Below are 57,289 nucleotides of genomic sequence, written 5' to 3' on the forward strand. Positions count from 1 at the left end.
CGGCACCTTCTACCGCTCCCCGGCACCCGGCGCCAAGCCTTTCGTGGAAGTCGGCGCCAGCGTGCGCAAGGGTGACACCATCTGCATCGTCGAAGCGATGAAGATGATGAACCAGATCGAAGCCGATCGTGACGGCGTGATCGAGGCCTTCATGGTCGAGGACGGCGAGCCCGTCGAGTTCGACCAGCCCCTGGTTGTCATCTCCTGAGAAGACTTGCGTCTTCCCTGATCATTCACTTTCGGCGGACACCACCATGTTGGACAAGGTTCTTATCGCCAACCGCGGCGAGATCGCTCTTCGCATCCTGCGGGCCTGCAAGGAGCTCGGGATCAAGACGGTTGCGGTCCACTCCAAGGCCGACCGCGAACTGATGCACGTGCGGCTCGCCGATGAGGCGGTGTGCATCGGCCCCGCTTCCTCGGCCCAGTCCTACCTCAATATCCCCTCGCTGATCAGCGCGGCCGAGGTGACCGACGCCAGCGCCATCCACCCCGGCTACGGCTTCCTCTCCGAGAATGCCGACTTTGCCGAGCAGGTCGAGCGTTCCGGCTTCACCTTCATCGGCCCGCGCGCCGAGACCATTCGCCTGATGGGCGACAAGGTCAGCGCCATCGAAGCGATGAAGAAGGCCGGCGTGCCCACGGTGCCAGGCTCCGACGGGCCGCTGGGCGACGATGAAGGCGAGCTGCTGGCCACCGCCCGGCGCATCGGCTACCCGGTGATCATCAAGGCCGCCGCCGGCGGCGGCGGACGTGGCATGCGCGTGGTGCACACCGAAGCCCACCTGATCTCCGCGGTCACGGTAACCCGCACCGAGGCCCACTCGGCCTTCGGCGACGGCACCGTGTACATGGAGAAGTTCCTCGAGAAGCCGCGTCACGTCGAGGTTCAGGTGCTGGCCGACGGCCAGGGCAATGCCATCCACCTGTATGACCGCGACTGCTCGCTGCAGCGCCGCCACCAGAAGGTGCTGGAAGAAGCACCCGCGCCGGGCCTGGATCCGGACGCCCGCGCCAAGGTGCTGGAAGCCTGTCGCGAAGCCTGCGTGGAAATCGGCTATCGCGGCGCCGGCACCTTCGAGTTCCTCTACGAGGACGGTGAGTTCTTCTTCATCGAGATGAACACCCGGGTCCAGGTGGAGCACCCGGTCACCGAGATGGTCACCGGCGTGGATATCGTGCGCGAGCAGCTGCGCATCGCCTCCGGCCTGCCGCTGTCGATCCGCCAGGAAGATGTCGAGCTCAACGGCCACGCCTTCGAGTGCCGCATCAACGCCGAGGATCCTCGCACCTTCATGCCTTCTCCGGGCAAGGTCACGCTGTACCATCCTCCGGGTGGTCTCGGCGTGCGCATGGACTCCCACCTGTACACCGGCTACACGGTGCCGCCCCACTACGACTCGCTGATCGGCAAGCTGATCACCTGGGGCGCCGACCGCGAGACCTCGCTGACGCGCATGCGCAACGCCCTGGACGAGCTGCTGGTGGAAGGCATCAAGACCAACACCGACCTGCACAAGGACCTGGTGCGCGACGGCTACTTCCAGCAGGGTGGCGTCAATATTCACTACCTCGAGAAGAAGCTCGCGCAGTAGCACGGCGGCCTTGTACCAAGAGCGTGACAACGGGGCGGCCCAGGCCGCCCCGTTGACGTTGCACCAGACCGAAGAGGAATACCGCCATGCCCTGGCTTCAACTCAAGGCCGAGGTCCCACCACAGCAGGCGGAACTGCTGGAGGAACTGCTGCTGGCCGAAGGCGCCACCGCGATCACCCTGCAGGACGCCCACGACGACCCGGTGTTCGAGCCGGACCGGGGCACCACCCCACTGTGGGACCAGACCATTCTCACCGGTCTCTACGATGACCTCGACGGTCTGGCGGACATGCTCGAGCGGCTGTCTGCCGCCTGGGCCGAATCCCTGCCCGGCGAGCCCTGCCCGGTCATCGAGCACGAGCTGATCGATGACCGCGACTGGGAGCGCGAGTGGATGGACAGCTTCGACCCCCTGCGCATGGGTCAGCGACTGTGGATCGTGCCGAGCTGGCACCAGCCGCCCGAGGATGACGCGGTCAATCTGCATCTGGACCCGGGCCTGGCCTTCGGTACCGGCACCCACCCCACCACCGCACTGTGTCTCGAGTGGCTCGATGGACTGGCGCTCGACGGCGAACTCGACGGCATCGAACTGCTCGACGTCGGCTGTGGCTCCGGCATCCTTGCCATCGCCGCACTCAAGCTGGGTGCCGCCCGAGCCATCGGCACCGACATCGACCCGCAGGCGCTCAGCGCCAGTCGTGACAACGCCGAGCGCAACGCCATCGACGAGTCGCGCCTGACGTTGCGCTACCCGGAGCAGATGGGCGAGGAGCGCTTCGCCCTGGTGGTGGCCAATATCCTGGCCGGCCCGCTGGTGGAACTGGCCCCGACCATCGCCGGCCATGTCGCCGACGGTGGTCGCCTGGCGCTGTCTGGCATCCTCGAGGCCCAGGCCGACGAGGTGATCGACGCCTACCGCCACGAGGGACTTTTCATGGACGAGCCGGAAGTCCGTGAAGGCTGGGTGCGGCTTAGCGGCCGGCGCCCCACCAAGGACTGAACATCGCGCCACGAGAGGCTGTCACCGGGCAGCCTTTCGCATTAAAACGTCTCGAACACGCCTTCACCAACGGTGCTTCGAGGCGTATGATATGCAGCCCCGGAACGACGGCAGCTCCCATGTCAGACCACGATCCCAGATCCCCCATGGTGCAACAGCAAGATTCAGGCATCACCACCTGCATTGGCCCGCATCAGCTGGCCGGCCCGGTGATCCTTGCGCCCATGGCCGGGGTCACCGACCGCCCCTTCCGCGCGCTCTGTCGTCGCCTGGGCGCGGGACTGGTGGTGGGCGAGATGGTCACCTCCGATCCCAACCTGTGGCACACCCGCAAGTCGCGCCTGCGCATGGACCACCGGGGCGAACCCGGTCCCAGGGCGGTGCAGATCGCCGGCGGCGACGCCGAGATGCTGGCCACCGCCGCCCGCCTCAACGCCGAACAGGGCGCCGAGATCATCGACATCAACATGGGCTGTCCGGCCAAGAAGGTCTGCAACAAGGCCGCGGGCTCTGCCCTGCTGCGGGACGAGGCGCTGGTGGCGGAGATCCTCGATGCGGTGGTGGCCGCCGTCGACGTGCCGGTGACCCTGAAGATCCGCACCGGCTGGTGCGCCGAATCCAACAACGCGGTGCGCATCGCCCGGCTGGCAGAAGATGCCGGCATCCAGGCGCTGGCCGTCCACGGCCGTCATCGCCAGCAACGCTATCAGGGCGAAGCCGAGTACGAGACCATCGCCGAGGTGGCATCAAGGGTCAGCATCCCCGTCTTTGCCAACGGCGATATCACGTCTCCCGAAAAGGCTCGGCGTGTACTCGACTATACTGGTGCGGATGCGGTGATGGTGGGTCGAGGCGCCCAGGGCAACCCCTGGATCTTCCGCGAGATCAGCCACTATCTGCGCCATGGCGAAATCCTGCCGGCGCCTTCCGACGCGGAACGACGCGACGTCCTCGGCTCTCACCTCGATGCCCTGCACGCCTTCTACGGTGACCATATGGGCGTGCGCATCGCGCGCAAGCATCTGGGTTGGTACCTGTCCAGCGATCGACGCCTCGACGATGATGGCCGTCGCCAGCTCAAGGCCACCTTCAACGGCCTGACCTCGACCCAGGCCCAGCGCGACTTTATCGACGAACTCTTTCGTCACGACCCCGCCAGCGCCCCCGAGCGCGTGGCCAGGGCCGTGGCACACCATGGAACCCGTGCCGCATGACCAGCCAGCAACCCATCGACCAGTCGGTGTCCGCCTCCAAACTCGACACCTCTCAGCGTGGCCTCGACGGCCTGGCACCCTCCGCACCGCAGGCCAGTGACGAACGTCCCCTGCGCGAGGCCGTGTTCGCCGCCATGGAACGCTACTTCGACCATCTCGACGGCGGCACCGTCACCGACCTCCACGCCATGGTGATGGCCGAGGTCGAGGCGCCTCTGCTGTCGTCGGTGCTCGTCTACACCAACGGCAACCAGACCCGTGCCGCAGAGATGCTCGGACTCAACCGTGGCACCCTGCGCAAGAAGCTCAAGCACTACGAACTGATCTGACCCGACCCCAAGGGAGCCCACGGCTCCCTTTTCTGCGCCAAGGCGCCCTTCGCTTCCCTTCGCAACAGAGACATCCCCATGGCCCAGCCTTCCTCTCTCGCCGTTCGTCGCGCCCTGATCAGCGTGTCGGACAAGACCGGTATCGTCGACTTCGCCCGCGCCCTCGCCGACATGGGCGTCGAATTGCTGTCCACCGGCGGCACCTACCGCCTGCTGGCCGACAACGCCATCGCCGTTACCGAGGTGTCCGAGCACACCGGGTTTCCCGAGATCATGGATGGCCGTGTCAAGACCCTGCACCCCAGGATCCACGGCGGCATCCTCGGGCGTCGCGGCCAGGACGACGAGGTCATGGCCGAGCATGACATCGCGCCCATCGACATGGTGGTGGTCAACCTCTACCCCTTTGCCGCCACCGTGGCGCGTCCTGACTGCAGCCTGGAAGACGCCATCGAGAACATCGACATCGGCGGCCCCACCATGGTGCGCGCCTGCGCCAAGAATCATGCCTACACCAGCATCGTGGTCAACGCCGACGACTACGACCGGGTGATCGCAGAGATGCGTGACAACAGCGGCGCGCTGGCCCAGGCCACCCGCTTCGACCTGGCGGTCAAGGCCTTTGAACACACCGCCGGCTACGACGGTGCCATCGCCGACTATCTTGGCCGTCGGGTCGAGGGCGCAGAGGACGGCTTCCCGCGCACCTACAACCTGCAGCTGACCAAGAAGCAGTCCATGCGTTACGGCGAGAACCCCCACCAGCAGGCGGCGTTCTACGTGGAAGAAGGCGCCAGCGAACCCAGCGTCTCCACCGCCGTCACCCTGCAGGGCAAGCCGCTGTCGTTCAACAACGTGGCCGACACCGACGCCGCGCTCGAGTGCGTCAAGAGCTTCGACGACACCGCCTGTGTCATCGTCAAGCACGCCAATCCCTGCGGCGTGGCCGTGGGCGAGAGCGCTCTTGCGGCCTACGACAAGGCCTTCGCCACCGATCCCACCAGCGCATTTGGCGGCATCATCGCCTTCAACGTGCCGCTGGACGCCGACACCGCCCGCGCCATCATCGATCGTCAGTTCGTCGAGGTGATCATCGCCCCCGGGGTCAGCGACGAGGCCCAGGCCATCGTCGCCGAGAAGAAGAACGTCCGCCTGCTCGACGTCAGCGCCAACTGGCCCGGCCAGATGGCACCGGCCCACGACCTCAAGCGCGTCACCGGCGGTCTGCTGGTCCAGGACCGCGATCTGGGCACGGTCACCCGCGACGACCTGACAGTGGTCTCCGAGCGCGTGCCCTCGGAGCAGGAGATGCGTGACCTGGCCTTCGCCTGGAAGGTCGCCAAGTTCGTCAAGTCCAACGCCATCGTCTACGTCAAGGAAGGCCAGACCATCGGCGTCGGCGCCGGCCAGATGAGCCGTGTCTACTCGGCCCGCATCGCCGGCATCAAGGCCGCCGACGAAGGCCTCTCGGTGCCCGGCTCGGTGATGGCCAGCGACGCCTTCTTCCCCTTCCGTGACGGCATCGACGCCGCCGCCAGCGCCGGCATCACCGCGGTGATCCAGCCCGGCGGCTCCATGCGTGACCAGGAGGTCATCGACGCCGCCAACGAGGCCGGCATCGCCATGGTGTTTACCGGTATGCGCCACTTCCGCCACTGACGCGGTCGCGTGGCGGCACGGCGGGGCCCCAGGCCCCGCCGGTTCTGGCCCACCCAGGAGCCGCCCGCCAATCTACGCGCCAATCTACGACAAGGGCCCCGACGCATGCGTCGGGGCCCTTGTGTGTGTGCTATCGCTGAGCGCGCTGCCGCCACCTGCAGGATGGCGGCAGTCTGAGGCTTACTCGCCGAGGTCGATGCACAGGTACTTGGTCTCGAGGAACTCGGCCAGGCCCTGGTGCCCGCCTTCGCGACCGAGGCCGGAGGCCTTGACCCCACCGAAGGGCGCCGCGGCGTTGGAGATCAGGCCGGTATTGATGCCGACCATGCCGTACTCGAGGGCGTCGGCCACTCGCCACACCCGGCCCAGGTCCTTCGAGTAGAAGTAGGCCGCCAGACCGAACTCGGTGTCGTTGGCCAGTTCGATGGCGTCCTCCTCGTCATCGAAGGGGAATACCGCCGCCAGCGGACCGAAGGTCTCTTCCCGGGCCACCTTCATCTCGCTGGTGGCACCGCTGACCAAGGTCGGCGTGAAGTAGTTGCCACCCAGCGGATGGGGGTGGCCACCGATCCACAGCTCGGCACCCTTGTCCACCGCGTCCTGGACATGCTCGTTGACCTTGCCCACCGCCTTGTCGTCGATCAGCGGTCCGATGTTGACGCCCTCGGTGGTGCCGTCGCCGACCGTCAGTTCGCTGTTCATGGCCACCGCCAGCTTCTCGCTGAAGGCGTTGATGACGCTGGACTGCACCAGGAAGCGATTGGTACACACGCAGGTCTGGCCGGCATTGCGGAACTTGGCCGCCATGGCGCCGTCCACCGCCGCGTCCAGATCGGCGTCCTCGAACACGATGAAAGGTGCGTTGCCGCCAAGCTCCAGCGAGATCTTCTGGATATGCTGGGCCGCCTGGGACATCAGGGTACGCCCCACCTCGGTGGAGCCGGTGAAGGTGATCTTGCGCACCACCGGTGATTCGGTCAGGGCCGCGGCGATCTCGCTGGCCGACCCCGGCACCACGTTGAACACCCCACGCGGCACCCCGGCGCGCTCGGCAAGCAGCGCAAGCGCGGTGGCCGACAGCGGGGTCTGACTGGCCGGCTTGACCACGATGGTGCAGCCTGCCGCCAGGGCCGCGCCAGCCTTGCGGGTGATCATGGCGGCGGGGAAGTTCCAGGGCGTGATGGCGCCGCAGACACCCACCGGCTGCTTGGTCACCACGATACGCTGGTTGGCCTTGGCCGCCGGAATGGTCTCACCGTAGACCCGGCGTCCTTCCTCGGCGAACCAGCGCAAAAAGCTGGCAGCGTAGACGATCTCGCCGGCGGCTTCCTTGAGCGGCTTGCCCTGTTCGAGGGTCATGATGGTGGCCAGCTCGTCCTGATGTTCGAGCATCAGCTCGTACCACTTCATCAGGATGTCTGCCCGCTCCTGGGCCGTCAGCGCGCGCCAGGCCGGCAGGGCGGCGTCGGCCGCGTCGATCGCCGCCTCGGTCTCGGCGCGACCCAGACGGGGCACCTGGGCGATGGTCTCGCCACTGGCCGGATTGACGATGTCGATCTGCTCCCCGCTGTCGGCCGCCACCCAGCTTCCGTCGATATAGGCAAAGGGGCGAAACAGCGGCATGTCGTTAAGGGCTTTCATGAAGGCTCCTGGCTCGGGCTTGACGGAAAACTGCAATGACTGGCGACGACGCTTCAGCGACTGCGCGACGACCATATAGCTTTCATGCTAAGCGTTCCGCTGGCCGATCGCCAACTCGAAGCCGTCGCCTCAACTCACCGAATCCTGATCCCGCGGTGCCCTCGAGGCCGACAGCGTGATCGACACCGAGTCGGCAAAGCGCAGCGCATGGGGCTTGTCGATCTCCACCTGGGTGGTCAGCACCTGCTCGTGACTCATGATCAGGTCCAGCACTTCGCGGGTCATCCGCTCCAGCAGCTGAAAGCGATTCTCCTCCACCAGCGCGATCACCTGCTTGGTGATGGTGCGGTAGTTGAGCGCCTGTTCGATATGATTGAACGCCACCGCCTTGTCGGCGCGGTAGCGGATCACCGCATTGATCACCACGTCCTGGCGATTGAGGATCTCCTCCTCCTTGATGCCGATGAAGGTCCTCAACCGCAGGTTCTTGATGCGGATGGTGGCAAGGTCGTGATCCAGATGCTGGTCACCCAGTACATGCAGGGACATGGCCCCTCCCGTGCGTCATGCTTGAAAGCGGTAAACGAAAAGCATCGGCTTCAGCGCTTCGTGCGGCGGCCGTAGAACCGGCCCCTCAACGGCTGTTGACCAACGTCAGGAACTCCTGACGGGTGCTCGGCTTCTCGCGGAAGGCCCCCAGCATCACCGAGGACGTCATGCTGGAATTCTGCTTTTCGACCCCTCGCATCATCATGCACAGGTGTCGCGCCTCCACCACCACGGCCACGCCCCGGGCATCGGTGACCTGCAGCACGGCATCGGCGATCTGACGGGTCAGATTCTCCTGGATCTGCATGCGTCGGGCGTACATGTCGACGATCCGGGCAAACTTGGACAGTCCCAGCACCTTGCCGTTGGGCAGGTAGGCGATATGGCACTTGCCGATGAAGGGCAGCAGGTGATGCTCGCACATGGAGTACAGCTCGATGTCCTTGACCAGCACCATCTCGTCGGTCTCGGACGAAAACACCGCACCATTGACGATCTCTTCCAGCGACTGGGTGTAGCCGCGGTTGAGAAACTGCATGGCCTTGGCGGCGCGCTTGGGCGTATCCACCAACCCTTCTCGCTCCGGGTCTTCGCCCAGTTCCTCAATGATGTGTCGATAGTGATTGGCGAGTTCGTCAGTCATGATCCAGCCCTTCAGGGGAGTCGTCGGCTCGGGCGAACACCAGGCGGCCCGCCTGGCTCCACAAAACCTGTACAAAGAATTTTGGAAGTATAGCTTTTGCATTGCGTGAGCGATAGTCTACCGCAGCGTGTCGCCTTCCGCAGTTCGCCTGGCGTTTTTGCCCACCGTCCCCCCCATCATTGGCGAGAAATCGGCGCGACACCCGATCTTGCGACAGCCCCTTGCGACAGCCCGCTGCAAAAGCCCGTTGCCAAGGCCGATTGAGGAGATTGCCGCCGCCGTCGCGACGAGGTACGTGACAGAGTGTCGCGCAACGAGAGCGATAGCTGTCCACCCGACAGCCCTGTGCTATCGTCATCAGGTTGTCCATGTGCCAGGCGACACTGTCGGTGGCATGCCTCCATGCAGCTACCCGTCCTGTTGCCCGCATTTCGCCAGCCATATCGCGAGAATCGCCAATGCCTGCCCTTCGCCGCCTGCTTGCCCGGCCCAGCACGCCCCTCGTCGCCATTCTGACCTTCAGCGCCCTGACCAGCATGACGCCCGCTATGGCGGACAGCCTGGAGCTACCCGCCCAGGCACGCATCGATGTCAGCATTATCGAAGGCATCGACCTCGACTCCGCCGGACAGCGGCTCGATGATGTCATGCTCAAGCCCGCCGCCGATGCCGAGGGACGCACCGACCTGCCCCACTACTGCGTGCTGGTCGGCGACGCCAAGCGCGATGGCCAACGCCTGCGTATCACCACCGAGGCCCTCACCTGCGTCGAGACCGATGGCGGCGAAAGCCACATCTACTCCGGCGAACTCATCGCCGGCGCCTATGACGAGGATGGCCAGTTCGGCATCGCCGCCTGCGATGACGGCGGCTGCCGCCTGGACGCCGACCGCGTGTTTCAGCTAGAACTGACCGAACCGCTGGCCATCGAGCAGATGCCCAACCCGTCTGCGCAGCTTAACGCCGAACGTCGTGGCGAAGACGCCGACAACGAAACCAAGCAGGCCACCCCGTCGAGCCAGACCACTCCGTCCGAGTAGCGGCACCTATGGCGGACAGCACACGGCGTCCGCCAGACCCCATCTGTCAGCCACCCGCCAGCCAGCGCTCGGAATCCGCCAGGGCCAGGCGTTGATGCTCCAGCTGGCGGATGTGCTCGTCCCAGTAGCCGGCGTCGGCGACCCAGGGAAACGCCCGGGGAAAGGCCGGATCGTTCCAGCGCGCCACCACCCAGGCGCTATGGCGCATCAACCTCAAGGCGCGCAGCGGTTCGATCAGGGCGAGCTGCTGGCGATCGAAATCGATCACCTGCTCGTAGCCCTCGATCACCTCCGATAGCTGCATCGCCCTTTCCTCCGGCCCCTGGGCGGTGAACAGCATCCACAGGTCCTGTACCGCCGGCGCCATCATCGCGTCGTCGAAATCGACCAGCGCAAAGCGATCCTCCCGCCCCAGCATATTGCCGATGTGGCAGTCGCCGTGAACCCTCTGCATGGGTGCACTGACACCCGCGGGTGGTGCCAGCGCCTCGATCAACTGCTGCGAGATGCGCTCGTAGGCCTTGCACTGACGCTCGCTCAACCAGGGACTCTCGAGCACCGTGCGACGAGCCTGCTCGGCCATGGCGCGGGGCTCCTGCCGACAGCGATGGGCGAACTCGCCGCGCCGGCCCACCTCGTGCACGCGTCCTATCAGCTCACCCAGGGCGAACAGATGGTCGGGGTTCTCGAGCTCAGGCGCCTGGCCGGGCAGGTGGGGAAACAGCGCCACGCGGTAGCCCCCCGCCCGGTGCAGACTCTCGCCAGCGTCGTTGCGCCAGGGGGCCGCCACCGCCACCCCGGCATCGTCGAGCTCACGCAGGAAGCCGTGCTCCTCGCCGATGGCCTCATCGCTCAACCGATCAGGGCGGTAGAACTTGGCCACCCAACGCTTGCGGTCATCGTCCTGCACCAGATAGACGCGGTTCTCGTAGCTGTTGAGCGCAAAGGGCTCGCCGGGCAGCCACAAGCCCAGTGATTCGATCGCCTCCACCACGCGCTGCGGAGAAAGTTCACTGAAGGGCGTGGGGGTCGTGGTCATGGGGGCTCCGGATAAAAGCACAAATATCAAACGAGGCGAGAGGCGCCGAGCTTAACAGAGCCAGGGTGGCGGCGTCCTCGCCAGCGCCCAGGCGTCTACCCGGCGTGCCCCCGCCCGGCGACAGGCCTGCGCCAGCCGCTCAAGGGTGGCCCCGGTGGTCATGACGTCATCGACCAGCGCCACGTGCCGAGGCAGCCCTGACGCGATACCAAACATGCCCGACGCGATGCGACGACGGGCCCGCGAACCGAGCTCATGCTGGGGGCGATCATCGCGACGCCGCCAGGCCCGCCTCACCGGCACGCCGAGCCGACGCCCCAGCTCGCAGGCCAGCCACTGGCCCTGATCGAAGCCAAAGCGCCTGGCCCTGGCGGGATGACGCGGCACCCCGACCAGAGCGTCAGGCACGCCATTCTCGCCCACGAGCGACGACTCGAGAAACAGTGCGACCAGCAACTGGGCGCTAGGCAGATGGGCCTCGGCCTTGAAGCGCTGGACGAGACGCCTGATCTCATCGCGGTAGATCAGCGGCGTCCGCACCTCATGGAAGCTGAAGGGCTCCACCAGACAGCGACCGCACAGGCGTTCACCCGCCGGACGCCGCCAGCGGTGCCCGGGCAAGGGTTCGCCACAGCCCTCGCAGGGACAACGATTGAGATCAAGCCCTCGGCGGCAGGGATCACACAGCAGGATTGTCACAGGACCCGGCGCAGCAAGCACCGCGTGACTCGACCCTAACCCTGGTCCTGGCCCTGGCCCTGGCCCTGGCGCCAGGGTCGCCAGGCAGAACAGGCAGCGATCCGCCATCAGTTTCGCCACGCCATGGTCAACCTTGCCGATCACGCAGGTTGACAGCTTCGCCACACCACTTATCCTTGTCGTCAACCAATCCGATTTTAAAAAGTTGACCATAGCGAGACACCCATGTCTGCCGACTCGACGTCCACAGTTTCCACCCTAGCCGCCGATGCCGCCCCCCGTCACGACTGGACGCTCGATGAGATCGAAGCGCTGTTCGCCCTGCCCTTCAATGATCTGCTGTTCAAGGCCCAGTGCGTCCACCGCCAGCACTTCGATGCCAACGCCGTTCAAGTCTCGACCCTGTTGTCGATCAAGACCGGCGCCTGCCCCGAGGACTGCAAGTACTGTCCTCAGTCTGGCCACTACAACACCGGCCTGGACAAGGAGAAGCTGCTCGAGATCGAAAAGGTGGTGGAGCAGGCGAAGTCCGCACTCGATGCCGGTGCCAGCCGTTTCTGCATGGGCGCCGCCTGGCGCAGCCCGCGCCAGCGGGATCTCGAGGTGGTCATCGAAATGGTGAAAAGGGTCAAGGCGCTGGGGCTCGAGACCTGCATGACCCTCGGCATGGTCGACGAAGCACAGGCCCACCAGCTGGCCGACGCCGGCCTCGACTACTACAACCACAATCTGGATACCTCGCCTGAGTACTACGGCGAGATCATTACCACGCGCAGCTACGCCGATCGCCTCGACACCCTGGGCAATGTGCGCCAGGCCGGCATGAAGATCTGCTCCGGCGGCATCCTCGGCATGGGCGAGACCGCCCGCGATCGCGCAGGACTGCTCAGGCAGCTGGCCAACCTGTCACCGCACCCGGAGTCGGTACCGATCAACATGCTGGTCAAGGTCCCCGGCACGCCCCTGGAGGACGTCGAGGACCTCGACCCCATCGAGTACCTGCGCGCCATCGCGGTGGCCCGCATCATGATGCCGAAGAGCCACGTGCGACTGTCCGCCGGGCGGGAGCAAATGGACGAGTCGACCCAGGCACTGGCCTTCATGGCCGGCGCCAACTCGATCTTCTACGGCGACACCCTGCTGACCACCGGCAACCCACAGGTCGAGCGCGACCGCGCGCTGTTCGACAAGCTTGGCCTGCATCCGGAACGTCGCGACACCTGTGCCAGTGACGACGAACGCGAACAGGTCCTGGCCCGGCAGATCGAGCGCCAGGCCAGGGAAGCCAGCAGCGCCCAGTTCTATGACGCTGCGGTCTAGCCCCATGTGCGCCCGCTGCCAGCCCTGCGCTAGTGCGGTGCGTCCCCGCCGGGAGCCCACCCCATGAGCGCAGACTGGCATTCCCACCTGCGCCAGAGTGCCCAGGCACGCCACGAGGCGCATCGCTGGCGCCAGCGCCGTGTCCATCGGCAGGACGCGCAGCGACTCGACATGGCCGGCAATGACTATCTCGGTCTGGCCGCTGACCCGCGTCTGGCCGAGGCCGCCGCCGATGGTGCGCGGCGCTTCGGCACCGGGGCCCGTGCCTCACATCTGGTCACCGGACACAGCACGGTGCACGAGGCACTCGAAGAAGCCCTGGCACGCCTCACCGGACGCCCCCGGGCGCTGCTGTTCTCCACCGGCTACATGGCCAACCTGGGGGTGATACAGGCGCTCTGCGACAGCGGCGTGCATCTTCTGCAGGACCGGCTGAATCACGCCTCCCTGATCGACGGTGCCCGGCTGTCCGGCGCCCGCTCACGGCGCTATCACCACAACGACCTTGATGACCTGGCGCGCCTGCTGGATCGGGTGCCGGACGCCAGCCGCCGCCTGGTCATCAGCGACGGTGTCTTCAGCATGGACGGGGACTGCGCCGACGTCGACGGCCTGGCCGAGCTCAGCCGGCGCCACGGCGCCTGGCTGATGATCGACGATGCTCACGGCATCGGCGTGCTGGGCGAAAACGGCGACGGTAGCGTCGGGCGACGGCTGGGCTGCGAGCGGGTCCCCGTGCTGGTCGGCACCCTGGGCAAGGCGCTCGGCACCGCCGGTGCCTTCGTCGCCGGCGATGACGCCCTGATCGAGCATCTGATCCAGTTCGCCCGCCCTTACATCTACACCACCGCCCTACCCCCGCCGGTGGCGGCGGCGACACTACAGTCTCTCGAGATACTGGCCGGCGAACCCGAGCGTCGCCGCCATCTCGATGGGCTGATCGCGCGATTCCGCCGCGAGGCCACCAGCCTGAAGCTGCCGCTGATGGCGTCGGCCACCCCCATCCAGCCGATCCTGCTCGGTGATGAGCAGCGCACCCTGGACTGGGCCAGTACCCTCGAGGACGCCGGCATTCGGGTGGGCGCCATTCGCCCGCCGACGGTCCCCGCCGGCGCCTCAAGGCTGCGTGTCACCCTGAGCGCCGCCCATGACGACCACGACATCGACCGTCTGCTCGAGGCGCTCTTGACCTGCCAGAAGCAGGAGTCGGCCACCTGCGCAGGGGCATCCCGATGATCCGGCTGGTTCTGCTGTCCGGTTGGGCCATCGACGCCAGAATCTGGTCACCGCTGGCGAGCCATTGGGGAACCTCGGTGACGGTGGAGGCAATCGACTGGCCTGGGATAGGCGGCAGGCCCACGCTTGCAGACGCAGGTGTCTCGGACGCAGACGCCTCAGACGCAGACACGGGGCTTTTCCAGCAGCAGGCACACCCGTCCTCTGGCATTCAGACGCTGGCGAAGGCCATGGGGCCGTCCCTGTCGTCCCGCGACGGCGAGCCGGTCATCTGGGTGGGCTGGTCGCTCGGTGCGTTGCAGGCCGCCGCGCTGACCCGACACCTGCCCGCCCCCGATGGCCTGGTGCTGCTCGGCATGGGCCCGACCTTCTGTCACCCGAACGGGGTGACAATGTCCGCGCTGGCTGATTTTCGCGCCGCCTTCCGCCGCAACCCGACCAGGGCCAGAGAGCATTTCCTGCGCTGGCAGCTGTCCGGCGAGCCCTCGCCCCGTGACGCCCTGCGCCGGCTGCGCACCCTGCTGACGCCTGACATCGGCGCCGATCACGCCACACTGGAGCAGGGCCTCGCCACCCTGGCAAGCGCCGATATCGGTGACCTGCTTGGCGGCGTGCCAGGCCATGTCTCAAGCCAAGCGACGGATAATGCAACTCCCGTCCCCGTCACGTCCCTGTGCGGTGCAACGGACCCCCTGCTGGCCCCTGCCGTACGCGCGGCCATGGACGAGCGTATCGAAGGCGCCGGGCACTGCCCGATGCTGAGCCAGCCGGCCCGTCTGGCCGAGGCGATTCAGCGCCACGCCTTGCGCATGCTAGATAAAGGAAAGGCACCCACCAGCCGCCGCGGGCCTCACTATGGTGACCGCGAAGTCCAGGGGTTTGACGAGGTGACGCCATGAACGCTCCGCTAGTGCAGCGCCAGCTCGAGCCCGCGCGCTCCAGCGACACGGCCACGGACGCGCCGGACCAGAGGGGCGTCTCCGCAGCGCCCGATGGCACACCCGGTGACTGGCAGCGGCGGGTCGCCCGGGCGTTCTCGCGGGCGGCCCCGCGCTACCGAGAACTGGCGCGCGCCCAGATGGCCATGGCCGAGACGCTGTGGCCCCACCTGCCAGATCACGCCGAGCGGATCCTCGATCTGGGTTGCGGGCCCGGCGACCTGACCCGAAGAGTGGCCGAGCGCTACCCTGACGCCAGCGTGCTGGGGCTGGATCTGTCCGCGGCGATGCTGGAACAGGCTCGCCAGACACTGGTTCAACAGACACCGACCCAACAGACTCCGGCCCAACAGACACCGACCCAACAGACACCGGACCGAATAGCCCAGGACGACCGAGGCACCGAGCCACGTCGACAAGAGGCATCACCTCATCCGCGCGCCACGGCGTGCGCCTGGGTCTGCGCCGACGCCCAGGCGCTGCCGCTGGCCGATGCCAGTCTCGACCTGGCGATATCCAATCTGGCCATCCAGTGGTGTCCCGACCTGGAGCAGGTGCTGGCGGAACTCCATCGCGTCCTGGCGCCTGGGGGACGGGCGGTACTCAACACCCTGCTGCCCGGCACCCTGGCAGAGATCGGCCAGGTCTGGCGTCAACCGGGCAAGGCCAGTGGAGTGCTGGACTTCGCAAGCCTCGACGACCACCGGCGCGCGGTGCTTTCCCGCCCCTGGGCCGCCACCGCCTTCGAGCAGCGTGCCGAGCGCTTCTACTACCCGGACCTGGACGCCGTGATGGCCTCGGTCAAGGGCGTCGGCGCCCAGGTCGCCCGTCCCGGCGCCCGGCTGAGCCGTCAGGATATAAGACAGGCGCGGGCCCGCTATGAATACCTGCGCAGACCCGAAGGACTACCGGTGACCTACCAGCGGCTGACGTTGATTCTCGATCGCTGACGCCTGACCACCGCGCCCCTGAGTGAGGTGCCCCATCGTCGTTTCACCGCCACCAAACTTGCAGCACAGGATCCCGCACTCGCCATGCCAAGCTACTTTGTGACCGGCACCGACACCGACGCCGGCAAGACCCTGGCAAGCTCCGGCCTGCTGGCCCTGGCACGCCGCCAGGGCCAGACCACCCTCGGCCTCAAACCGATCGCCTCGGGGTGTGAGTCCACCGCCGAGGGACTGCGTAATATCGACGCCCTGACCCTGCAGGCCCAGAGCGTGCCGTCTGTACCCTATGACGACATCAATCCGTTCGCCTTCGCGCCCCCCATCGCGCCACACCTGGCGGCTCGCTATGCCGGCGTGGACCTGTCCCTCGACAGGCTCTGCCACACGCTGGGGGGAAGCCTTGAGCTCCCCCGTGATCTGATCCTGGTCGAGGGCGCAGGCGGCTACCGGGTCCCGCTCAACGACCAGGAGGACCTGGCGGGGCTCGCCACACGCCTTCAGCTTCCGGTGATCCTGGTGGTGGGACTGAAACTCGGCTGCCTGAACCACGCCCTGCTGACCGCCGAAGCCCTCAAGGCAGATGGCGTCACTTGCGCCGGCTGGATCGGCAACCTTGTCGATCCCGGCTTCGCCGAAGATGAAACCCTCTACCGGGACAACCTCGATCACCTGAAAGCCAGGCTGCCGGGGCCCTGCCTCGGCATCATTCCTCGCCTCGATGGCAGCGACCATCGGGCACTGGCCGATCAAGCCGCCGATCATCTTTCGCTGCCATAGCTCGACCTCACAAGCCTCAGCCCCGCCCCCGAGCCGCTCGAAGCGTCCGGGCGGATAGCGGGGCCCTGGCTCGATCGAAGCGAGCGCACCTCACGGAAGTGTTTGACTTGCCAGGCCGGCAACGTAAAATATGCCCCGCCTACCCCGCGTGCGGATGTGGTGGAATTGGTAGACACGCTAGATTTAGGTTCTAGTGCCTTAGCGCGTGGGAGTTCGAGTCTCCCCATCCGCACCATCTTTTCGGACCCGTCGAGCGAGCACACTTCATTCGACCTCAGGTCCAGCATTCTTCTTGACCTTCCTCCTGTCGGCTCGGCCCCTGGCCCTTGCTTCGACACGCCCTAGCCTCGACGCGCCCTAGCTTCGACACGCCTAGCTCCCCGTTGACGCCGCCTAAGCATCCGTTGGCTTTGTCAGGGCTCGATCCTGCTATCGTTACATGCATGTTCCATGATTGAAATCGACCTCGCACGTTGCGCAGGTCCGCGAAAAAAGGTCATTGCATGCTGAACTACTTTGCCCTCGGCATCCTGTGCTTCGTGGTGTTGACCCTGTTCTACGGTGTCATCGTCATCCACGACATCCCCTACGGTATCGCCAAGAAGCGCGACCATCCGCACCAGGACGCGATCCACGTCGCCGGCTGGGTCAGCCTGTTCACCCTGCATGTGCTGTGGCCCTTCCTGTGGATCTGGGCCACCCTCTACCGGCCGGATCGCGGCTGGGGCTTCAAGCAGATCGAGGAAGAACAGGCGCGAGAGCGCAGCGAGATCGACGAGTTACGCCTCGAACTCGACCACCTGCGCCAGCGACTCGACGCCCAGGAGGCCTCAGCGCCGTCGCTCCAGGCCGAGCAACCGGCTCGCGCCCAATCTACGTCCGGCAATACCCAGGGAGGTCAGGACTGATGGATCTGCTTATCGTGCTGACCTATGCGGCGCTGTGTATCGCCGTGTTCAAGATCTTCCGCATCCCGCTCAACAAGTGGACGGTCCCCACTGCGGTACTCGGCGGCATCATCGTGGTCGCGACCCTGGTGCTGCTGATGAACTACAACCATCCCTTTACCCGCCAGGTTCGCCAGGCCTACGCGGTGACGCCGCTGGTATCCGAGGTCCGGGCCCGGGTCAGCTCCGTCGAGGTCGACCCCAACACCCTGGTCGAGGCCGGTACCCCGCTGTTCATCCTGGACGCCACCCAGTTCGAGTCCCGTGTAGAGCGGCTGACGGCGGAGCTCGAAGACGCCCTGCGCAATTCCGACAGTCGCAGTGCCGGCGTTGCCGAGGCCGAGGCCAACCTGGTGGCGGCCCAGGCCGATAGAGATCAGGCCAGTCGGACCCTGGCACGTTATCAGGCCGCCTCCTCGGCCTTCAGCCGGCAGCAGATCGACGAAGCCTCCCAGAATGCCCAGACCGCGGCTGCACGTGTCGCCCAGGCCGAGGCCGCCCTCGAGCGGGCCCGCGCCGAACAGCGCCCCGACGGCGACGACGAGGACCCGTTGGTCGTCGCCAAGCGCGCCCAACTGGCCGAGGCACAATATGATCTGCAAAACACGGTCATCCGCGCTCCCACGGACGGCTTTCTGACACAGCTCGCGGTGCGCCCGGGAATGATGGCGGTACCGCTGCCGCTAAAGCCACTGGGGGTCTTCGTGCATGACGAACCCGGCCGCTTTACCGGCGCCTTCCGCCAGCAGGCGCTCAACCGCATCCAGCCAGGCGACGAGGCCGAACTGACCTTCACCGCCCTGCCGGGCCAGGTGTTCGCCGCCGAAGTCATCGAGGTGCTGCCGGCCATCGCCGAGTCCCAGGTCGCCGCCGGTGATCGACTGCTGGGCGCCGACGCCTTCGCCAGGACCGACGCCCCTGCGCTGGTGACCCTGAAGCTCGCCCCGGGCCAGGATATGCCGGACATGCCGCTGGGCATCGGCGCCCAGGCAGCGGTCTACACCGAGCACTTCCACCACGTCGCCATCATGCGCAAGGTGCTGTTGCGCATGCTCGGCTGGCAGCACTATGTCTACATCGACCACTGAGTCGACAGGCGTTTCGCCGACGCTGACCCGCTGCTAGGCTGGCCCCAGTCAGGTTCGCCCAGCGTGGCGAACCAGGGAGCGACAGACAGCACCCAGCCTTTCCTGGTGTACCCGACGAAAGGCACACCAGGTGGCTGGGGGCGGGGGGCAAGGATGCACAGCAAGAAGGAATCAACGCGCACCAATACCTGGGTGGCACTGGTGATCGTCATCGCCAGCGCCGCTCTGAGCTATTGGCTGCTGGACAGTCGCGACGACGTCAACGGAGGTGCAGCGGTATCGCTGTTCTCGTTGGGTCTCGTCAGCGCGCTGGTGATCGGCTATTCCCGTTCGGTCAGTCAGATCAACGCCCTCGGCGCCCAGGTCAAGTTCAACCGCCTGAGCCAGGAGGCCGACGCCACGCGCAAATCGCTGGAGCGCGACCGCCTTCATCTCTACCGCATGCTGATACCGCTGACGCTGAAGCACCCCGAAGGCGAACACGCCATCCACGGCGTCGATCCCCGTGTACCGGCACTGCTGGAACTTGACGACAAGGTCGCTACCGAAGGCCTTCAGGCCGACCTGTCACAGGAACTCGCCCGCGCCCTCCATCGTCTGCTGCATAGCCAGTACCACCGCATCGTGGAACTGCTGCCTCAGAACGCCTCCCTGCCAGCGTCACAACGGACATCATCGGGCCACGACTTTACTCCCGCCCAGCTTGGCGAGCTGCTGGATCGGGCCGAAGCCTGTCTCGAGCGCCAAGGCGAGGCGTCGACGTCCAATGACGACAGACAGCGGCTTCACAACAATGTTCGCGTCAGCCGCCGCCTGCTGGCCAGTTACCATCGGCTCGATGACGTCACCCCAAAAGCCCCGTCTGACGCCGTTGTCTGAGGTCCGCAGACAGCCTCTCGCTTCTCGTCTCTCACCTCTCGCCTCTCGCCTCTCGCCACCTGGTCCCCGCCCGAGCGAATGACCGATCAGGCTGTGCCGGTTCGCTCCATCCTGTTCCCCGACGTCGGCCCCCAAACTCGGCGTCCCTGGCCCTCGTCTACGCTGAGATGGCGGTACATCACCGCAGTGTCACATCCATCTTCGCGATCGGCGGGAGGCCCCATGGCAGAGTCACTTACACAACAACAGGACGTTGACAGCGACAGCGGCGGACGCTCGCCTCGGCTGATCTGGTCGTTGCGGGCCTTCGGGCTGGCCGGTGCGGCCATGGTCTGGGTGGCCCTTGGGGGTGCCGAGTCGATGTCGCCAGATGCCCGCTGGGTGGCCGCCATCGGCACCCTGATGGCGATCTGGTGGATGACCGAGGCGATCCCGCTGTCGGTCACCTCGCTGCTGCCCATCGTGTTGATTCCCATGCTGACCGAACGCTCGGTGTCCGAGGCCACCGCTCCCTACGCCAGCTCCATCGTGTTTCTATTTCTCGGTGGCTTCCTGATCGCCATCGCCATGGAAAAGTGGCAACTGCACCGGCGTATCGCCCTGACCACCCTGCATCGCGTCGGGGTCGAACCTCGTCGTATCGTGCTCGGCATGATGCTGGCCACCGGTTTTCTGTCCATGTGGGTGTCCAACACCGCCACCACCCTGATGATGCTGCCGATTGCGCTGTCGGTGCTGACCCTGGTGGTGGAACGCTCGAGCTCACAGGACAGTGACGCGGTCGGAGAAGACCTGCACAAGGGCGGCCGCGTCTCGGACATCATCAAGGATGACAACATCCGCAGCTTCGGTGTCTGCCTGGTACTGGCCATCGCCTGGTCGGCGTCCATGGGCGGGCTCGGCACCCTGCTGGGCTCTCCCCCCAACGCCATCGTCGCCGGCTACGCCGCCGACGAACTGGGCCGGGACATCGGGTTCCTGCAGTGGATGATGGTCGGTCTGCCACTGGCGCTGACCTTTATCCTGATCGGCTGGGTACTCATGACCCGGGTGCTCTATCGCTTCAAGCTCGATGAGATTCCCGGCGGCAAGGCGATGATCGAAGACCAGCTCGATCACCTGGGACCGCTCGGCCAGGGCGAGCGCATGGTGATGTTCGTGTTCGCCGGTGCGGCCTTTCTGTGGGTGGTGCCGGGGCTGATCGCCAGCCTGCCGCTGATTGGCGACTGGTTTTCGTTCCTTGACGCCTTGAATGACACCGCCATCGCCATCGGCGCCGGTATCGTGCTGTTTTTCCTGCCGGGCAACGCCAAGGGCGACATGGTGCTGGACTGGCAGGACGCCGAGGATGGCCTGCCCTGGGGCGTACTGCTGCTGTTCGGCGGCGGTCTGTCGCTGGCCAGCGCGGTGGCAGCGTCAGGGCTCGACGGCTGGTTCGGCGAACAGGTCAGCGCGCTGGGAGCGCTGCCGATGGTGGCGCTGGTGGTGGCGGTGACCACCATCGTGCTGTTTCTTACCGAGATCACCTCCAACACTGCCACCGCCGCGACCTTCATCCCGGTGCTGGGCGGGGTCGCCGTCGGCATTGGCGCCGACGCCATGACGCTGCTGATACCTGCCGCCTTCGCCGCGACCTGCGCCTTCATGCTGCCGGTCGGCACGCCGCCCAACGCCATCGTGTTCGGCTCCGGCGCCGTCACCATCTCGCAGATGGCCCGTGGCGGGATCGTGCTCAACGTGATCGGCGTCGCCCTGATCACCCTGTTCTGCTACGTACTCGGAGGGCTGGCCCTGGGTCTGCAATTCTAGGCCGGTCCGAAAGGGCTCGGATTGAAGGGCAGGAGGAACCGGGAGCCTCACCTGCCGGTGGGGCTCTCTCCCTGTTGTCGGCGCTGTCGAAGACGAGCCTCGGCCTGCTCAAGCACCTCCCAGGCCAGGCGACGAAGGCCGACCTCCCCCTCGGTCATGGCCTCGAGCAGGGCTCGCTTTTCCTTCAGATAGAGGCGTGCAAATCCCGGGTCATGCTCGACGATAGAGCCGGTGTTGTGGATCAGGTCGGCGTACTTGATGGTCTGGGCGCGGGCGCCGGCTTGTGCCAGACGCTCCAGCGCCAAGCGCTTGCGCACGGCGCGGTTGCCCACCTCAGGCCCTTCGAGATCGCTTAGCGCCAACACCAGCGCGGTCACCTCTTCCCCGAAGTTGTCGCCCAGTGTCTGGGCCGTCACCTGGGTGTCCTCCAGCACATCGTGCAACCAGGCGGCGGCAACCATGGCGGGGTCGCCGGGGCAGTGGCGGCTGACCAGCGCGGCCACAGCGGCGGGATGCTCGATGTAGGGGGTGTCCAGGTACTTGCGCCGCTGACCGATGGCGCCGTGAGCCGCCGTGGCGAAGAGCCGCGCCGCCTCCACGGTGTCGATGCCCGAGATCTCGCTTGCGTCGCTGGAGGGTGTGTCCACGCTGTCGCTCCCGTGTCGTGTCTTTATCGTGCGCCCCGGTCGGGCCCATTGCCGGTCCAGCACCTTTTGCTGATTGAGGCCTCGGCCGCCGCGGCTTAGGCTGACAGACCCGACCTCAAGACGCCATCAGGCGCTCCCCTGGCCGACCAGGAACCGCCATCAAAGGAACTGCCATGAAACGCGAAACCCTCGCCCTGCACCACGGCTACGCCCCTGACGACCAGCACTCTGTCGCGGTCCCGATCCACCAGACCACATCGTTTTCCTTCGATGATGCCCAGCATGCCGCCGACCTGTTCGATCTCAAGGTCGAGGGCAACATCTATTCGCGCATCATGAACCCCACCTGCGCGGTGCTGGAAAATCGCGTGGCCGCCCTGGAAGGTGGTATCGCGGGCCTGGCGGTGGCCTCCGGCATGGCCGCCATTACCTATACCATCCAGACGCTTGCCGAAAGCGGCGACAATATCGTCTCGATCAGCGAACTCTACGGCGGTACCTACAACCTCTTTGCCCACACCCTGCCGCGCCAGGGCATCGAGGTCCGCTTCGCCGACAAGGACGACCTCGCCGGCATCGCCGATCGCATCGATGAGCGTACCAAGGCGGTGTTCTGCGAAAGTATCGGCAACCCTTCGGGCAGTGTGGTGGACATCGCCGCACTCGCCCAGGTGGCCCACGACAACGGTGTCCCGCTGATCGTCGACAACACCGTGGCCACGCCCTTCCTGTGGCGCCCGATCGAACACGGCGCCGATATCGTGGTGCACTCCGCGACCAAGTATATCGGTGGCCACGGCACCACCGTGGGTGGCGTGATCGTCGATTCCGGTCGCTTCCCCTGGGCCAGCCATGCCGAACGCTTTGCGCTGCTCAACGAGCCCGACCCCTCCTATCACGGCATCAGCTATACCCGAGACGTCGGCGACGCGGCCTTTATCGCCCGCGCCCGGGTCGTGCCACTGCGCAACATGGGGGCGGCCCTCAGCGCCCAGGCCGCCTGGAATCTGCTGCAGGGTCTCGAGACACTGGCGCTGCGTATCGAGCGCATCTGTGCCAACACCCAGACCATCGCCGAGTACCTCGAGGGCCACGAGGCGGTGTCCTGGGTCAAGTACGCTGGCCTTTCACATCACAAGGACCACGAGCTGGCCAAGCGCTACATGAACGGCCAGGCCTCCGGCATCTTGAGCTTCGGCATCAAGGGCGGACGAGACGCCGGGGTGCGCTTCTACGACGCGCTCGGGCTGATCCTTCGACTGGTCAATATCGGTGACGCCAAGACCTGCTCGGCGATTCCGGCGGTGACCACCCATCGCCAGCTCAATGACGAGGAACTGGCCGCCGCCGGGGTCACCGCGGACATGGTGCGCCTGTCTGTCGGCATCGAGCATGTCGACGACCTGATGGCGGACCTGGACCAGGCGCTCAAGGCGTCTCAGGGCTAGCCCGAGCCCGGCACCGGCAATTCCACCGGGGTGGGAGAAGGTGGCAGCCAATCGCCCTTGATCAGGGCTTCGGCCGGGCGGTAGAAGCGCAGCAGGTGTTGGTGACAGCGTCCATCCACAGGGATGGACGTTCCTCTTTTTCTATCCAGCCCGAGCTTTATATCTAGCCAGAGCCCGGCACTGGTAGTCCCACCGGGGTCGGCGACGGCGGCAGCCAATCGCCCTTGATCAGGGCTTCGGCCGGGCGGTAGAAGCGTAAGGTATACGTCCATCCCGGGGCGATCGCCAGATGGTTGGGTGCCTGGGGGTCGCCGCCAAAGTGGAGGGTTACCGAACCATCCTCGTTGGCGTCGGCCTCGACACTGGTCAGGGAGTGCGCCCCTTCGGCGCCCTCGATCAGACGCCCTCTGGCATCGTAGACGGTCACCGACCAGAACCCGGTAACCGGCACGTCCACCGGCAGAATCAGCACCTGAGGCGTCTCGCCATCATTGTGAAGCGGGCTGACGGTGACGTAGTAGGCGTCCTCGATGGGCTGGCCCAGCCAACCCGCGGCCGTCCCCCACAGATGCCGCACCGGGTCGACGCTGTCTTCGGCGCCAAACATGCCGTGGCTGCCGGAGATAAAGGGCGACAGACCAAGCACCGCCTCTCTTACCTCGCCCAGCCGCTCCATATCCCACTCGGGCAATGACAGCTCTCCCGCGTCATCCTGGGACCACTCGATGGCATCCTGCAGCGCGTTGGCTTCGGCGATGTCCGCGCTCGAGTCGGCGTCCACCTGGGTACGGAACATGACCAAGGCATAGCGCGAACCGACGCTCTCTTCATCCAGCACGATCTCGCGTCCGCCGTAGGCCATCATCGGGGTGTAGTGGTCCTGGTTGACCACCTGCATGGACTGCAGTCGGGTGGCGCTGGCCGGGGCGGTGAAGGTCACCGGTGAGGCCAGATCAAAGACGCCGACGCTGTGCAGGATATCCCGATTGACCCGAACCACCTCGGCGTCCACCGGCAACGGCGCGCGGTCATGGCGCAGGCTGCCAAAATAGCCATCATCGGCATAGTTCTGGAAGTGGGTGTCGGTCTGCGCCCGCACATAGGTATCCAGATTGACCGCACCGTCCGAGCTGGATGGCTCGGTGGCCTCTGCGGTCGCTGCCACTGCGTTCGAGACCAGGCCGCTTGCCATTGCCAGCAGCAGCCAGGAAAACCGCTTCATTGTCATCCCCGCACCCCGATTGTCGGTCGCGAGCCCTGGCGGCCAGAGCCCTGCCTCTGGCTCAGCATAGCGTCTTCGCGGCACGAAGGACTCAACGGCATGAAAACGGCGGCCCCGAGGGCCGCCGAAGGTCTCACTATTCAGTAAGCAGTGAATTGACGTTTCCAGAGACTGTCAGCTACCGGCGATGGTCATCTCATCGATCAACCAGCTACCGCTGTGGATGCTGCCACGGGTATCGATATCATCCCCCAGTCCCACCAGACCCTGGAACATGCCTGCCAGGTTGCCGGCGATGGTGAACTCCTCGACGGGATGCTGAATCTGGCCGTTCTCGACCCAGAAACCGGCCGCACCGCGGGAATAGTCACCGGTGACGCCGTTGACGCCCTGCCCCATCAGCTCCGTGACCAGTACGCCCCGATCCATCTTCGAGAGCAGCGCCTCGCGGCTTTCCAGCGGCGCCTCGAGGCGCAGGTTGCGTGCCCCGCCGGCGTTGGCGGTGGTCTGCATACCGAGCCGACGCGCGCTGTAGGCCGACAGCATGTAGCTGGCCAGACGCCCCTGCTCGATAAAGCGATTGTTGCGGGTCTGGACGCCGTCGCCGTCGAACGGACTGCTGGCCATGCCACCCACCAGCATCGGCTGCTCGGCGAGGCTGAACCACTCGGGAAACAGAGTCTCACCCAGGCGGCCACACAGGAAGGAGGCGTCGCGGTAGATGGCGCCGCCGGCCAGGGCCGACATCAGGTGGCCGATCAGGCCGCTTGCCAGGGTCGGGTCGAACATCACAGGAAAACGCCCGGTCTGGGGGCGCTGCCCCCCGAGGCGCTGTAGCGTACGCTCGGCGGCGCTGCGGCCGACCTCCGCCGGGTCACGCAGCGCCCGTGGATCCCGGGCGCTGGTGTAGTCGTAGTCCCGCTGCATGCCGGATGCGTCCTCGGCGATCAGCAGGCAGGAAAGCGAGTGACGGCTGCCGCGCTGGCTGCCGAGAAAACCATGGCTGTTGGCGTAGACGCGAACGCCCTCGCCGCTCGACAGGCTGGCGCCGTCGGAGCTGCGGATACCCGGCTCGGCCAGGCCCGCCGCCTCGCAGGCAAGCGCCAGCTCTATCGCCTTGTCCGTGTCCAGCGCCCAGGGGTGATGGACGTCGAGATCCGGCAACTCGGTCGCCATCAGCTCGGCGTCGGCAAGCCCGGAGGCAGGATCCTCGCCGGTGTAGCGGGCGATGGCGATGGCCTTCTCGACCACGCTCTTGATCGAGGCGTCGCTGGCATCGGTGGACGAGGCGCTGCCCTTGCGCTTGCCCAGATAGACGGTGACGGCGATGCCCTGATCGCGGGATAGCTCCACCGACTCCACATCGCCCTCGCGCACGCTTACACCGGTGCCCTGATCGACGCTGGCGCCGACCTCGCAGGCATCCGCACCCAGTCGCCGAGCAAGCTCGAGCGCGGTCTCGGCACGACTTTCCAGCACCGCCTGCTGGGCTCTGGCATCAAACGCCTGTGTCATCTTGTACTCCTTGTCCGACCATAGGGGTCGGCTGAGACTGTCATCCTGCGGCGCCTCGGGCGCCACAGGCTGGTATACTTTCGCGGACGTCGCGCCCGGCGCGACCACCGCCTTTTCGATTTTCCCCGATGCCTTCACCAGGGACCCGGTATGACCCAGGATGACCTTTCCCCCGACGACCGCCCCAGCAAGTCCCAGCTCAAGCGGGAGATGCACGAGCTGCAGGCGCTGGGCGAGCGCTTCATCGCGATGAAGCCCGAGGAGCGCGCCCGCTTCCCGCTGTCGGACGATCTGCTTCGCGCCATCGACGAGACCGACCGCATTCGTGCCCGCGAGGCCAGACGCCGCCATATGCAGTACGTCGGCAAGCTGATGCGCAAGGAAGACCTGGAGGCCATCCAGGCGGTCTTCGACGACATCGAGAAGGCCCAGGTCCAGCGCGACCATGCCTTCCTGCGCCTGGAAAAGTGGCGTGATCGCCTGATCGAAGAAGGTGATGACGCCGTCGAACCCTTCCTCGAAGACTATCCCCAGGCCGATCGCCAGGCGCTGCGTCAGCTGATCCGCAACGCCCGCAAGGAGCGCGAGCAGAACAAGCCCCCCACCAACGCCAAGCGGCTCTACAAGCTATTGCGTGATACCGCAGGGATCTAACCGCCGGGCTCGAGGGCCAGTCTGACGAGTGCCTGCGCTCGTCGACTTTTCGGACAGCGCCTGGGTCCTGCAGGCTCCGCCTTGGCGCCGACACCTCTGTCGGCGCCGCCTTGTCGCTCAGCCAGCTTGCCTCGGCTGTATCAGGATTGGGTGCCACCCACGGTCAACTCGTCGAGCTTGAGGGTCGGCTGACCGACGCCCACCGGCACCCCCTGTCCTTCCTTGCCGCACACCCCGATACCGGTGTCCAGCTCCATGTCGTGGCCGATCATCGAGACCTGGCCCATCGCTTCGGGGCCGTTGCCGATCAGCGTCGCCCCCTTGACCGGCGCGGTGATCCGACCGTCCTCGATCAGGTAGGCTTCACTCGCCGAGAACACGAACTTGCCCGAGGTGATGTCCACCTGGCCGCCGCCGAAGCTGACCGCGTAAAGCCCGCGCGAGACGCTCTTGATGATGTCCTGGGGGTCGTCCATGCCGGCGCGCATGTAGGTATTGGTCATGCGCGGCATCGGCATATGGGCGAAGGATTCGCGACGGGCGTTACCGGTGGGCGCCATGCCCATCAGGCGGGCGTTCAGCTTGTCCTGCATGTAGCCGGTAAGGATGCCGTCCTCGATCAGGGTGGTGCATTGGCTGGGGGTGCCCTCGTCGTCCACCGACATCGAACCACGGCGATCCATCAGGGTGCCGTCGTCGACCACGGTAACGCCGGGCGACGCCACTCGCTCGCCGATACGGCCGGCGAAGGCCGAGCTGCCCTTGCGATTGAAGTCACCCTCGAGGCCATGGCCCACCGCCTCGTGCAGCAGGATGCCGGGCCAGCCGGCCCCCAGTACCACCGGCATCTGTCCGGCGGGGGCATCGGTCGCCTCCAGGTTGACCAGCGCCTGACGCACCGCTTCCCTGGCGTAGGTCTCGGCGACGCCTTCGTCGCGCAGCCTCGCCATGGGGTAGCGGCCGCCACCACCGGCACTGCCGCGTTCACGCCGGCCGTTCTTGACCGCGATGACACTGACATTGAGCCTCACCAGCGGGCGCACGTCGGCGGCGACGGTGCCGTCACTGGCGCTGACCAGTACCACTTCGTAGACGCCGGACAGCGAGGCGCTGACCTGGGACACGCTGGGATCGGCAGCCCGGGCCACCCGGTCGGCCAGCTTGAGCATGGCGACCTTGTCTTCGGCCGACAGCCCTGACAGCGGGTCGATGCCCGCGTAGCGCGGCTCGGCACTGACCTGGATGCGTGGCGCCTGGGTCAGGGTGGCGCCGCTGCGCACGATGCCCGAAGCGGTGCGGCCCGTCTCGGCCAGGGCATCGGCGTTGATCTGGTTGGAGTAGGCGAAGCCGGTCTTCTCGCCGGCCATGGAGCGCACCCCGACGCCACCGTCGATGTTGTAGCTGGCTTCCTTGACCTCGCCGTCCTCCAGCACCCAGCCCTCTTGCCAGGTCCGCTGAAAGTACAGATCGGCGTAGTCGATGCCAGGGCCCAGAGCGTGCCGGAGACCCGTGTCGAGACCGCCGAGATCGAGGCCTCCCGGGGTCAACAGGGTGGCCACGGCCTCATCGAAGGATGCAGCTTGAGATGTCATTGAGCACTTTCCAGAGTGATCCGGGGCGAGGTCCAGGGACCCTGCACCAGATAGTGAATTCGCGTCACCCGGTCGATGACGTCGCCGAACAGCTTGTCGGCCACAAACAGGGCACCGCCCACGACGGGCGCCCCTACGGCCACGGCTGCCAGCGGCAGGTTGTTGCTGACCGGCACGGTCACGCCGAGCATCAGGTCGAGCTGACGTCGCGCCAGGTCGGCGGAGCCGTCCAGGGTAAAGTCGGTGGCGGGGCCATCGATACGAATCGGCCCTTCGGTTTCCAACACTCCACCATACAGGGTCGCGGCACCACTGACACGGTCGAAGGCGGTACCCTCACCGGTGACGTCCGAGAAATCCAGACGCAGGCGCCGCAGCAGGTTGTCGACGTTGAGCAGTCCCACCACCTTGGCCGAGGGCGAGCTGATATTGGCAAAGGTCCCGTCGACCATATCGACGTTCAGGCTACCGCGTGATCGGGCCAGCGCAAACTGCCAGGGGGCCCCCGGCCAGGCCAGCTGACTGTCCACGTCGAGTCTTTCAGCGTGTACCGCCACGTCCTGCCCGAGCGCCGCCAGCGCGGTCCCGGGATCGCCACCGGTGAGCGCCAGTCGCGAGCGCGTCAGGCTGGCCTGACTACCGGAGGCCTCCCATACCAGCGACCCTTCTGCCGTGACCTCGCCCAGGGTGAGGGATACCGGCTCGACCGACAGCCGATCACTGCTGGAACGCCATGCGCCGTTGAAGGGCCCGACCCGATTGCCCTGGTACACGATATCGTCGATGGTGAGACGTCCGTCGGGCAGCTCGCGCACTCGCTGCGGGAAGGCCGCAGGCGCGCTGGTGACTTCAAGCTCACCGAACAAAGAGCCGGACTCGGCACCCTGAACCGCCGTTTGCCCGCTCTCGGGAATCAAGCTGTCCAGCACCAGTCGATCGAGATCGAGCACCAGTGGCTGTGCAACACCCGGGCGGTAGGTCACCTGGCCGTCGACCAGGCTTCCGCCAAGCGCCGCCTGCCACTGCCTGGCGCCTCGGCTGAAGCGGGGACTGGCGTCGATGGTCAGCGTGCCCAGACAACGATCGCCGTCGCTCAGGCAGTCGGTGCGGGCCTCCAGGCGTGACAGTCCCGCCCCGCCGCCGCCACTGGAGCCGCCTTCCGGCATGGCACCGGCCAAGGGCTTCAGGGCGTCGGCCCAGGCGCCCAGATCGAGTCGCTGCAGATAGGCCAGCACCGACCAGCCCGGCTCAGCGGGCCAAGCGCCAGGTGCCGCCCGACCGACCCACAGCTGACCCTGGCTGCCGCCGGGCCCGGCGGCGCGCCAACGGGCGCCGACATCGCGCCCGTACTGGCCGCTCAACACCGGAGAATCGCCGAGGCTCAGGTCCAGCTTGAGCGGTACCGTCTGGGTGGCACGCTTGCCCAGCGGTGCCGGTAGTGCGATCGACAGCCCCTCCAGGGTGCTTTCCAGCGACAGACGCTGGGCATCGAGCTCAAGCCGGCCTTGCCAGGGGAAGGAGCCCGACAGCAGTACCCCAGGCTCGAGCCCCGCCCAGTCCAGCAGCGCCGGCGCTTCGGCGCGTCCGGACAGCGCCACGCTATCGTTGCGGCCCTGAAGGTCGGCCGCCACGCTACCACCGAGCACCTGGCCCTCAAGACGACCGGACAATCCACCTTCTTCGCCCTGCTGGGACCAGGTCAGGGGACCGCTGACGTTCTCGAACTCGAGCTCGGTGCCCTGATGCACGACCCTCGACGCCCGGGCGTCGGCCTCGACCTTCAGGTCCAGGGCGTCCGGGTCGGCCATCGGCAGCGACAGCGACAACTGGCCAGTCACACTACCCTCACCGCGCCAGTTAGTGGCGGCCTCGGCGCCCTCCACCGGCATCTCTTCGAGAAATGCCAGCAACTGCGTCAGCGACGCCGACAGCGGCCCTTCGACGCTGAGTACCTCGTCGGCCAGCTTGACGCTGGCGCCTTCGGTCTTCACGCCCTGGCTCTCGGCATGGTCGACGCGCGCCTCCAGACTGTCATCCTCGACGGACAGGTGGCCACTGACGTTGGTAAGCGCCGGCCAGCCTTCGGCGTAGGGCACCCGCCCCTCGACGATATCCAGATCCAGGCTGAGACTGCTGTCGAGCTTCTCGCTGTCGAGGTCGTCCTGCTCACGCAGCGGCACGTGCAGGCGCAACTGCCCCTGGGGCACCCGCCCGGCCAGACCACTGGCCAGCCAGTCCGCGAGTTCGGCGTCCACATCGTTGCGCAACAGCGGCATCGGCAACCACTCGCTCAAGGCGATATCCCGGGCGTTGACGTCGCGCATGTCCAGCTCAAGACCGAAGCCGCCGCGACGATCGGCGGCGATGGCCAGACCAAAGCCCCCTTCCACCTCGGCGTCGCGCCAGCCGACCTTGAGGTCGCGTCCACTGACGAAGCTGCGCGGCCCGTCGTAGGACCAGATCACCTCGCCGGTGGCGTAGTCGAGCTGCATGGGGGCGGCAAACAGCTCAGGGAAATGCATCGATGCCTGGCCAGCGTCGACGAAGTCCACTCGACCACGGGTGCCGTCGGCTTCCACCCAGACATCCAGCGGGCCGCCGCCGGGCGCACTCTCCCAGGGGTCGACCTCGACCCCCAGCGCGCTGACCCGGGCACGCCACTCGTCATCGAGCCTGCCAAAGCCCAGCCCGGTCACCTGACCGCGGGGCTTCAAGGCGTCCACCGCCCGAGCCAGGCCCTCAGGCAGGCGCAGACGCTCACGCCACTGCGCCAGTGCGCCCAACTCGAAGCCGCTGGCGTTGGCCCACCAGCCGTTTTCGCGGCTGGCCACGTGCCAGTACTGGGGCAAGGCGCCACCTTCCGGCGCGGTTTCGCCGTCGTCGCCGGTCCAGCTCACGTCTTCGGCGTCACCCTCGAACCAGGCCTCCCAGTCATCGACGTCGCGTCTCAGCCACTGACCGCGCAATTCGGCCCCATTGAGCACGATGCCGCCAGGCGAGCCCTCGCCCATCTCCTGGGCGACGGCTGTCGCCATCTCGTCGCGCTGATTGAGCGCCAGGCGCGGTGCCAGTACATCGAGGCGCACATCCGCCAGGCGTCCATTGTCCCAGCGCGCCCAGACGGTGGCGTCCCCGCTGGCCTCGTCGAAACGCAGCACGTCCTCGATGCCGATCAGTCGTGACAAGCCGGTCAGGCTGTCGAGCTGCATGGTGCCCTGCAGGGCGGCGCTGAAATTGCTCGCCTCGCGACTGCCCGGCGTCAAGGCCATGACGATCTCCATGGCCTCGGCGTCGCGATCCTCGATGAATACCTCACCCTCGATATGGGTGCGCATCTCATCGCCGGTCATCAACAGCCGCGGCGCATGCAGGGTGGTCACCTCGCGGCGCCCGTGCAGCACCACGCGCAGGTCATCGACCCAGGCACGTTGGCGCAGCATGACGCCGACCCAGAAGTCCAGACGCTCGAGGTCAAACTGCCCTTCGGGCATCAGTTCGGGGGGGATACGCGCCGGCTGTGGCCACAGCCAACGACGTTCGCGGTCCTGATAAAGGTGGAGGGTGACGCCCTGGAAGTGGGCCTTGTCGACCACCGGCAGCCCCTCGTCAAGGCTCGCCAGGGTGTCCAGGCGCACTTCACCGCGCTCGACCTGCAACAACGGATAGCTGCCCGTGGCGTCTTCGGCCTCGAGTCGCAGCCCGTCCAGGGTCAAGCCGGGGTCGAGGCCGTGCAGACTGCCTTCGAGACTCACCAGATGGGTCTCCGCCTCGAAGCGCGACGCTATCATCTCGACCAGTCGATCCTCGAGGCGATCGACCTGGCCCAGCGACACGCGCAGCACCAGCGACAGCAGCGCGGCCATCGCCAGCACTACCGCCACCAGCGTCAACAACCAGCGAGTCAGCAGGCGGATCGGCCTCATCGGATCACATCAGCACGATGTCGTACTGCTCCTGGGAATAGTGGGTCTCGACCTGAAAACGAATGGTCTTGCCGATAAATTCCTCGAGATCTGCGACCGCTGCCGACTCCTCGTCGAGCAGTCGATCCACCACCGCCTGGGAGGCCAGCACCGCGTAGGTTTCGGCGTTGTAGGCGCGCTCTTCACGCAGGATCTCGCGAAAGATCTCGTAGCACACCGATTCCGGCGTCTTGAGGGTGCCCCTGCCCTGGCAGGAAGGACACGGCTCGCACAGAGTCTGCTCGAGGCTTTCACGGGTGCGTTTGCGGGTCAGCTGTACCAGCCCCAACTCGGTGACGCCGGTGCATTTGGTCTTGGCGTGATCCCGTTCCAGCGACTTCTCGAGCATCCTCAGCACCTGGCGCTGGTGCTCGGTGTCCACCATGTCGATGAAGTCGATGATGATGATGCCGCCGAGATTGCGCAGACGCAGTTGACGGGCGATGGCGGTGGCCGCCTCGAGGTTGGTCTTGAAGATGGTTTCTTCGAGGTTGCGGTGACCGACGTAGGCGCCGGTGTTGACGTCGATGGTGGTCATCGCCTCGGTGGGGTCGATCACCAGGTAGCCGCCGGACTTGAGCTGGACCTTGCGCGCCAGCGCCTTCTGGATCTCGTCCTCGACGCTGTACAGGTCGAAGATCGGTCGCTCGCCGGCGTAATGTTCGATGCGTCCCACCGCCGAGGGCATGAACTCCTCGGCGAACTCGACCAGCTTGACGTGGTTTTCGCGGGAGTCGATGCGCACCTTCTCGATATCGTCGCGCATGACGTCGCGCAGGGTGCGCATGAACAATGGCAGATCGTCGTAGATGACGCTGGGCGCCGGCGCGGTCAACCGACGTTCACTGACCTTGCGCCATAGCCGCAGCAGGAAGTGCATGTCGGCGACCATCTCCTCGAGCGTCACGCCCTCGGCGGCGGTGCGCACGATAAAGCCACCGGTGACCTCGATCTGCTGCTCGGCCGCGGCTTCCTCGACCAGACCGCGCAGGCGCTCGCGCTCGGTCTCGTCCTCGATGCGCTGGGACACGCCGTTATGAGGCGAGTCCGGCATGTACACCAGGTAGCGCGACGGCACCGACAAGTGGGTGGTCAGGCGAGCGCCCTTGGAGCCGATGGGGTCCTTGGTGACCTGAACCACCAGCGACTGGCCTTCATGCAAGAGCTGCGAGATGGACGGCTGGTCATCACCGTTGGCGCTGTGCTCACCGACATCGTGGGCGTGAATGAAGGCTGCACGAGACAGGCCAATATCGACAAAGGCCGCCTGCATGCCGGGCAGTACCCTCACCACCTTGCCCTGGTAGATATTGCCGACGATGCCACGACGCCTGGCCCTCTCGATGAAGGCCTCCTGCAGCACGCCGTTCTCCACCACGGCCACGCGGGTTTCCATGGGCGTCAGGTTGATGAGTACTTCACCACTCATTCGGCAGTCCTTGTCCTTTGATGTCTCGCGCCATTATGACATAGCCGCTGGCGGTTGCGATGGCGCTGGCGCCGGACCTCCCGTCCGGCTCGACTGAAGCAGCACACGCCTGCCGGTGGCCCAGCGGGTGGCTCGCCGTCTCGTCGAGCGGCGGCGCCACTACACCTTCACGCCACCCTCACGACAGCCTCACGACACAGTCACAATAAAGCGCCGTTCCACACAGGCACGCGCTGTCGGCGCAGCAGGCTCGCCGTCTCGTAGAGCGGCAGCCCCACCACCGCGGAATAGCTGCCTTCGACGCGCTCGACGAAGATCGAGGCGAGCCCCTGGATGGCGTAACCGCCTGCCTTGTCGGCAGGCTCACCGGTGCGCCAGTAGTTGCGAATCTCGTCGCCCTGGAGCTCACGCATCAGCACATCGCTGACGACCGTTGCCTCGAGCACCCCGGCGGGTCCGCTGACCGCCACCGAGGTCATCACCTGATGCCAGCGCCCGGACAGCGAGCGCAGCATGACAAAGGCGTCCTCGGCGTCGACAGGCTTGCCGAGAATCTCGCCGTCGCGCACTACCGACGTGTCGGAGCCCAGCACCGGCAAGTCGAGGCCCGTCTCACGCCTGGACCTGGACTCAGACCCAGTCTCGGCTTCTGCCCCAGCCACGGCCTTGGCCCGGGCCAGGCGGGCGACGTAATCCCGGGCCGCTTCATCAGGATGCGGCGTCTCGTCGATATCCACCGGCGCGATCTCCACCGCCACACCGATGCTCGCCAGCAGCTCACGCCGCCGGGGCGAGGCAGAGGCCAGGCGCAGCACCGGGGAATTCACATCAGCATCGAGGGGCTCACTCATTGCTTGCGTCTCCAACGCTTTCGTGGGGGCTCAGGTCATGAGGGATTCAGGTCTTGGCGGAACGCCGGCCGATGGCCTTGAACAGGGTCGCCAGCCAAGGCCACAGCGCCGCCCCGATCAACGATGGCATCAGAAACGACAGGTGCATGGAAAACGGGCCGAACAGGGTACGCAGCCACTGTTCCACCAACTGCACCAGTCCCAGCAGGACGAAGATCAGCACCGCCTGCTGGAGCAGCGAGTAGGTCCTGAAGCGGGGATATACCAGCGCCGAGAGGAAGGCCAGCAACGACAGCGTCAGCGCGCTCTGCCCGAGCGGCGCCCCTTCGATGAGGTCCAGCAGCAGGCCCAGCACGAAACCATGAAAGACGCCCACCCGGTCGGGCTGTGCCATGCACCAGTACAACAGCATCAGGCCCAGCCAGTCGGGCCGCCAGACCTGCCAGCCGTCGGCCATGGGCATGACCTGCAGACACAGCGCCAGAGACAGGGTCAACCATACCCACACCAGGCTGACGCGAGGGGTAGCGGCCATCAGTCGTCCTCCTCGTCTTGCTCGGGGGGCGTCAACAGCTCACCCAGGCGGCGGGCTGCCTCGACGGCCTCGGGGTCCAGTTCCGGGTGCCAGCGTCCTCGCGAGACGTCGAGCGCAGGCTCCGGCGGAAACAGCAGAAGGAAGTGACGCGAGCGCTGCAACTGGGCGACGGGAGCGGCGCTGACCGTGGCGAAGGGCTCGCCAGGATCGTGACTGACGTCGCTGACCCTGGCCACCGGATAACCCGCAGGAAAGCGTCCGGCCAGGCCGGAGCTCATCAGCAGGTCACCGACGCGAATGTCGGCGGTATCCGGCACGTGCAGCACCTTCAGCGCGTCGTAGCTGCCGGTACCCTGGATGATGAAGCGAAGCCCGTTGCGATTGACCTGGATCGGCAAGGCGTGACTGGCATCGGTAAGCATCAGCACGCGGCTCGAGTAGGCGGAAAGCTCGCTGACCTGACCGGCGATACCGGAGGAGTCCATCACCGGCTGACCGACATAGACGCCATCGCGGCGGCCACGATCGATCACCATCTGGTGGGTGAAGGGGTCGGGATCCAGCGACAGCAGTTCGGCGGTGAGGTAAGGCACCTCGTGATCCCGGGCGGCGTCGAGCAGCTCGCGCAGGCGCACGTTCTCGGCGGTCAGGCTGGCCATGCGCTGTACCCGATGGGACAGGGTCAGCAGCTGCTCGCGCAGTCGCGCGTTCTCTTCCACCAGCGAGCGTTGCTCGGACAGCGCCAGGGCGCCCCAGTTGAGCACGTCACTGGGCAGACTGACGGCCCACTGGATCGGCGCCACCAGCGTCGACAACTGGGCACGCACCGATTCCATTCGGGTGAAGTGGGTATCGACAAACATCAGCCCGCCCGCGAGCACCGCACACAACAGCATGCGGTACCCGGGCACGGAGCCATGCGAGAACAGCGGTTTGATAGGCCGACTCCCTGGAGGTCCTGGGCCAGACGTCGTCAGTCGCTGGAGAGCAGCTCGAAGGTGTGCTGATCGATCATCTCCAGCGCCTTGCCGCCACCACGTGCCACGCAAGTGAGCGGGTCATCGGCGACCACCACCGGCAGGCCGGTCTCCTCGGCGATCAGCTTGTCCAGATCACGCAGCAGCGCGCCACCACCGGTCAGCACCAGGCCGCGCTCGGCGATGTCTGATGCAAGCTCGGGCGGTGACTGTTCCAGGGCGCTCTTGACCGCCGACACGATGGAGCCAAGCGGCTCCTGCAGGGCGTCGAGGATCTCGTGGGAATTGAGGGTGAAGCTGCGCGGAATGCCTTCGGCCAGGTTGCGACCGCGCACGTCGATTTCGCGCAGCTCGCCGCCCGGATAGGCACAGCCGATCTCTTCCTTGATGCGCTCGGCGGTGGCTTCGCCGATCAGGCTGCCATAGTGGCGCCGTACATAGGAACTGATGGCCTCGTCGAAACGATCGCCGCCGATGCGGATGGACTCGGAATAGACCACGCCATTGAGCGAGATGATGGCGATCTCGGAGGTACCACCACCGATGTCGACAACCATCGAACCCTGCGCCTCTTCCACCGGCAGCCCGGCCCCGATGGCCGCGGCCATGGGTTCCTCGATCAGGAAGACTTCACGGGCACCAGCGCCCTCGGCGGACTCCTTGATGGCGCGACGCTCGACCTGCGTGGACATGCAGGGAACGCACACCAGGACCCGGGGGCTCGGCGTCAGGAAGGTGCTCTGATGCACCTTGCGGATAAAGTACTGGAGCATCTGCTCGGTCACGGTGAAGTCGGCGATGACGCCGTCCTTCATCGGACGAATGGCGGTGATGTTTCCGGGGGTGCGGCCCAGCATGCGCTTGGCATCGGCGCCGACCGCAGCAACGCTGCGCATGTTGCCGGACTGCCGAATCGCGACCACGGAGGGTTCATCCAGGACGATCCCGCGATGACGCACATAGATGAGCGTATTGGCCGTCCCCAGGTCGATCGACAGATCGCTGGAAAACACACCTCGTAAACGTTTGAACATGGATAAAGATACCTAGTGCAGACCGGAAACCCTGTGCGGACGCAAACGGTATCACTGACCCCCCCTAGCGGCAAGCGTGATGCGCGTCTCCCTTGACCGGCAAGACCTGCCCGACGACGCGCGAATGTGGTACCTTCTGCGGTCATTTCATGGACCCCTTCCGTCGAGGAATTGATCATGGCGCTTGAACACGCCGAGGTCCTCCGTGCCGCTCACCTGGCCCGGATCGACCTTTCTGAGAATGACGCAGCCCACTATCACGACGATCTCGGCCGGATCCTGGAGATGGTCGATCAGCTCCAGGCGCTCGACACCGAAGGCGTCGCCCCGCTGGCTCACCCCCTCGATGCCACCCAGCGCCTGCGCGCCGACGAGGTCACCGAGAACGACCAGCGCGAGCACTTCCAGCGCTGCGCTCCCCAGGTCGAGAATGGCCTGTACCTGGTGCCGCGGGTCGTCGAGTGACCCCGCGCCCCACCCTTCTCGACATTGGATTCACGCATACAGGGAGCCAGGCCCATGCATGACAGGACACTGACCGAGATCAGCCAGGCGCTCGACGCCGGCGAGATCTCCAGTCGCGAGCTGACCCAGGATCTGCTCGGACGCATCGACCGCCTCGACGGCACACTCAACAGCTTCGTCAGCGTCACCGCCGACCAGGCTCTCGAGGCCGCCGAAGCCGCCGACCAGGCCCGCGCCCGCGGCGAAGCCGGCCGCCTGACCGGCGTGCCGCTGGCACTCAAGGACATCTTCTGCACCCAGGGGGTCAAGACCAGCTGCGGCTCGAAGATGCTCGACAACTTCGTCGCCCCCTACGACGCCACCGTGGTGGAAAAGCTCAAGGCCGCCGGCACGGTCAGCCTGGGCAAGACCAACATGGACGAATTCGCCATGGGCTCCTCCAACGAGTCGAGCTTCTATGGCCCGGTCAAGAACCCGTGGGATCTTGACGCCGTCCCCGGCGGCTCCTCCGGCGGCAGCGCCGCCGCCGTCGCCGCGGGCCTGGTGCCGGCGGCACTGGGTACCGATACCGGCGGCTCGATCCGCCAGCCGGCAGCCTTCTGCGGCATCACCGGGCTCAAGCCGACCTATGGCCGGGTCTCGCGCTACGGCATGATCGCCTACGCCTCGAGCCTCGATCAGGGCGGCCCCATGGCCCGCAGCGCCGAAGACTGCGCCCACCTGCTCAACGTCATCGCCGGCCATGACGTGCGCGACTCCACCAGCGTGGCCCGCGGTGTTCCCGACTACACCGAGGAGCTCAGCGCGCCGCTGTCCGGCCTCAAGATCGGCCTGCCCAAGGAATACTTCGGCGACGGCCTCGATGCCGGCGTCAACCAGGCCATCGGCGAAGCGATCAAGGTCTACGAATCGCTCGGCGCCAGCGTGCGCGAGGTCAGCCTGCCCCACACCGCCTACGCCATCCCGGCCTACTACGTGATCGCGCCGGCGGAGGCCTCCTCCAACCTGTCGCGCTACGACGGGGTGCGCTTCGGCCATCGCTGCGATAACCCCGAGGACCTCATCGATCTGTACAAGCGCTCCCGCGCGGAGGGCTTCGGCGAGGAGGTCAAGCGACGCATCCTGATCGGCACCCACACCCTGTCCGAAGGCTTCTTCGACGCCTACTACAAGAAGGCCCAGCAGGTTCGCCGATTGATTCGACAGGACTTCCTCGACGCCTTCGAAGAGGTCGATGTGCTGATGGGCCCCGCCGCGCCGACCCCGGCCTTCGACCTGGGCGCCCAGAAGGACCCGGTCTCGATGTACCTGCAGGACATCTACACCATCGCCGTCAACCTGGCGGGCATCCCCGGCATCAGCGTTCCGGCGGGCTTCGCCGGCAAGCGCCCGGTGGGCCTGCAGATCCTCGGCACCCACTTCGCCGAGACCCGTCTGCTCAACGTGGCTCACCAGTTCCAGCAGGCCACCGACTGGCATTTGAAGCGTCCCGAGATGACCGAGGAGAACTCCTGATGCAGTGGGAAACCGTCATTGGTCTCGAGGTGCACGTCCAGCTCGCGACCCGCTCCAAGATCTTTTCCGGCTCCTCCACCGCCTTCGGTGCCGAGCCCAACACCCAGGCCAATGCCGTTGACCTGGGCCTGCCCGGCGTGCTGCCCGTGCTCAACGAGCAGGCGGTGGCGATGGCGTTGAAATTCGGCCTCGGCATCCACGCCGAGATCCCCGAGGTATCGGTGTTCGATCGCAAGAACTACTTCTACGCCGACCTGCCCAAGGGCTACCAGACCAGCCAGATGTACCATCCCATCGTCGGCGCCGGCGAAGTGGAGATCTGCCTGGAGGACGGCGAGAACAAGGTCATCCGGGTGCACCACGCCCACCTCGAGGAAGACGCCGGCAAGTCGCTGCACGAGGACTTCCACGGCATGACCGGCATCGACCTGAACCGGGCCGGCACGCCGCTGCTGGAGATCGTCTCGGAGCCGGACATGCGCTCGGCCAAGGAGGCGGCGGCCTACCTCAAGGCGATCCACTCCATCGTCACCTATCTCGGCATCTCCGACGGCAACATGGCCGAAGGCTCGATGCGCTGTGACGTCAACGTCTCGGTCAGACCCAAGGGTCAGCAGGAATTCGGCACCCGTGCCGAGATCAAAAACGTCAACTCCTTCCGCTTCGTCGAGCGCGCCATCGCCTACGAGGTCGAGCGCCAGATCGAGCTGATCGAGGACGGCGGCAAGGTGGTGCAGGAAACCCGCCTTTACGACCCCGAGGCCGACGAGACCCGCAGCATGCGGACCAAGGAAGAAGCCAACGACTACCGCTACTTCCCCTGCCCCGACCTGCTGCCGGTGGTGCTCGACTGCGCCTACGTCGACCACCTGCGCGAGAGCCTGCCCGAGCTGCCCGCCGAGAAGCGCGCGCGCTTCCAGAGCGAGCTGGGACTGTCCGCCTACGACGCCGGGGTGCTGTCGGCCAGCCGCGAGATGGCCGAGTACTTCGAGCAGGTCAAGGACATCTGTGGCGACGCCAAGCAGGCCGCAAACTGGGTCCAGGGCGAGCTATCCGGCGCGCTCAACCGTGACGGACTGGACATCTCCGACAGCCCGGTCAGCGCCGAGCAGCTCGGCGGCCTGGTCAAGCGAGTGATCGACTCGACCATCAACGGCAAGGCCGCCAAGCAGGTGTTCCAGGCGCTGTGGAACGGTGAAGGCGAAAGCGCCGACGCCATCATCGAGGCCAAGGGCCTGAAGCAGGTCACCGACACCGGCGCCATCGAGGCCATGGTCGACCAGGTGATCAGCGACAGTCCGGCCCAGGTGGCCCAGTACCGTGACGCCGAGCCCGACAAGCGCGGCAAGATGATCGGCTACTTTGTCGGCCAGGTGATGAAGGCCTCACGCGGCACCGCCAACCCCCAGCAGGTCAACGCCCTGCTCAAGGAAAAGCTCGACGCCCTGTGCTGATGGGCGCTACGGCGACCACCGGCGATGGCAGCGCCATCGCCGGCTTCCACTGGCTTTACCCAAGGAACCCGCGATGTCGGACGATGTCGGTACCCGCCTGAGGGCCCTGCGAAACCTGCGCAACATCTCCCAGCGCGAGCTGGCCAAGCGCTGCGGGGTAACCCATTCCAGCCTGTCGCTGATCGAACAGGGCAAGGTCAGCCCCTCGGTCAGCTCGCTGAAAAAGATCCTCGACGCCATCCCGATGAGCGTCGGCGACTTCTTCACCATGGATCTGGAGAGCAAGAACCAGGTGTTCTACAGCGCCGACGAACTGACCGACATGGGCAGCGGCGACGTGGTGTTCAAGCTGGTGGGCGCCAACCGCGAGTCACGCGCCCTGTCGTTTCTGATCGAGACCTACCCCCCGGGCACCGATACCGGCCGCGAGATGATCACCCACCAGGGCGAGGAAGCCGGGGTGGTGCTCGAGGGCGAGATCGAGATCACCATCGGTGCCGAGACCCGGGTGCTGGGTGCCGGCGAGGCGTACTACTTCGACACCAACGTGCCCCACCGCTTTCGCAACCCCAGCGAGACCCTCTGTCGGCTAGTCAGCTGCACCACCCCAGCTCGAGCCTTCTAGCTAGCGGCGAATACCGTGGCGTAGGCTTAGCGGCGCCCGCCCAGTTCCTGCCATCTGGTCAGTTGCACCACCCCGGCTCGAGCCTTCTAGCGGCGCTCGGACACGCCGGCGTCGACTCATAGGCACGGCCCGTCCCGAAAACCACAAAAAAGGCCACGCAAGGCGTGGCCAATCAGGGAGTCATCTCCCATCAGTGCGCGTTGATGACATCGGACCGGAAGTCTAGCTCAAGGCGATCCAGACGCTCTTGAGTTCGGTGTATTCGGCCAGCGAGTGGTGCGACTTGTCGCGGCCATTGCCGGACTGCTTGACCCCGCCGAAGGGCACGCTCTGATCCCCGCCTGCCCAGTTGTTGACGAACACCTGGCCCGACTGCAGACGACGACTGACCCGCATGATGCGGTCGACGTCCTGACTCCACACCCCGGCGGCCAGCCCATAGACCGAGTCGTTGGCCAGGGCGATGGCCTGCTCTTCGCTGTCGAAGCCGAACACCGACAGCACCGGGCCAAAGATCTCTTCACGCCCGATCGTCATGTCCTCGGTGACACCGTCGAACACCGTCGGCTGGATGAACAGCCCCGGCCCGTCGAACGCCTCGCCGCCGGCACGCAGCCGTCCGCCTTCTTCCTGCCCCTGGCGAATGAAGTCGAGGATGCGGCGGTGCTGGGTCGCATCGACAATCGCCCCCATGAAGCTCGACGGGTCCAGCGGATCCCCCGGCTGCATCGACTCGGCCGCCGCCAGCAGGTGCTCGATAAAGGCCTCGCGCACACTGTTCTCGACCAGCAGCCGCGAACCGGCGATACACACCTCCCCCTGGTTGTGGAAGATCGCCTCGGCGGCGTGGTGCGCCACCTGGGCGAGATTCTTGCAGTCGGCGAACACCAGATTGGGGCTCTTACCACCGCACTCCAGATAGACCCGCTTGAGGTTCGACTGACCGGCGTACTGCATCAGCTGCTTGCCGACCGCGGTGGAGCCGGTGAAGGCCAGGCAGTCGACGTCCATCGACAGTGCCAGCGCCTTGCCCACGGTGTGACCATAGCCCGGCAACACCTGCAGCACGCCTCGCGGCAGGCCAGCCTCCTGGGCCAGGGCAGCCAGACGCAGCGCCGACAGTGGCGACTTCTCCGACGGTTTGAGGATGACGCTGTTGCCGGCGGCCAGGGCCGGTGCGATCTTCCAGGCGGTCATCATCATCGGGAAGTTCCAGGGCACGATGGAAGCCACCACCCCGATCGGCTCGCGCAGCACCAGCGCGAGCGCCTCTTCGCCGGTGGGCGCGACCTCACCGTAGAGCTTGTCGATGGATTCGGCCTGGTGACGCATCGCACCGATGGCGCCGGCCATGTCACCCAGCGCACTGGAGATCGGCTTGCCCATGTCCAGAGTGTCGAGCAGCGCCAGTTCGTCGCGGTGGGCCTCCATCAGCTCGGCCAGCCGCAGCAGCACCCGCTTGCGCCGGGTCGGCGCCAGGCGCGACCATTCACCACCATCGAAGGCGCGCCGGGCGTGGGCAACCGCCAGCTCGGCATCGGCCTGATCACAGCTTGCGACCCGCGCCAGCACTTCCCCCGTGGCGGGGTTGATGGTCTCGAAGGTCTCGCCGCCGGCGGCATCGACGAAGCGGTCATCGATATAGGCGCGGGTTTCCAGCCGCGCCGTCAGGGTGTCGGCCAGGGCCTTCCAGCCAGCCTTGTCGAGGGGACGACTCATGCATCAGCCTCCTCGGCGGCGGTGATCTCGACGCCCTGGGCGGTCAGCCGGCGCAGCGTCTCGTCCAGCGCCTCCCGGGCCAGACGCACCAGTTCGTCGATTTCGTCGTGGCTGATCACCAGGGGCGGTGAAATGACCATGGTGTCTCCCACCGAGCGCATCACCAGGCCTGTCTCGAAGCAGATATCGCGACACAGGTTGCCCACCGCCAGCGACTTGTCGAAGCGCTTGCCGCTGTCCTTGTCGGCGACGATCTCCAGGGCGCCGATCAGACCCAGCGAGCGCGCCTCGCCGATCAGCGGGTGGGACTCCAGGGACTTCCAGCGCGTCGCCAGGTAAGGCCCCAGATCATCACGCACCCGCTCGACCACGCCTTCGGCCTGCATCAACTCAAGGTTCTTGAGCGCTACCGCGGCGCACACCGGATGCCCCGAGTAGGTGAAGCCGTGGTAGAACTCGCCGCCCTCGTCGATCAGGGTGTCGGCGACACGATCACCGACCAGTACGCCACCGATCGGCAGGTAGCCGGAGGACAGCCCCTTGGCGATCGGCATCAGGTCGGGCTTGAGGTCGTAGTGGACGCTGCCGAACCACTCGCCCAGACGCCCGAAACCACAGATCACCTCGTCGACTACCAGCAGGATCTGGTGGCGCTCGAGCACCTCCTTGATCGCCGGCCAGTAGCTGTCCGGGGGAATGATGGCGCCGCCGGCACCCTGTACCGGCTCGGCGATAAAGGCCGCGACCTTGTCGGACCCCAGCTCCTGGATACGCGCCTCGAGCGCCTCGGCGCAGGCACGACCGAAGGCCTCCGGAGTCTGATCTCGCCCTTCGCCGAACCAGTAAGGCTGACGGATGTGGGTAATACCCGGCACACAGGGACCACCCTGTTCATGCATCGGCGCCATGCCGCCCAGGCTCATGCCGGCCACGGTGGAGCCGTGATAGCCGTTTTCGCGACCGATGATCCACTGCTTGTCTGGCTGGCCCTTTAGCGCCCAGTAGCGACGCACCATCCGCAGCACGGTGTCGTTGGCCTCGGAGCCGGAACCGGTGAAGAACACCCGGTTCATGTGCGCCGGTGCCAGTCGACACAGGGTCTCGGCAAGCTCCACCGCCGGTGGATGAGTGGTCTTGAAGAAATTGTTGTAGTACGGCAGCTGGGTGAGCTGCTCGCTGGCGGCGTCCACCAACTCCTGACGCCCATAGCCGAGGTTGACGCACCAGAGCCCCGCCATGCCATCGAGGATGCGATGCCCATCCGCGTCCTGGATGTAGACCCCCTCGGCGTCAACGATGATACGACTGCCTTCCTCCCCGAGCGCCTTGAAGTCGGTGAAGGGGTGCAGATGGTGTTCGCGATCGAGCTCTTTGAGCCGTGCGGCGCCTGGCGAGGTCATGGCCAAGTCTCCCGATATTGGTGAGTTGCTTTGTTATGGTTTACTCAACATAACCACCCTTCTCGTGAAAGCCAAGCCCGGCGCAGCATTTCCTCATAAAAAAACCATAAGCTACTGATTTACCGTCCACGACCATCGTACAATGTCGATATTTTTTATTTTTAGCCACAAAAAAAATTGACAACCACCGACCAAACGACCAACTTTCATTGACGCCAAACGGCGCTCTCCACACCCTCCAACAACAACCGGGGTCACCATGAAACCACCATGTCCTTCGCCGACGGGTCGGCGAAAAACCCGATGCGTGCCTTTGCTCCTGCTGTCGCTCTTGCTGCTGTGGGCGAGCCTTTCCACCGCCCAGGCAGCCCCCCAGTTGACCGGCCCGGATATCCTGCTCGAAGGGGTCGCCACCGAGGTCCAGGCCAGCGGGCTTGATCCCGACCGCCTCTGGTACATCGACGACGGTAATCGACGCCATCCGCTCGAGGTCGACTCCGACGGGGTCGCGACGCTCAGCCTGACCGTCACCGACGGCCCTCTAACCCTGTCGCTTTACGACGCCTCCAACACCCCCGCCGCCACCCTCGAACTCGACCCTGTTCCCGCCTGGCTCTCGCTATTGCCTGCCCTGACCGCCATCACCCTGGCGCTGGCCTTCCGCCAGGTCATCCTGGCGCTGTTTGCCGGGCTGTTACTCGGCGGCTGGGTACTCCACGGCATGAACGCCGGCGCCCTGCTCGGCGCCTTCGGTGACTCGGTCAACGTCCACGTGCTGTCCGCCGCCAGCGACAGCGACCATATGTCGATCGTGCTGTTTTGCCTGCTGATCGGCGGCATGGTCGGCATCATCTCGCGCAACGGCGGCACCCGCGGCATCGCCGAGCGCATCGCGCGAGTGATCCGTGGACGACGCCAGGCGCAGAATTCCACCGCACTTTTGGGTCTGGCCATCTTCTTCGACGACTACGCCAACGCTCTGATCGTCGGCAACACCATGCGCCATATCACCGACCGCGTGAGGATCTCGCGGGCCAAGCTGGCCTACCTGGTGGACAGTACCGCCGCACCGGTGTCCGCGATCATGCTGGTGACCACCTGGATCGGCTTTCAGGTCGGGCTGATCAGCGAGGCGATGGATGCCATCGACGACTGGAACGAGTCCGCCTACTCGGTGTTCGTCAACGCCATTCCCTATAACGCCTATCCGATCCTGGCGCTCGCCTTCGTCTTCCTGGTGGCCTGGAGCGGTCGTGACTTCGGCCCAATGCTCACCGCCGAGCGCAAGGCACTGTCCGAGCCCGGCGCCCGCCAGGCAATGAGCAGCCGGGAAGCCATCGTCGAGGAAGCCGACATCCCCACCAAGGAAGGCATTCCCACCCGGGCGCTGAACGCGGTGATACCGATGATCGTGCTGGTGGCGATCACCCTGGGCGGGATCTACGCCACCGGTCTCGATGCCCTCGGCGGCGGCGACCATCAGCTGCGCGACATCTTCGGCGAGGGCGACTCGTTCAGCGCCATGATGTGGGGTTCGCTGGCGGCCTGCGTGACGGCGGTGATCATGACCCAGGCGCAGCGACTGATGAGCATGACCGAAACCGCCCACTACTGGTTCGAGGGCGTCAAGTCGATGCTGCTGCCCATCACCATCCTGATGATGGCCTGGGCACTGGCGAGCGTGAACGAGGACCTGCACACCAGTGACTTTCTGGTCACGGTGCTGGGCGATAGCCTGTCACCGCAGTGGATGCCGGCGGTGATCTTCGGCCTGGCCGGCTTCACCGCCTTCGCCACCGGTTCGTCATGGGGTGTCATGGGCATCATGATGCCGCTGGTGGTACCGCTGGCCTGGGCCGTACTCGAGCACAATGGCATGGCCGGCACCGCCGAAGGCATGCCGCTGCTGTACGCCTCGGTGGCGGGAGTGCTGGCCGGCGCGGTGTGGGGCGATCATTGCTCGCCGCTGGCCGAGACCACCCTGCTTGCGGCCATGGCCAGCGGCTGTGATCTGATCGACCACGTCAGGACGCAGCTACCCTACGCCATGCTGGTCGGCATCGTGGCGCTGCTGTTCGGCGCACTCGGCACCGGTTTCGGCCTGCCCTGGTGGCTGGGCCTGGCGGGAGGCGTCGCCACCCTGACCGCGGTGCTGTTCACCCTGGGCCAGCGCGCGACCGCGGCAACGAAGGTAGCGACGGCCAGCGACGCCAGCGCCTGAGCGCCTCCGGGCGCTGGCGAGCCAGCGCCCGCTCCGTCCAGCGTGCCGACTTCCGCTACCACCACCATCCCAACGACAGCGCCGCCCTCCTGGGGCGGCGCTTTCGTTGGGACGACTTCAGGTGTTGTGACGACTTCAGGTGTTGTGACGACGTTGACAAAGGGTGCCAGCACGACGTGGTGACCCTGTGACTACGGCACCGCTGCCATCTGCTGAGTGATGGGTCGCCAGGAGACCTGGGGCGATGACCCCGTCGCAGGCTTACTCCTGCTCTTTCATCATCTCCTGACGTTTTTCGGTGGCGGCCGCACTGCCTTCGAGCAGTTCGGCGTTGTAGCCATCCATCTTGCCCTCGGCATTGCCCGGGTCCGAAGTGCCCTCGAGCATTTGCTGACGCTTCTCGGTAGCCGCGGCGGACCCTTCCAGCAAGGTCTCGTTGGTCTGATCCATCATGCCCTCACCGGGCTGAGAACTGGCCGCCTGCTCTTCCATTTCCTGGCGATGCTCATCCTGGGCACTAGACTCCGCCAGGGCCGTCGCCGCGCTCAGAGACAGCAGCGAACCCGCAAGCACCAGCATCAAAGACGAACGCTTGATCACCATGGTCTTCTCCTTCGATTCCTTGAGAGGGGGCATCCAACTGCGAGCATCAGGGGCGATCCTCACCGTTTGAGCATAGAAGGATCTCTATGCCTGTCGAGGCAGCGGACAGCTTTTCCCCACCGACAGTGGTAAGTCGGCACAGTATTCATCGAAGCAGGCAGAACTCAGCGTCAAACACACCGCCTGGCTGACGTCATTGACCAACTCGGCACGACGCCGACGCCCAGGACATTAGGCGCTGTCCGAAAAGTCGACGAGCGAAGGTTAGACAAGGCAAAAATCGGTGAGAAAGCGCAGTTTACGGGGTGTAAATGAGCATTTTGATCCGATTTTTAACGCCGTATTACCGAGTGCAGGCACTTTTCAGACAAGCCCTAGTGCGTCGCACAGGCAGCAGCAAAGCCCTTGAAGATGGCGTCATACAGCGGATGGGACTGGGGCTCCCACTCCGGATGCCACTGCACCGCCAGGGTGAACCCCGGCGCGTCAGCCACCGAGATGGCCTCCACCAGCCCGTCCGGCGCCAGCGCCTCGACGCGCAGCCCCTCACCAAGTCGATCGACACCCTGCTGATGCAGCGAGTTGACCCGGGCGCTGGCCTCGGGGTAAAGCGCGGCCAGACGGCCGCCTGGCTGAATCTCGAGGTCGTGTACCGGCGCATACTGCTCGGCCTTTTCACCCTCCGGCTCGCGGTGATCGAGCCGCCCCGGCACCCGCTGCACCGCCTGGTGCAGGCTGCCGCCGAAGGCCACGTTGAGCTCCTGAAATCCTCGACAGATGCCCAGGAGCGGCAATTGCTGCTCCAGCGCCAGCGGCACCCAGCTCATGGCGGCGGCGTCGCGATCCACGTCGTCCCGGGTATTCTCCGGTTCGCGTTCAGCACCGTAGCGCTCGGGCAGTACGTTGGTGTAGCTGCCGGTCAGCACCAGTCCATCGAGGCGCGCCAGCAGCGCCCGGGCATCTTCCTGACCCTGCCCTTGCCACACCGGCAGCATGATCGGTTCAAGACCGTAGTCACGCAGGGCGCGCAGATACTTGTCGGTCACCATGTGGGCCGGGTGACCCTCGACCTCTCGACGGCAGGCGATGACGCCAACCAGCGGACGATTGTTCATCGAACTCCTCGCAGCTCTATCCGTTGTTATGGTTTCCTCAACATACCCTGGTCGGATTTTCTTGCCAAGCCCGACGCGGAAAATCTTGACAGAAAGACTAACAACAATATGTTTTTATTGACTTTTATAAAACTAAAGACCGCCCGACTCCTCGACATGCCCCTCACCTCTACGCGTAAATAATTTGACACCATGGCCCGGTCAGCGAAACACTAGCCACATCACAACGAACCAACAAAAGGTGACAGCATGGGCACCCCCAGCGTCGACGAAGCTCGCGACTTTCTGGCCCGACATCCCGAGGTCGACAGCGTAGACCTGCTGATCAGCGACATGAACGGCGTGCTGCGCGGCAAGCGCATCCCCCGTGACAACCTCGAAAAGGCCTACGCAAGCGGCATCCAGCTCCCCGGCTCGGTGTTCGCCCTCGACATCACCGGCAATACCGTCGAGGAAACCGGGCTGGGACTCGACATCGGCGATCGCGATCAGGTCTGCCGTCCCATTCCCGGCACCCTGATGGTCACACCCTGGCAGCGCAAGGGACGCCAGGCGCAACTGCTGATGAACATGCGCGACGACCAGGACGGCCCCTTCTTCGCCGATCCCCGCAACGTGCTGGCGCGCCAGGTCGAGCGACTGGCCGAGCGCGGCCTCAAGGCGGTGGTCGCGCTGGAGCTCGAATTCTATCTGGTCGATCGCCAACGCGACGAGATGGGTATGGCCCAGCCCTGCCGTTCCCCGGCCAGCGGCGAGCGGGCGAGCGATAGCCAGCTATATTCGATCAACGAACTCGACGAGTACGCCGACTTCCTCGAGGAGGTGCACGCCGCCGCCCAGCTACAGCAACTGCCGCTGGACACCGCGCTCAAGGAATGCGCCCCGGGGCAGTTCGAGATCAACCTGATCCACGGCGATGACGTGATGAAGGCCTGCGACAGCGCGGTGCTGCTCAAGCGCCTGATCAAGGGCGTGGCACTGCGCCACGGTTTCGAGGCCACCTTCATGGCCAAGCTCTACGGCGGCGAGGCCGGCAACGGCATGCACGTCCACATGAGCCTGATCGACGAAAGCGGCGACAATGTCTTCGCCGACAGCGATGGCGACCCGCTGGGGACCCCTGCCTTGCGTCATGCCATCGGTGGCCTGATGGAGCTGATGCCTGCTTCGATGGCGCTGTTCGCGCCCAATCTGAACTCCTTCCGACGTTTTCAGCCCGGCCTCTATGTGCCGATGACGCCGACCTGGGGCTACGATAACCGCTCGGTGGCACTGCGGATCCCCTCTGGAGCCAACGCCGCCCGCCGGGTAGAACATCGAGTAGCCGGAGCCGATGCCAACCCCTATCTGCTGCTGGCCACCCTGCTGGCCTCGGTCTGTCACGGTCTGGATACCGCTGTCTCGCCGGGGGAGCCCGTCACTGGTAACGCCTACCGCCAGTACGAGCCCACCCTGACCAACAGCTGGTCAAAGGCCCTCGACCTGCTGGAGCACAGCGAACCGCTTGGAGAAGCCTTCGGCCAGGCGTTTCTCAAGGTGTTTCTGGCCAACCGTCGCGCCGAGCGCGAACTGGCCATGCAAAGCGTCAGTCGCCTGGAGTACGACTGGTACCTGCGCCACGTCTGAGCGCGGGAAATCACGACGCTAACGCCCCGGACTCCCGTACCGGGCAGGGACGCCCTGTGCGCTCGCCCGGCACGAACGCAAGACCTCAACAACCCGATATAACTCACAGCAATCACGGGTACCTCCCTCATGACAACCACAACGCCCCTTGTCATCGATCCAGGCCTCGCACTGGAGGTGACGCCATGACCCAGACCAACGCACCGTCCACCCATCCCTTCGCCCCAGGCAAGCCCAGCCAGAAAGGCAAGGGTCGCACCTTTGCCATGGTCGCAGGCCTTATTGCCCTGGTGGCCGGCCTGACCTTCCACCACGAAGCCGGCACCCCCTTCGGCTGGATCAGCCTGGTGCCTTCGCTTATCGTGCTGGTGGTGGCGATTGCCACCCACAGGACCCTGGAGGCCCTGGCAATCGGCGCGCTGTCCGGGCTTATCCTGATCGAGCCGAGCGACTATATCGGTGCCCTGGCCGACGTCTCGCTGTCGGTCATGATGAACGAGACCATCGCCTGGCTGATCCTGGTATGCGGCCTGATGGGTGGCTTTATCGCCATGCTCGAGAAGTCCGGCTGCACCCTGAGCTTCAGCCACTTCATGAGCCGCCTGGTCAAGACCCGCCGTCAGTCACTGCTGTGCACTGCGGTACTGGGACTCCTGATCTTCATCGACGACTACCTCAATGCGCTGGCGACCTCGGCGGCGATGAAGCGGTTGACCGACCGTTTCGGCGTATCGCGGGAAAAGCTTGCCTATATCGTCGACTCCACCGCCGCCCCGATCTGCGTCCTGGTGCCGATCTCGACCTGGGCGGTGTACTTTGCCGAGCTGCTGGAAACCAACGGCGCCACTGATGGCCCCGGCATGTGGCTGTACATCCAGTCGATTCCCTACATGCTGTATGGCTGGGTCGCCATGGGCCTGGTCTTTCTGGTGGCCATGAGCATCGTGCCTGACCTTGGCCCGATGAAGACCGCCGAGGCCCGCGCCCGCGCCGGCCAGACGATTCCCGACGGCGCCCCGGATGAGCCGCTTGGCGACGACACCCCGCGTGGCAACCCCTGGCTTGGCCTGTTCAACTTCGTCGCCCCGATGGCGGTGCTGATCGGCGCCAGCGCCTACTTCGAGATCGACCTGCTCAAGGGCGTCATCGCCGCCACCCTGTTCACCATCGTGCTGTTCCTGGTGCAGCGCCTGTCCACCTTCTCGAGCCTGATGGACTCGATCATGGACGGCTTTCGCACCATGATGCTGCCGCTGGCCATCGTCGCCGTTGGCTTCGTGCTCAAGGAGGTCAACGACCAGCTCGGCATGACCCAGTTCATGATCGACGCCCTGGCGCCCTACATCACCCCGGCGCTGCTGCCGGCCATCGTCTTTATCTCCATGGCGGTGGTGGTATTTGCCACCGGATCGTCCTGGGGCGTGTTCGTGATCTCGATCCCCATCGTGATCCCGATGGCCGCCCATATGGAGGTGTCGATGCCACTGGTGGTGGGCGCCCTGCTGTCGGCCTCGAGCTTCGGCAGCCACGCCTGCTTCTTCTCGGACTCCTCGGTACTGTCATCCCAGGGCAGCGGCGTCCTGCCGATGCAGCACGCCCTGACCCAGCTGCCCTACACCGTGATCGGGGCAACCGTCACCAGCCTCGGCTTCGTGGCGCTGGGCTACGCGCTGGTGTAACGAAACCGGGAGCGCAATGCGCTCCCGGTTTTCGTATCGCGACACACGCCTAGATCGAAGAAAGACCGTACTTGTCGAGTAGCTCCACCAGCATCCTGCCGCTATTTACCCGGTGCTCCCGGTGATGGTCCCTGGCGGCGATGACGTCACCATTCTGAATGGCCTGGACAACGGCCCGATGGTCGTTGTTCGATGACGTCGGCCGTGGCCGTAGTCCCAGGGTCAACATGCGCACACGGTGGGACTGATCCCAATAGGTGTTGACGATGGTGGCGATGCGGCGATTGCCGCACAACTCCACCAGCAGCAGATGGAATCGCTCGTCCGCCGCTGCCCAGCGGGTCAGGTCGTCATCGGCCAGGGCATCGTCCATTTCATCCACCGCATCCATCAACTGGCCGAGCTCCTGGTCGGACAATCCGCGTCGTGCCAGCAACTCGACCGCCTGGGTCTCGAGCGCCGTCAACACATCGTATATCTCGACCATATCCTCGGCCGATACCGGCAACACTCGCATACCGTGGCGCGGCCTGATTTCCACCAGCCCTTCATTGGCCAGCCGAATCATTGCCTCTCGAACGGGCGTCCGGCTCATGTCGAGCAGTTCCGCCAACTCCTTCTCGAGGCGGAAGGATCCCGAGGAAAACTCGTTGTCGAGTATCCGACGCTTTATCTCGTAGTACGCCTTTTCCGGCAGCGACAGCTTGTCCCCCGGAGGCCCCTCGCCCCTGCTCGCCGGCACGGATCGAGAAGACGTGTCTCTTGAGTTCATCGCTGCAAATCCTCAGCTTCCACAGACGTCACTGGACACACGAAGCCGCCTGCCTTCTCTGGCAGAGGTGTAGACAGCCTCTTCGATGTTCATGTTGGCGAGATAGTCAGACGCGGTATTTGCCAACCTCGACCGCCCCATCAGGCCATCCACCACACGGCGGCTGAACCGATAGACGCAGTCCCCGCCAAAACCGTGATCCACCCACTCATAGTCGATATCCTGCCACAGATTCTCCCCGTGCCTTCTGTAACCCAGGCTGCCATCGCCTCTCAGCACCAGCACACCCTCGCTTCCTTCGATGGTCATTTCGCCCATGGTCAGCCGCCGGTTTTCGGCGCAATGATCGGACAGCCGGTTGCCATCCAGAACGGCGCGAACCCCACCGGCACACTCCATGATGACATGCCCCGCATCCTCACCGGCGATAGCCGGGTTGAGGCGCCTCAGTTCGGCATAGACAGCGGACACCTCGCCGAAGAGATAACGAAAGGTGTCGATCCAATGTATCCCGGTCTCGTGGATCAGAAACCGCTCCATCTTCTGAAAGTACGGCTGCCTCTCCAGATAGGCCTGCGGCCCCTGTCCATCTCCAGGGCGCAGCCGGAACGTCGCCTGATAGATCTGCCCCAGCCTGCCCGCGGCGATCTGCCGCTGGATCTCCTCGTACCAGGGCTGAAACCGGACGTTTTCATGAACGATCAGTTCGATCCCGCTTTGCTCGGCCAGGGCGGCGGCTTGGCGCGCCTCCTCCAGGCTTTTGCAGAACGGCTTCTGGCAGATCACGTTCACCCCGCGCTCCGCCGCCAGGCGGATCAAGGCCAGGTGTGAAGAGGGCGGCGTGATGATATCCAGCACGTCGGCGCGCGCTTCCTCCAGCATCGCCAGGACATCCGAGTAGACCTCCCAGCCCCCATGACGCTTGGCCACCTCCCGAGCACGTGAGGTGTCCTGATCACACACGCCCACCACCTGAACCTCGGGGATGCGTGACCAGGCATCATATTGAAACTGGCTGAAGTATCCGGCGCCAACCGCCGCCACCCTTAGCTTTTCCATCAACAACCTACCTCCTGCGACCTGCGATTGTGAGCGGCGCACCACCCAACCATCAAAAGCTACTGGATCGGAAGCTCGACCAGCTGGGCCATGACCGCCTCGAACACCGCGGTCGTACCGGCATCCCCACCCAGCTCGCAGGTCACCAGGGTGCCAGTGGCAAAGGCAGCGTCCACGGCCTCTCGCAGCAACTTGCCTGCCTTCAGCGCCGGCTCACAGTCGTGCTTCTCTCCCAGCCACTCCAGCATCATCACACCGGACAGCACCATGGCCGTTGGATTGGCGAGGCCCTTGCCAGCGATATCCGGCGCACTGCCATGGCATGGCTGAAAGACCGCGTGATCATCGCCGATGTCCGCGGAAGGCGCGTAACCCATGCCACCGATCAGACCGGCGCCCAGGTCGGACAGTATGTCGCCGAACATGTTCTCGGTGACCATCACGTCGAGATCCCAGGGCCTGGTGACCATGTTGAGCGCCGCCGCGTCCACGTACATGTGGTCGCAGTCGAGCTGCGGATGCGCCTCGGCCCGCTCGTCGAAGATCTTGCGGAAGAAGGCAAAGGACTTGAACACATTGGCCTTGTCGACACAGGTCACCCTGCCCTTCCCCCCCTGGGCCTGGCGGCTTTGTCCCAGCGCCAGGGTGAAGTCGAACAGTCGCTGACTCACATCCCGGGTGATGACCAGGGTATCGCGCGCTTCCTCGTCGCCCTTGATCTCGCCCCTGCCGTGAGACGCAAACAGGCCCTCGGTGGACTCGCGCACGATCACGAAGTCGAGTTCGTGGGCGCTGGGGTTATTGAGCATCGGCTGAAGCCCGGCGATGGTGCGCACCGGCCTGACCCCGGCGTACAGGCCGAAACGGAAGCGGAAGTCGATCTGTGGCGAGATCTCGGTGCCATCCGGATAGCGAACGTCCGGCAGCCCCATGGCACCCAGCAGGATCGCATCGGCTTCATCGGCACGCTTCAACGAGCCCTCGGGAAGCGACTCCCCTGTATCCCTGAAGTGGGCGGCACCGGCAGGCAGCTCCTCGAAGCTCGCCGATACGCCCCCGACCCGCGCCATGGCTGCCTCCAGCAGCGTGACGCACGGCTTCATGATTTCCTGGCCAATGCCGTCACCGGGAAAGACAGCGATGGAAAAGTGGGTCTTGTTGGTCATTTGACAGCCTCTCGCTATTGTTGGTTGTTACTTGAAGAAGTCAGGCATCGGCGCCGGCGAGTGCCGAACGCAATCGGGTCAAGGGAGCACGCCAATGTATCGGCGCCACGCCGCGCACTGGCGCCTGAAACGAGGCAAGGCGGTCCCCCAGCAGGCAGCCAAGGTAAGCCCGATCGAGGTCGCTGCCGCCAAATGCCAGGCTCGATACGTGACCGAGTCGACGACTGACGACGCCATCCAGGTGAGGGCGACCCATCCGACCGGCGTCAAACGCCTCCTCCACTTGCTTGAGATAGGCCTCGTCGCTGTCTTCCAGCACGACACTCTGCTCCCCGGTCGGCGAGACCCGGATGACCCGATTGCTGACGATACTGGTGATCCAGGCCCCGCCTTCGACATCGAAGGTCACACCATCGGGGAAGGTGCCAGGGCCGAACTCACAGACGGTCTGGCGCTCGCCGAGTCGTCCCTTTTCCTCCACGGAAAAACGGCTCAGCCGGCGGGCAAAGGTTTCATTGACGTAGAGCCACCGGCCATCGGGGTGCAGGGCGCACTCGTTGGTGTAACCCAGGCCATCGGCGACGATTCTGGCGTCACTGCCATCGGCGTTGGCCAGAGCAATAAAACCGTCGGCCACCGCCGCGCTGTATCCCTTGGCGCGGGGCTCCTGACGGGTACTGACGGTGATCCAGAGGCGACCGGCGCCGTCTCGATGAACGAAGTTGGTGGGAGGCAGGGCGACACCGTCGATCTCGGTCACCAATGGCTCCAGGGCGCCATCGACGTGCAGCCGAAAGACGCCCCCCTGGTCTTCGCCCAGATGGGTCGCGATCACACCGCCGTCGTCTTCCAGAGCAATACCGTTGGGACGAAGCTGGAAGCCCTGCTGGTTCGACAGGATGCGAAGGGCCGGCGCGCGATCCGCATGGCGGAAGATCGCCACGCCACCGCTGTCGGTCCAGTCTGCGGTCATCAGCAGGCCACTCGAATGTGTCAGCACGCATTCGGGCCGACTCAAGTGGCCACCGCTATAGTCCAGCGCTTCGAGTTCGATCATGTTGTTCCTGGGTCTCGTTGTTCTGTTCTTGCGTTGGTCAGTCTTCTTGTTGTTCCGGGATTTCGATGTTCCGAGGGACCGTTTCCGTGGCCCTTTCACCAGCGTTTGACGACCAACTCGTTAACGTATACATTAACACATGCACAAAGCCGGTCAAGACCAGACCGCGTCAGCCACCCGGGCGACCGGCACAACAACAAGCGACGAGGAAGCCAAATGAAACGTCATGTCACGCCAGCAATCGCCCTGCTCATGGGTCTCTCCTTTCACGCAGCCGCCGCGGACTACCCCGAACGCGACATCACCAATGTGGTCGTGTGGTCGGCCGGCGGCGGCACCGATGTCGCAAACCGGGTCGTCAGCGCAGAAATGAATGCCTTCCTTCCCAGGCGCATCAACGTGGTCAACAAACCGGGCGGTGTCGCCGGCTCCATCGGCATGAGCCATGTCAGCAACCAGCCCGCCGACGGCTATACGTTGGCAGGTCTGTCCGAATCGAATGTCGCCGCGGCGGTCCAGGGCGGCTGGGAAAATACCTTCGACAGCTGGTACCCCTTCATCATCGGGGGATCGCCGGACCTGATCTCCGTGGGCAGCAATTCGTCCTATACCACCCTGGAAGAACTGGTGGAGGCGGCCTCCAGCGGCGACGTCACCATCAAGGCAGCCGCGGGGGGCTCGGGCTCCGTTCATCACCTCAATCTGCTCGCCTTCGAGAAAGGCACGGGGGCAGATCTCAACTTCATTCCCTACCCGGGTTCCGCGCCGGGCCAGAACGCCGCCATCACGGGTGAAGTCAGCGTGGTCATCACCTCTCTTGCCGAGCAGCAGCAACTGATTGCGGCCAATCGACTTCGGCCCCTGGCGGTGCTGACCGATAGCCAAGTCGACATCGAGGGAACCGGTGAAATCCCCTCTGCCTTCGACAGCTATCCGCAGTTGAAGGAATATCTGCCTATTCGACAGACCATCGGTTTTGCCGTCCGCGACGATGCCCCGGAGGAGGTCAAGGAGACCCTTGAACAGGCGTTCGAGCAGGCACTGGAAACCAACGCGGTAAAACAGTGGGCAGAGGACAACTACTTCCAGTTGTCCGGCAGGACGGGAGAAGAAGCCTCGGAGGAATTCTCTCGACTCGAGTCCCTCTTCTCATGGACGCTGTATGACCTGGAGTCTGCTTCCATCAATCCGGAGGAATTGAATATTCCAAGGCCCTGATCGCGACTTCTTCGTTCCCGATAACCGAAGGCCCGGAGGCAATCGTTGCCTCCGGGCATTTTCCGGGCCACGTCAATACCTCGTAGAACATCAGGTTCACTGGACACATCATGGTTGACAGCAAACAGCTCCCTGACCCCGAGAATCAGGCAGGCGCCGCTTTCTCGGGGAACGACGAACTCATCCAGCGGCGACGCCGCGATTTCTTCACGAGCCTGGCACTGCTGCTGCTGGCATTCGCCATGCTCGCAAAATCCCTCACCTTCCCCATGACCGACAGCTACGGCGGTGTCACCAACGCCTGGTACGTTTCCCCCGCGCTGTTCCCCCTGTCGATCGCCGTCACCCTGGGGTTGGTGTCGCTGCTGTTGCT

At 65.4% G+C, this 57,289-nt stretch carries 51 protein-coding genes and 1 tRNA gene (2 of these 52 only partly in view); 28 read left to right on the forward strand and 24 right to left on the reverse strand.

Annotation, left to right across the window (positions count from 1 at the left end):
- From accB to purH, 6 genes are all read left to right on the forward strand, one after another.
- Positions 1-208 carry the 3' end of an acetyl-CoA carboxylase biotin carboxyl carrier protein gene (gene accB / locus KUV74_RS13685; protein WP_045993976.1) on the forward strand. The gene continues 263 nt to the left of window position 1, outside the view, so the window shows 208 of its 471 coding nt (coding positions 264-471); its start codon lies off the left edge, out of view; it ends in the stop codon at positions 206-208.
- A gap of 46 nt (positions 209-254) precedes the next feature.
- Positions 255-1,595, forward strand: a complete 1,341-nt coding sequence (gene accC, locus KUV74_RS13690; RefSeq protein ID WP_045993975.1) for an acetyl-CoA carboxylase biotin carboxylase subunit — start codon at positions 255-257, stop codon at positions 1,593-1,595.
- A gap of 86 nt (positions 1,596-1,681) precedes the next feature.
- Complete coding sequence (prmA, locus tag KUV74_RS13695) at positions 1,682-2,599, forward strand: 50S ribosomal protein L11 methyltransferase (RefSeq protein ID WP_222516597.1); 918 nt, start codon at positions 1,682-1,684, stop codon at positions 2,597-2,599.
- Between the two features lie 146 nt (positions 2,600-2,745).
- Positions 2,746-3,813, forward strand: coding sequence for a tRNA dihydrouridine synthase DusB (gene dusB / locus KUV74_RS13700; protein ID WP_222516718.1), 1,068 nt, complete (start codon positions 2,746-2,748; stop codon positions 3,811-3,813).
- On the forward strand, positions 3,810-4,142 hold the full coding sequence (fis, locus tag KUV74_RS13705) for a DNA-binding transcriptional regulator Fis (protein WP_045993973.1): 333 nt from the start codon (positions 3,810-3,812) through the stop codon (positions 4,140-4,142). The genes dusB and fis overlap by 4 nt, the downstream gene beginning before the upstream one ends.
- 78 nt (positions 4,143-4,220) lie before the next feature.
- Positions 4,221-5,801, forward strand: a complete 1,581-nt coding sequence (purH, locus tag KUV74_RS13710) for a bifunctional phosphoribosylaminoimidazolecarboxamide formyltransferase/IMP cyclohydrolase (RefSeq protein ID WP_222516598.1) — start codon at positions 4,221-4,223, stop codon at positions 5,799-5,801.
- A gap of 180 nt (positions 5,802-5,981) precedes the next feature.
- Here the strand turns inward: purH and KUV74_RS13715 are convergent, their stop codons facing one another.
- The 3 genes from KUV74_RS13715 to folE all read right to left on the reverse strand — a co-directional run bounded on the left by KUV74_RS13715 (position 5,982) and on the right by folE (position 8,634).
- Positions 5,982-7,442: an NAD-dependent succinate-semialdehyde dehydrogenase gene (locus KUV74_RS13715; RefSeq protein ID WP_045993971.1), complete on the reverse strand. Its 1,461-nt coding sequence runs from the start codon at positions 7,440-7,442 to the stop codon at positions 5,982-5,984.
- A gap of 129 nt (positions 7,443-7,571) precedes the next feature.
- Positions 7,572-7,991, reverse strand: a complete 420-nt coding sequence (gene folX, locus KUV74_RS13720; RefSeq protein ID WP_045993970.1) for a dihydroneopterin triphosphate 2'-epimerase — start codon at positions 7,989-7,991, stop codon at positions 7,572-7,574.
- Between the two features lie 85 nt (positions 7,992-8,076).
- The gene (folE, locus tag KUV74_RS13725) at positions 8,077-8,634 is read right to left on the reverse strand and encodes a GTP cyclohydrolase I FolE (RefSeq protein WP_045993969.1); all 558 of its coding nucleotides are present in this window, start codon (positions 8,632-8,634) and stop codon (positions 8,077-8,079) included.
- A 458-nt stretch (positions 8,635-9,092) separates the two neighbouring features.
- On the opposite strand from folE, the gene KUV74_RS13730 reads away from it, so the two are divergent.
- Positions 9,093-9,674, forward strand: coding sequence for a hypothetical protein (locus KUV74_RS13730; protein ID WP_108132873.1), 582 nt, complete (start codon positions 9,093-9,095; stop codon positions 9,672-9,674).
- A gap of 46 nt (positions 9,675-9,720) precedes the next feature.
- On the opposite strand, the gene KUV74_RS13735 is transcribed toward KUV74_RS13730, so the two are convergent.
- Together KUV74_RS13735 and KUV74_RS13740 are read right to left on the reverse strand one after the other, a co-directional pair.
- Positions 9,721-10,713, reverse strand: a complete 993-nt coding sequence (locus KUV74_RS13735) for a serine/threonine protein kinase (protein WP_222516599.1) — start codon at positions 10,711-10,713, stop codon at positions 9,721-9,723.
- Positions 10,714-10,764: 51 nt separating this feature from the next.
- A complete protein-coding gene (locus KUV74_RS13740) occupies positions 10,765-11,577 on the reverse strand; it encodes a ComF family protein (RefSeq protein ID WP_222516600.1) in 813 nt (270 codons plus the stop codon).
- A gap of 60 nt (positions 11,578-11,637) precedes the next feature.
- On the opposite strand from KUV74_RS13740, the gene bioB reads away from it, so the two are divergent.
- The 10 genes from bioB (at position 11,638) to KUV74_RS13790 (ending at position 21,356) form a co-directional block, all read left to right on the forward strand.
- Complete coding sequence (gene bioB / locus KUV74_RS13745; protein ID WP_045993967.1) at positions 11,638-12,732, forward strand: biotin synthase BioB; 1,095 nt, start codon at positions 11,638-11,640, stop codon at positions 12,730-12,732.
- A gap of 63 nt (positions 12,733-12,795) precedes the next feature.
- Complete coding sequence (gene bioF, locus KUV74_RS13750; protein ID WP_222516601.1) at positions 12,796-13,968, forward strand: 8-amino-7-oxononanoate synthase; 1,173 nt, start codon at positions 12,796-12,798, stop codon at positions 13,966-13,968.
- Positions 13,965-14,867 (forward strand): alpha/beta fold hydrolase, encoded by a 903-nt coding sequence (locus KUV74_RS13755; protein ID WP_222516602.1) that lies wholly within the window; start codon positions 13,965-13,967, stop codon positions 14,865-14,867. Before bioF ends, KUV74_RS13755 begins: the two co-directional genes overlap by 4 nt.
- Positions 14,864-15,856 carry a methyltransferase domain-containing protein gene (locus KUV74_RS13760; protein ID WP_222516603.1) on the forward strand — a complete coding sequence of 331 codons (993 nt, stop codon included), beginning with the start codon at positions 14,864-14,866 and terminating at the stop codon, positions 15,854-15,856. Before KUV74_RS13755 ends, KUV74_RS13760 begins: the two co-directional genes overlap by 4 nt.
- 84 nt (positions 15,857-15,940) lie before the next feature.
- On the forward strand, positions 15,941-16,633 hold the full coding sequence (gene bioD, locus KUV74_RS13765) for a dethiobiotin synthase (protein WP_124803756.1): 693 nt from the start codon (positions 15,941-15,943) through the stop codon (positions 16,631-16,633).
- Between the two features lie 150 nt (positions 16,634-16,783).
- Positions 16,784-16,868, forward strand: a tRNA-Leu gene (locus KUV74_RS13770).
- Between the two features lie 268 nt (positions 16,869-17,136).
- Positions 17,137-17,541, forward strand: coding sequence for a DUF3302 domain-containing protein (locus KUV74_RS21090; protein ID WP_222516604.1), 405 nt, complete (start codon positions 17,137-17,139; stop codon positions 17,539-17,541).
- Positions 17,541-18,668 (forward strand): HlyD family secretion protein, encoded by a 1,128-nt coding sequence (locus tag KUV74_RS13780; RefSeq protein WP_108132881.1) that lies wholly within the window; start codon positions 17,541-17,543, stop codon positions 18,666-18,668. Before KUV74_RS21090 ends, KUV74_RS13780 begins: the two co-directional genes overlap by 1 nt.
- A gap of 153 nt (positions 18,669-18,821) precedes the next feature.
- Positions 18,822-19,547, forward strand: coding sequence for a hypothetical protein (locus tag KUV74_RS13785; RefSeq protein ID WP_222516605.1), 726 nt, complete (start codon positions 18,822-18,824; stop codon positions 19,545-19,547).
- A 222-nt stretch (positions 19,548-19,769) separates the two neighbouring features.
- The gene (locus KUV74_RS13790; protein ID WP_249742712.1) at positions 19,770-21,356 is read left to right on the forward strand and encodes an SLC13 family permease; all 1,587 of its coding nucleotides are present in this window, start codon (positions 19,770-19,772) and stop codon (positions 21,354-21,356) included.
- A 47-nt stretch (positions 21,357-21,403) separates the two neighbouring features.
- On the opposite strand, the gene KUV74_RS13795 is transcribed toward KUV74_RS13790, so the two are convergent.
- Positions 21,404-22,003: an HD domain-containing protein gene (locus tag KUV74_RS13795; RefSeq protein ID WP_231498651.1), complete on the reverse strand. Its 600-nt coding sequence runs from the start codon at positions 22,001-22,003 to the stop codon at positions 21,404-21,406.
- A gap of 173 nt (positions 22,004-22,176) precedes the next feature.
- Here KUV74_RS13795 and KUV74_RS13800 point away from each other — a divergent pair, with 173 nt between their 5' ends.
- Positions 22,177-23,451: an O-acetylhomoserine aminocarboxypropyltransferase/cysteine synthase family protein gene (locus KUV74_RS13800; protein ID WP_108132884.1), complete on the forward strand. Its 1,275-nt coding sequence runs from the start codon at positions 22,177-22,179 to the stop codon at positions 23,449-23,451.
- Here KUV74_RS13800 and KUV74_RS20890 read toward each other — a convergent pair.
- The 3 genes from KUV74_RS20890 to pmbA all read right to left on the reverse strand — a co-directional run bounded on the left by KUV74_RS20890 (position 23,448) and on the right by pmbA (position 26,188).
- Complete coding sequence (locus KUV74_RS20890) at positions 23,448-23,570, reverse strand: hypothetical protein (protein ID WP_261395434.1); 123 nt, start codon at positions 23,568-23,570, stop codon at positions 23,448-23,450. The two genes, KUV74_RS13800 and KUV74_RS20890, sit on opposite strands and share 4 nt — an antisense overlap.
- 44 nt (positions 23,571-23,614) lie before the next feature.
- Positions 23,615-24,673, reverse strand: a complete 1,059-nt coding sequence (locus KUV74_RS13805) for a DUF1214 domain-containing protein (protein WP_222516606.1) — start codon at positions 24,671-24,673, stop codon at positions 23,615-23,617.
- Between the two features lie 174 nt (positions 24,674-24,847).
- The gene (pmbA, locus tag KUV74_RS13810; RefSeq protein ID WP_045993060.1) at positions 24,848-26,188 is read right to left on the reverse strand and encodes a metalloprotease PmbA; all 1,341 of its coding nucleotides are present in this window, start codon (positions 26,186-26,188) and stop codon (positions 24,848-24,850) included.
- A 150-nt stretch (positions 26,189-26,338) separates the two neighbouring features.
- On the opposite strand from pmbA, the gene yjgA reads away from it, so the two are divergent.
- Positions 26,339-26,842: a ribosome biogenesis factor YjgA gene (gene yjgA / locus KUV74_RS13815; RefSeq protein ID WP_045993059.1), complete on the forward strand. Its 504-nt coding sequence runs from the start codon at positions 26,339-26,341 to the stop codon at positions 26,840-26,842.
- A gap of 140 nt (positions 26,843-26,982) precedes the next feature.
- Here yjgA and tldD read toward each other — a convergent pair whose 3' ends face one another.
- From tldD to KUV74_RS13850, 7 genes are all read right to left on the reverse strand, one after another.
- Complete coding sequence (gene tldD / locus KUV74_RS13820) at positions 26,983-28,434, reverse strand: metalloprotease TldD (protein WP_222516607.1); 1,452 nt, start codon at positions 28,432-28,434, stop codon at positions 26,983-26,985.
- Entirely contained in the window at positions 28,431-32,357 is a 3,927-nt protein-coding gene (locus KUV74_RS13825; protein ID WP_222516608.1) for a YhdP family protein, read from the reverse strand. The genes tldD and KUV74_RS13825 overlap by 4 nt, the downstream gene beginning before the upstream one ends.
- 4 nt (positions 32,358-32,361) lie before the next feature.
- A complete protein-coding gene (gene rng / locus KUV74_RS13830; protein ID WP_124803768.1) occupies positions 32,362-33,825 on the reverse strand; it encodes a ribonuclease G in 1,464 nt (487 codons plus the stop codon).
- Positions 33,826-34,025: 200 nt separating this feature from the next.
- The gene (locus tag KUV74_RS13835; RefSeq protein ID WP_222516609.1) at positions 34,026-34,676 is read right to left on the reverse strand and encodes a Maf family protein; all 651 of its coding nucleotides are present in this window, start codon (positions 34,674-34,676) and stop codon (positions 34,026-34,028) included.
- Between the two features lie 46 nt (positions 34,677-34,722).
- The gene (gene mreD, locus KUV74_RS13840; RefSeq protein ID WP_045993054.1) at positions 34,723-35,211 is read right to left on the reverse strand and encodes a rod shape-determining protein MreD; all 489 of its coding nucleotides are present in this window, start codon (positions 35,209-35,211) and stop codon (positions 34,723-34,725) included.
- The gene (gene mreC, locus KUV74_RS13845; protein ID WP_045993053.1) at positions 35,211-36,107 is read right to left on the reverse strand and encodes a rod shape-determining protein MreC; all 897 of its coding nucleotides are present in this window, start codon (positions 36,105-36,107) and stop codon (positions 35,211-35,213) included. Before mreC ends, mreD begins: the two co-directional genes overlap by 1 nt.
- Before the next feature lie 77 nt (positions 36,108-36,184).
- Positions 36,185-37,222: a rod shape-determining protein gene (locus KUV74_RS13850; protein ID WP_045993052.1), complete on the reverse strand. Its 1,038-nt coding sequence runs from the start codon at positions 37,220-37,222 to the stop codon at positions 36,185-36,187.
- A 177-nt stretch (positions 37,223-37,399) separates the two neighbouring features.
- Between KUV74_RS13850 and gatC the strand changes: the two genes are divergently transcribed.
- The 4 genes from gatC to KUV74_RS13870 all read left to right on the forward strand — a co-directional run bounded on the left by gatC (position 37,400) and on the right by KUV74_RS13870 (position 41,281).
- Positions 37,400-37,687: an Asp-tRNA(Asn)/Glu-tRNA(Gln) amidotransferase subunit GatC gene (gene gatC / locus KUV74_RS13855; RefSeq protein ID WP_045993051.1), complete on the forward strand. Its 288-nt coding sequence runs from the start codon at positions 37,400-37,402 to the stop codon at positions 37,685-37,687.
- A 54-nt stretch (positions 37,688-37,741) separates the two neighbouring features.
- The gene (gene gatA, locus KUV74_RS13860; RefSeq protein ID WP_045993050.1) at positions 37,742-39,202 is read left to right on the forward strand and encodes an Asp-tRNA(Asn)/Glu-tRNA(Gln) amidotransferase subunit GatA; all 1,461 of its coding nucleotides are present in this window, start codon (positions 37,742-37,744) and stop codon (positions 39,200-39,202) included.
- Positions 39,202-40,656, forward strand: coding sequence for an Asp-tRNA(Asn)/Glu-tRNA(Gln) amidotransferase subunit GatB (gatB, locus tag KUV74_RS13865; RefSeq protein WP_222516610.1), 1,455 nt, complete (start codon positions 39,202-39,204; stop codon positions 40,654-40,656). Before gatA ends, gatB begins: the two co-directional genes overlap by 1 nt.
- A gap of 73 nt (positions 40,657-40,729) precedes the next feature.
- A complete protein-coding gene (locus tag KUV74_RS13870; RefSeq protein ID WP_045993048.1) occupies positions 40,730-41,281 on the forward strand; it encodes a cupin domain-containing protein in 552 nt (183 codons plus the stop codon).
- A 222-nt stretch (positions 41,282-41,503) separates the two neighbouring features.
- On the opposite strand, the gene KUV74_RS13875 is transcribed toward KUV74_RS13870, so the two are convergent.
- Both KUV74_RS13875 and KUV74_RS13880 read right to left on the reverse strand, forming a co-directional pair.
- Positions 41,504-43,000 carry an aldehyde dehydrogenase gene (locus tag KUV74_RS13875; protein WP_222516611.1) on the reverse strand — a complete coding sequence of 499 codons (1,497 nt, stop codon included), beginning with the start codon at positions 42,998-43,000 and terminating at the stop codon, positions 41,504-41,506.
- Positions 42,997-44,400, reverse strand: a complete 1,404-nt coding sequence (locus KUV74_RS13880) for an aspartate aminotransferase family protein (RefSeq protein ID WP_222516612.1) — start codon at positions 44,398-44,400, stop codon at positions 42,997-42,999. Before KUV74_RS13880 ends, KUV74_RS13875 begins: the two co-directional genes overlap by 4 nt.
- Before the next feature lie 307 nt (positions 44,401-44,707).
- Between KUV74_RS13880 and KUV74_RS13885 the strand changes: the two genes are divergently transcribed.
- Complete coding sequence (locus tag KUV74_RS13885; protein WP_222516613.1) at positions 44,708-46,621, forward strand: Na+/H+ antiporter NhaC family protein; 1,914 nt, start codon at positions 44,708-44,710, stop codon at positions 46,619-46,621.
- Between the two features lie 261 nt (positions 46,622-46,882).
- On the opposite strand, the gene KUV74_RS13890 is transcribed toward KUV74_RS13885, so the two are convergent.
- Positions 46,883-47,224 (reverse strand): hypothetical protein, encoded by a 342-nt coding sequence (locus KUV74_RS13890; protein ID WP_124803784.1) that lies wholly within the window; start codon positions 47,222-47,224, stop codon positions 46,883-46,885.
- A gap of 374 nt (positions 47,225-47,598) precedes the next feature.
- A complete protein-coding gene (locus KUV74_RS13895; RefSeq protein WP_045995226.1) occupies positions 47,599-48,339 on the reverse strand; it encodes a gamma-glutamyl-gamma-aminobutyrate hydrolase family protein in 741 nt (246 codons plus the stop codon).
- Positions 48,340-48,588: 249 nt separating this feature from the next.
- On the opposite strand from KUV74_RS13895, the gene KUV74_RS13900 reads away from it, so the two are divergent.
- Together KUV74_RS13900 and KUV74_RS13905 are read left to right on the forward strand one after the other, a co-directional pair.
- The gene (locus KUV74_RS13900; protein WP_222516614.1) at positions 48,589-49,965 is read left to right on the forward strand and encodes a glutamine synthetase family protein; all 1,377 of its coding nucleotides are present in this window, start codon (positions 48,589-48,591) and stop codon (positions 49,963-49,965) included.
- A 185-nt stretch (positions 49,966-50,150) separates the two neighbouring features.
- Positions 50,151-51,644: a Na+/H+ antiporter NhaC family protein gene (locus KUV74_RS13905; RefSeq protein WP_222516615.1), complete on the forward strand. Its 1,494-nt coding sequence runs from the start codon at positions 50,151-50,153 to the stop codon at positions 51,642-51,644.
- 49 nt (positions 51,645-51,693) lie between these two features.
- On the opposite strand, the gene KUV74_RS13910 is transcribed toward KUV74_RS13905, so the two are convergent.
- Genes KUV74_RS13910 through KUV74_RS13925 form a run of 4 tightly spaced genes read right to left on the reverse strand, consistent with a single transcriptional unit; the run spans position 51,694 to position 55,698 of the window.
- Positions 51,694-52,416: a GntR family transcriptional regulator gene (locus KUV74_RS13910; RefSeq protein WP_108448972.1), complete on the reverse strand. Its 723-nt coding sequence runs from the start codon at positions 52,414-52,416 to the stop codon at positions 51,694-51,696.
- Positions 52,417-52,428: 12 nt separating this feature from the next.
- Entirely contained in the window at positions 52,429-53,475 is a 1,047-nt protein-coding gene (locus tag KUV74_RS13915; RefSeq protein ID WP_261395470.1) for a Gfo/Idh/MocA family protein, read from the reverse strand.
- 59 nt (positions 53,476-53,534) lie between these two features.
- Positions 53,535-54,641 (reverse strand): isocitrate/isopropylmalate dehydrogenase family protein, encoded by a 1,107-nt coding sequence (locus KUV74_RS13920; RefSeq protein WP_045994498.1) that lies wholly within the window; start codon positions 54,639-54,641, stop codon positions 53,535-53,537.
- Between the two features lie 40 nt (positions 54,642-54,681).
- Complete coding sequence (locus tag KUV74_RS13925) at positions 54,682-55,698, reverse strand: SMP-30/gluconolactonase/LRE family protein (RefSeq protein ID WP_222516617.1); 1,017 nt, start codon at positions 55,696-55,698, stop codon at positions 54,682-54,684.
- Between the two features lie 216 nt (positions 55,699-55,914).
- Between KUV74_RS13925 and KUV74_RS13930 the strand changes: the two genes are divergently transcribed.
- Positions 55,915-56,916 carry a tripartite tricarboxylate transporter substrate binding protein gene (locus KUV74_RS13930; RefSeq protein ID WP_222516618.1) on the forward strand — a complete coding sequence of 334 codons (1,002 nt, stop codon included), beginning with the start codon at positions 55,915-55,917 and terminating at the stop codon, positions 56,914-56,916.
- 110 nt (positions 56,917-57,026) lie between these two features.
- Positions 57,027-57,289, forward strand: partial view of a tripartite tricarboxylate transporter TctB family protein gene (locus KUV74_RS13935; protein ID WP_213227268.1) — the beginning only. 541 nt of this gene lie beyond the right edge of the window; 263 of the gene's 804 nt are visible here — the first part of the coding sequence; its start codon is at positions 57,027-57,029; its stop codon lies off the right edge, out of view.

The organism is Halomonas sp. DP1Y21-3, assembly GCF_019801245.1.
Lineage (GTDB): Bacteria > Pseudomonadota > Gammaproteobacteria > Pseudomonadales > Halomonadaceae > Halomonas > Halomonas litopenaei.

Bases quoted from the DNA above. Each gene is read 5' to 3' on its own strand.
- accC (WP_045993975.1), top strand. From the start codon at position 255: ATGTTGGACAAGGTTCTTATCGCCAACCGCGGCGAGATCGCTCTTCGC.
- prmA (WP_222516597.1), top strand. From the start codon at position 1,682: ATGCCCTGGCTTCAACTCAAGGCCGAGGTCCCACCACAGCAGGCGGAA.
- dusB (WP_222516718.1), top strand. From the start codon at position 2,746: ATGGTGCAACAGCAAGATTCAGGCATCACCACCTGCATTGGCCCGCAT.
- fis (WP_045993973.1), top strand. From the start codon at position 3,810: ATGACCAGCCAGCAACCCATCGACCAGTCGGTGTCCGCCTCCAAACTC.
- purH (WP_222516598.1), top strand. From the start codon at position 4,221: ATGGCCCAGCCTTCCTCTCTCGCCGTTCGTCGCGCCCTGATCAGCGTG.
- KUV74_RS13715 (WP_045993971.1), bottom strand. From the start codon at position 7,442: ATGAAAGCCCTTAACGACATGCCGCTGTTTCGCCCCTTTGCCTATATC.
- folX (WP_045993970.1), bottom strand. From the start codon at position 7,991: ATGTCCCTGCATGTACTGGGTGACCAGCATCTGGATCACGACCTTGCC.
- folE (WP_045993969.1), bottom strand. From the start codon at position 8,634: ATGACTGACGAACTCGCCAATCACTATCGACACATCATTGAGGAACTG.
- KUV74_RS13730 (WP_108132873.1), top strand. From the start codon at position 9,093: ATGCCTGCCCTTCGCCGCCTGCTTGCCCGGCCCAGCACGCCCCTCGTC.
- KUV74_RS13735 (WP_222516599.1), bottom strand. From the start codon at position 10,713: ATGACCACGACCCCCACGCCCTTCAGTGAACTTTCTCCGCAGCGCGTG.
- bioB (WP_045993967.1), top strand. From the start codon at position 11,638: ATGTCTGCCGACTCGACGTCCACAGTTTCCACCCTAGCCGCCGATGCC.
- bioF (WP_222516601.1), top strand. From the start codon at position 12,796: ATGAGCGCAGACTGGCATTCCCACCTGCGCCAGAGTGCCCAGGCACGC.
- KUV74_RS13755 (WP_222516602.1), top strand. From the start codon at position 13,965: ATGATCCGGCTGGTTCTGCTGTCCGGTTGGGCCATCGACGCCAGAATC.
- KUV74_RS13760 (WP_222516603.1), top strand. From the start codon at position 14,864: ATGAACGCTCCGCTAGTGCAGCGCCAGCTCGAGCCCGCGCGCTCCAGC.
- bioD (WP_124803756.1), top strand. From the start codon at position 15,941: ATGCCAAGCTACTTTGTGACCGGCACCGACACCGACGCCGGCAAGACC.
- KUV74_RS21090 (WP_222516604.1), top strand. From the start codon at position 17,137: ATGCTGAACTACTTTGCCCTCGGCATCCTGTGCTTCGTGGTGTTGACC.
- KUV74_RS13780 (WP_108132881.1), top strand. From the start codon at position 17,541: ATGGATCTGCTTATCGTGCTGACCTATGCGGCGCTGTGTATCGCCGTG.
- KUV74_RS13785 (WP_222516605.1), top strand. From the start codon at position 18,822: ATGCACAGCAAGAAGGAATCAACGCGCACCAATACCTGGGTGGCACTG.
- KUV74_RS13790 (WP_249742712.1), top strand. From the start codon at position 19,770: ATGGCAGAGTCACTTACACAACAACAGGACGTTGACAGCGACAGCGGC.
- KUV74_RS13800 (WP_108132884.1), top strand. From the start codon at position 22,177: ATGAAACGCGAAACCCTCGCCCTGCACCACGGCTACGCCCCTGACGAC.
- KUV74_RS13805 (WP_222516606.1), bottom strand. From the start codon at position 24,673: ATGAAGCGGTTTTCCTGGCTGCTGCTGGCAATGGCAAGCGGCCTGGTC.
- pmbA (WP_045993060.1), bottom strand. From the start codon at position 26,188: ATGACACAGGCGTTTGATGCCAGAGCCCAGCAGGCGGTGCTGGAAAGT.
- yjgA (WP_045993059.1), top strand. From the start codon at position 26,339: ATGACCCAGGATGACCTTTCCCCCGACGACCGCCCCAGCAAGTCCCAG.
- tldD (WP_222516607.1), bottom strand. From the start codon at position 28,434: ATGACATCTCAAGCTGCATCCTTCGATGAGGCCGTGGCCACCCTGTTG.
- KUV74_RS13825 (WP_222516608.1), bottom strand. From the start codon at position 32,357: ATGAGGCCGATCCGCCTGCTGACTCGCTGGTTGTTGACGCTGGTGGCG.
- rng (WP_124803768.1), bottom strand. From the start codon at position 33,825: ATGAGTGGTGAAGTACTCATCAACCTGACGCCCATGGAAACCCGCGTG.
- KUV74_RS13835 (WP_222516609.1), bottom strand. From the start codon at position 34,676: ATGAGTGAGCCCCTCGATGCTGATGTGAATTCCCCGGTGCTGCGCCTG.
- mreD (WP_045993054.1), bottom strand. From the start codon at position 35,211: ATGGCCGCTACCCCTCGCGTCAGCCTGGTGTGGGTATGGTTGACCCTG.
- mreC (WP_045993053.1), bottom strand. From the start codon at position 36,107: ATGCTGTTGTGTGCGGTGCTCGCGGGCGGGCTGATGTTTGTCGATACC.
- KUV74_RS13850 (WP_045993052.1), bottom strand. From the start codon at position 37,222: ATGTTCAAACGTTTACGAGGTGTGTTTTCCAGCGATCTGTCGATCGAC.
- gatC (WP_045993051.1), top strand. From the start codon at position 37,400: ATGGCGCTTGAACACGCCGAGGTCCTCCGTGCCGCTCACCTGGCCCGG.
- gatA (WP_045993050.1), top strand. From the start codon at position 37,742: ATGCATGACAGGACACTGACCGAGATCAGCCAGGCGCTCGACGCCGGC.
- gatB (WP_222516610.1), top strand. From the start codon at position 39,202: ATGCAGTGGGAAACCGTCATTGGTCTCGAGGTGCACGTCCAGCTCGCG.
- KUV74_RS13870 (WP_045993048.1), top strand. From the start codon at position 40,730: ATGTCGGACGATGTCGGTACCCGCCTGAGGGCCCTGCGAAACCTGCGC.
- KUV74_RS13875 (WP_222516611.1), bottom strand. From the start codon at position 43,000: ATGAGTCGTCCCCTCGACAAGGCTGGCTGGAAGGCCCTGGCCGACACC.
- KUV74_RS13880 (WP_222516612.1), bottom strand. From the start codon at position 44,400: ATGACCTCGCCAGGCGCCGCACGGCTCAAAGAGCTCGATCGCGAACAC.
- KUV74_RS13890 (WP_124803784.1), bottom strand. From the start codon at position 47,224: ATGGTGATCAAGCGTTCGTCTTTGATGCTGGTGCTTGCGGGTTCGCTG.
- KUV74_RS13895 (WP_045995226.1), bottom strand. From the start codon at position 48,339: ATGAACAATCGTCCGCTGGTTGGCGTCATCGCCTGCCGTCGAGAGGTC.
- KUV74_RS13900 (WP_222516614.1), top strand. From the start codon at position 48,589: ATGGGCACCCCCAGCGTCGACGAAGCTCGCGACTTTCTGGCCCGACAT.
- KUV74_RS13905 (WP_222516615.1), top strand. From the start codon at position 50,151: ATGACCCAGACCAACGCACCGTCCACCCATCCCTTCGCCCCAGGCAAG.
- KUV74_RS13910 (WP_108448972.1), bottom strand. From the start codon at position 52,416: ATGAACTCAAGAGACACGTCTTCTCGATCCGTGCCGGCGAGCAGGGGC.
- KUV74_RS13915 (WP_261395470.1), bottom strand. From the start codon at position 53,475: ATGGAAAAGCTAAGGGTGGCGGCGGTTGGCGCCGGATACTTCAGCCAG.
- KUV74_RS13920 (WP_045994498.1), bottom strand. From the start codon at position 54,641: ATGACCAACAAGACCCACTTTTCCATCGCTGTCTTTCCCGGTGACGGC.
- KUV74_RS13925 (WP_222516617.1), bottom strand. From the start codon at position 55,698: ATGATCGAACTCGAAGCGCTGGACTATAGCGGTGGCCACTTGAGTCGG.
- KUV74_RS13930 (WP_222516618.1), top strand. From the start codon at position 55,915: ATGAAACGTCATGTCACGCCAGCAATCGCCCTGCTCATGGGTCTCTCC.